Origin of the sequence: Colwellia sp. 1_MG-2023 (assembly GCF_030546755.1) — a bacterium.
Taxonomy (GTDB): domain Bacteria; phylum Pseudomonadota; class Gammaproteobacteria; order Enterobacterales; family Alteromonadaceae; genus Thalassotalea_H.
In genome coordinates, this window is the sequence record NZ_JAUOPE010000001.1 from 461,371 (window position 1) to 514,616 (window position 53,246).

General features: G+C 37.0%; 44 protein-coding genes (1 of these 44 running past the window's edge). 22 read left to right on the forward strand and 22 right to left on the reverse strand.

Going from position 1 to position 53,246, the window contains the following annotated elements; translation table 11 throughout:
• On the reverse strand, nt 1-1,108 hold the 5' portion of the coding sequence (locus Q4493_RS02005; RefSeq protein WP_303449011.1) for a sodium-dependent transporter. 239 nt of this gene lie to the left of the window's left edge; only the first 1,108 of its 1,347 coding nucleotides appear in the window; it begins with the start codon at nt 1,106-1,108; its stop codon lies beyond the left edge, outside the window.
• Between the two features lie 236 nt (nt 1,109-1,344).
• On the opposite strand from Q4493_RS02005, the gene Q4493_RS02010 reads away from it, so the two are divergent.
• The 4 genes from Q4493_RS02010 to Q4493_RS02025 all read left to right on the forward strand — a co-directional run bounded on the left by Q4493_RS02010 (nt 1,345) and on the right by Q4493_RS02025 (nt 4,857).
• Nucleotides 1,345-2,199, forward strand: coding sequence for a hypothetical protein (locus Q4493_RS02010; protein WP_303449012.1), 855 nt, complete (start codon nt 1,345-1,347; stop codon nt 2,197-2,199).
• Nucleotides 2,200-2,413: 214 nt separating this feature from the next.
• Complete coding sequence (nhaD, locus tag Q4493_RS02015; protein ID WP_303449014.1) at nt 2,414-3,835, forward strand: sodium:proton antiporter NhaD; 1,422 nt, start codon at nt 2,414-2,416, stop codon at nt 3,833-3,835.
• Between the two features lie 96 nt (nt 3,836-3,931).
• Entirely contained in the window at nt 3,932-4,231 is a 300-nt protein-coding gene (locus Q4493_RS02020) for a hypothetical protein (RefSeq protein WP_303449015.1), read from the forward strand.
• A 62-nt stretch (nt 4,232-4,293) separates the two neighbouring features.
• Nucleotides 4,294-4,857 (forward strand): CBS domain-containing protein, encoded by a 564-nt coding sequence (locus Q4493_RS02025; protein ID WP_303449016.1) that lies wholly within the window; start codon nt 4,294-4,296, stop codon nt 4,855-4,857.
• A gap of 120 nt (nt 4,858-4,977) precedes the next feature.
• Here Q4493_RS02025 and Q4493_RS02030 read toward each other — a convergent pair whose 3' ends face one another.
• Complete coding sequence (locus Q4493_RS02030) at nt 4,978-6,924, reverse strand: choline BCCT transporter BetT (protein WP_303449017.1); 1,947 nt, start codon at nt 6,922-6,924, stop codon at nt 4,978-4,980.
• A 231-nt stretch (nt 6,925-7,155) separates the two neighbouring features.
• Between Q4493_RS02030 and Q4493_RS02035 the strand changes: the two genes are divergently transcribed.
• From Q4493_RS02035 to Q4493_RS02060, 6 genes are all read left to right on the forward strand, one after another.
• A complete protein-coding gene (locus tag Q4493_RS02035) occupies nt 7,156-9,816 on the forward strand; it encodes a TonB-dependent receptor (protein ID WP_303449019.1) in 2,661 nt (886 codons plus the stop codon).
• Nucleotides 9,817-9,974: 158 nt separating this feature from the next.
• Nucleotides 9,975-11,969 (forward strand): tetratricopeptide repeat-containing sulfotransferase family protein, encoded by a 1,995-nt coding sequence (locus tag Q4493_RS02040; protein ID WP_303449021.1) that lies wholly within the window; start codon nt 9,975-9,977, stop codon nt 11,967-11,969.
• A 48-nt stretch (nt 11,970-12,017) separates the two neighbouring features.
• Nucleotides 12,018-13,205, forward strand: coding sequence for an esterase (locus tag Q4493_RS02045; protein WP_303449023.1), 1,188 nt, complete (start codon nt 12,018-12,020; stop codon nt 13,203-13,205).
• A gap of 596 nt (nt 13,206-13,801) precedes the next feature.
• The gene (locus Q4493_RS02050) at nt 13,802-14,194 is read left to right on the forward strand and encodes a hypothetical protein (RefSeq protein ID WP_303449025.1); all 393 of its coding nucleotides are present in this window, start codon (nt 13,802-13,804) and stop codon (nt 14,192-14,194) included.
• Nucleotides 14,195-14,321: 127 nt separating this feature from the next.
• Nucleotides 14,322-15,326 (forward strand): DUF4238 domain-containing protein, encoded by a 1,005-nt coding sequence (locus Q4493_RS02055; RefSeq protein WP_303449026.1) that lies wholly within the window; start codon nt 14,322-14,324, stop codon nt 15,324-15,326.
• 221 nt (nt 15,327-15,547) lie between these two features.
• Nucleotides 15,548-16,015, forward strand: a complete 468-nt coding sequence (locus Q4493_RS02060; RefSeq protein ID WP_368506774.1) for a 2TM domain-containing protein — start codon at nt 15,548-15,550, stop codon at nt 16,013-16,015.
• Between the two features lie 278 nt (nt 16,016-16,293).
• On the opposite strand, the gene Q4493_RS02065 is transcribed toward Q4493_RS02060, so the two are convergent.
• Nucleotides 16,294-16,776 (reverse strand): YajQ family cyclic di-GMP-binding protein, encoded by a 483-nt coding sequence (locus Q4493_RS02065; RefSeq protein WP_303449027.1) that lies wholly within the window; start codon nt 16,774-16,776, stop codon nt 16,294-16,296.
• Nucleotides 16,777-16,899: 123 nt separating this feature from the next.
• Here Q4493_RS02065 and Q4493_RS02070 point away from each other — a divergent pair, with 123 nt between their 5' ends.
• The gene (locus Q4493_RS02070; protein WP_303449028.1) at nt 16,900-17,256 is read left to right on the forward strand and encodes a VanZ family protein; all 357 of its coding nucleotides are present in this window, start codon (nt 16,900-16,902) and stop codon (nt 17,254-17,256) included.
• Nucleotides 17,253-18,170, forward strand: a complete 918-nt coding sequence (locus Q4493_RS02075; protein WP_303449029.1) for a ketopantoate reductase family protein — start codon at nt 17,253-17,255, stop codon at nt 18,168-18,170. Before Q4493_RS02070 ends, Q4493_RS02075 begins: the two co-directional genes overlap by 4 nt.
• A 36-nt stretch (nt 18,171-18,206) precedes the next feature.
• On the opposite strand, the gene thiI is transcribed toward Q4493_RS02075, so the two are convergent.
• The 3 genes from thiI to pomA form a co-directional block, all read right to left on the reverse strand.
• The gene (gene thiI, locus Q4493_RS02080) at nt 18,207-19,661 is read right to left on the reverse strand and encodes a tRNA uracil 4-sulfurtransferase ThiI (RefSeq protein WP_303449030.1); all 1,455 of its coding nucleotides are present in this window, start codon (nt 19,659-19,661) and stop codon (nt 18,207-18,209) included.
• Between the two features lie 201 nt (nt 19,662-19,862).
• Complete coding sequence (locus Q4493_RS02085; RefSeq protein WP_303449031.1) at nt 19,863-20,813, reverse strand: flagellar motor protein MotB; 951 nt, start codon at nt 20,811-20,813, stop codon at nt 19,863-19,865.
• 11 nt (nt 20,814-20,824) lie between these two features.
• Nucleotides 20,825-21,589 (reverse strand): flagellar motor protein PomA, encoded by a 765-nt coding sequence (pomA, locus tag Q4493_RS02090; protein WP_303449032.1) that lies wholly within the window; start codon nt 21,587-21,589, stop codon nt 20,825-20,827.
• A gap of 286 nt (nt 21,590-21,875) precedes the next feature.
• On the opposite strand from pomA, the gene Q4493_RS02095 reads away from it, so the two are divergent.
• From Q4493_RS02095 to Q4493_RS02110, 4 genes are all read left to right on the forward strand, one after another.
• Nucleotides 21,876-22,121 carry an exodeoxyribonuclease VII small subunit gene (locus Q4493_RS02095; RefSeq protein WP_303449033.1) on the forward strand — a complete coding sequence of 82 codons (246 nt, stop codon included), beginning with the start codon at nt 21,876-21,878 and terminating at the stop codon, nt 22,119-22,121.
• A 2-nt stretch (nt 22,122-22,123) separates the two neighbouring features.
• Nucleotides 22,124-23,014 carry a (2E,6E)-farnesyl diphosphate synthase gene (ispA, locus tag Q4493_RS02100; protein WP_303449034.1) on the forward strand — a complete coding sequence of 297 codons (891 nt, stop codon included), beginning with the start codon at nt 22,124-22,126 and terminating at the stop codon, nt 23,012-23,014.
• Between the two features lie 41 nt (nt 23,015-23,055).
• Entirely contained in the window at nt 23,056-24,915 is a 1,860-nt protein-coding gene (gene dxs / locus Q4493_RS02105) for a 1-deoxy-D-xylulose-5-phosphate synthase (protein ID WP_303449035.1), read from the forward strand.
• Nucleotides 24,916-25,204: 289 nt separating this feature from the next.
• Nucleotides 25,205-26,746 carry an amidase gene (locus Q4493_RS02110; RefSeq protein WP_303449036.1) on the forward strand — a complete coding sequence of 514 codons (1,542 nt, stop codon included), beginning with the start codon at nt 25,205-25,207 and terminating at the stop codon, nt 26,744-26,746.
• Between the two features lie 81 nt (nt 26,747-26,827).
• Here Q4493_RS02110 and ribBA read toward each other — a convergent pair whose 3' ends face one another.
• The 11 genes from ribBA to Q4493_RS02165 form a co-directional block, all read right to left on the reverse strand.
• On the reverse strand, nt 26,828-27,937 hold the full coding sequence (gene ribBA, locus Q4493_RS02115) for a bifunctional 3,4-dihydroxy-2-butanone-4-phosphate synthase/GTP cyclohydrolase II (protein WP_303449037.1): 1,110 nt from the start codon (nt 27,935-27,937) through the stop codon (nt 26,828-26,830).
• A gap of 21 nt (nt 27,938-27,958) precedes the next feature.
• The gene (locus Q4493_RS02120; RefSeq protein WP_303449039.1) at nt 27,959-28,621 is read right to left on the reverse strand and encodes a riboflavin synthase; all 663 of its coding nucleotides are present in this window, start codon (nt 28,619-28,621) and stop codon (nt 27,959-27,961) included.
• 19 nt (nt 28,622-28,640) lie between these two features.
• Nucleotides 28,641-29,768 (reverse strand): bifunctional diaminohydroxyphosphoribosylaminopyrimidine deaminase/5-amino-6-(5-phosphoribosylamino)uracil reductase RibD, encoded by a 1,128-nt coding sequence (gene ribD, locus Q4493_RS02125; protein ID WP_303449040.1) that lies wholly within the window; start codon nt 29,766-29,768, stop codon nt 28,641-28,643.
• Nucleotides 29,769-29,795: 27 nt separating this feature from the next.
• Entirely contained in the window at nt 29,796-30,251 is a 456-nt protein-coding gene (gene nrdR, locus Q4493_RS02130) for a transcriptional regulator NrdR (RefSeq protein WP_303449042.1), read from the reverse strand.
• A 135-nt stretch (nt 30,252-30,386) separates the two neighbouring features.
• Nucleotides 30,387-31,643, reverse strand: a complete 1,257-nt coding sequence (gene glyA / locus Q4493_RS02135; protein ID WP_303449044.1) for a serine hydroxymethyltransferase — start codon at nt 31,641-31,643, stop codon at nt 30,387-30,389.
• A gap of 302 nt (nt 31,644-31,945) precedes the next feature.
• On the reverse strand, nt 31,946-32,644 hold the full coding sequence (locus Q4493_RS02140) for a hypothetical protein (RefSeq protein WP_303449045.1): 699 nt from the start codon (nt 32,642-32,644) through the stop codon (nt 31,946-31,948).
• On the reverse strand, nt 32,644-33,288 hold the full coding sequence (locus Q4493_RS02145) for an RNA polymerase sigma factor (RefSeq protein ID WP_303449047.1): 645 nt from the start codon (nt 33,286-33,288) through the stop codon (nt 32,644-32,646). The genes Q4493_RS02140 and Q4493_RS02145 overlap by 1 nt, the downstream gene beginning before the upstream one ends.
• Before the next feature lie 36 nt (nt 33,289-33,324).
• Nucleotides 33,325-34,488 carry an ABC transporter permease gene (locus Q4493_RS02150; RefSeq protein WP_303449049.1) on the reverse strand — a complete coding sequence of 388 codons (1,164 nt, stop codon included), beginning with the start codon at nt 34,486-34,488 and terminating at the stop codon, nt 33,325-33,327.
• On the reverse strand, nt 34,485-35,231 hold the full coding sequence (locus Q4493_RS02155) for an ATP-binding cassette domain-containing protein (RefSeq protein ID WP_303449051.1): 747 nt from the start codon (nt 35,229-35,231) through the stop codon (nt 34,485-34,487). The genes Q4493_RS02150 and Q4493_RS02155 overlap by 4 nt, the downstream gene beginning before the upstream one ends.
• A 10-nt stretch (nt 35,232-35,241) precedes the next feature.
• Complete coding sequence (locus tag Q4493_RS02160; protein WP_303449052.1) at nt 35,242-36,714, reverse strand: alpha/beta hydrolase; 1,473 nt, start codon at nt 36,712-36,714, stop codon at nt 35,242-35,244.
• Between the two features lie 218 nt (nt 36,715-36,932).
• Nucleotides 36,933-39,893, reverse strand: a complete 2,961-nt coding sequence (locus Q4493_RS02165; RefSeq protein WP_303449054.1) for a TonB-dependent receptor — start codon at nt 39,891-39,893, stop codon at nt 36,933-36,935.
• Between the two features lie 448 nt (nt 39,894-40,341).
• Between Q4493_RS02165 and Q4493_RS02170 the strand changes: the two genes are divergently transcribed.
• Together Q4493_RS02170 and Q4493_RS02175 are read left to right on the forward strand one after the other, a co-directional pair.
• Nucleotides 40,342-40,560, forward strand: a complete 219-nt coding sequence (locus tag Q4493_RS02170; RefSeq protein ID WP_303449056.1) for an EF-hand domain-containing protein — start codon at nt 40,342-40,344, stop codon at nt 40,558-40,560.
• A gap of 136 nt (nt 40,561-40,696) precedes the next feature.
• A complete protein-coding gene (locus tag Q4493_RS02175) occupies nt 40,697-41,332 on the forward strand; it encodes a hemolysin III family protein (RefSeq protein WP_303449057.1) in 636 nt (211 codons plus the stop codon).
• A gap of 14 nt (nt 41,333-41,346) precedes the next feature.
• On the opposite strand, the gene Q4493_RS02180 is transcribed toward Q4493_RS02175, so the two are convergent.
• The 5 genes from Q4493_RS02180 to Q4493_RS02200 form a co-directional block, all read right to left on the reverse strand.
• Entirely contained in the window at nt 41,347-43,632 is a 2,286-nt protein-coding gene (locus Q4493_RS02180) for a carbohydrate binding family 9 domain-containing protein (protein ID WP_303449058.1), read from the reverse strand.
• 212 nt (nt 43,633-43,844) lie between these two features.
• The gene (locus Q4493_RS02185; protein ID WP_303449059.1) at nt 43,845-44,990 is read right to left on the reverse strand and encodes a pyridoxal phosphate-dependent aminotransferase; all 1,146 of its coding nucleotides are present in this window, start codon (nt 44,988-44,990) and stop codon (nt 43,845-43,847) included.
• Nucleotides 44,980-47,100 (reverse strand): 5-histidylcysteine sulfoxide synthase, encoded by a 2,121-nt coding sequence (gene ovoA / locus Q4493_RS02190; RefSeq protein WP_303449061.1) that lies wholly within the window; start codon nt 47,098-47,100, stop codon nt 44,980-44,982. The genes Q4493_RS02185 and ovoA overlap by 11 nt, the downstream gene beginning before the upstream one ends.
• A 15-nt stretch (nt 47,101-47,115) precedes the next feature.
• Nucleotides 47,116-48,321: a hypothetical protein gene (locus tag Q4493_RS02195; protein ID WP_303449063.1), complete on the reverse strand. Its 1,206-nt coding sequence runs from the start codon at nt 48,319-48,321 to the stop codon at nt 47,116-47,118.
• A 14-nt stretch (nt 48,322-48,335) separates the two neighbouring features.
• Nucleotides 48,336-50,234 (reverse strand): diguanylate cyclase, encoded by a 1,899-nt coding sequence (locus Q4493_RS02200; RefSeq protein WP_303449065.1) that lies wholly within the window; start codon nt 50,232-50,234, stop codon nt 48,336-48,338.
• A 262-nt stretch (nt 50,235-50,496) separates the two neighbouring features.
• On the opposite strand from Q4493_RS02200, the gene Q4493_RS02205 reads away from it, so the two are divergent.
• The 4 genes from Q4493_RS02205 to Q4493_RS02220 form a co-directional block, all read left to right on the forward strand.
• Nucleotides 50,497-51,819 (forward strand): GGDEF domain-containing protein, encoded by a 1,323-nt coding sequence (locus Q4493_RS02205; protein WP_303449067.1) that lies wholly within the window; start codon nt 50,497-50,499, stop codon nt 51,817-51,819.
• A 258-nt stretch (nt 51,820-52,077) separates the two neighbouring features.
• Nucleotides 52,078-52,350, forward strand: coding sequence for a type II toxin-antitoxin system Phd/YefM family antitoxin (locus tag Q4493_RS02210; RefSeq protein WP_303449069.1), 273 nt, complete (start codon nt 52,078-52,080; stop codon nt 52,348-52,350).
• The gene (locus Q4493_RS02215; protein ID WP_303449071.1) at nt 52,331-52,600 is read left to right on the forward strand and encodes a Txe/YoeB family addiction module toxin; all 270 of its coding nucleotides are present in this window, start codon (nt 52,331-52,333) and stop codon (nt 52,598-52,600) included. Before Q4493_RS02210 ends, Q4493_RS02215 begins: the two co-directional genes overlap by 20 nt.
• Nucleotides 52,601-52,932: 332 nt before the next feature.
• Nucleotides 52,933-53,246: helix-turn-helix domain-containing protein (locus tag Q4493_RS02220; protein ID WP_303449073.1), on the forward strand; the 314-nt coding region annotated here is incomplete at its 3' end.

The window sequence follows — 53,246 nt, forward strand, 5'->3', positions numbered from 1 at the left end:
TAATGATAGCGACACTCATAATAAAGATTAATATACCGATAAAAGTCGTCGCTTTTTTACGTTCAACATTATGGCGCTCTACGACATAAGAAACCGGTCCTTCGAGCATTGATATTGATGACGTTAATGCTGCAACAGACATCAAAATAAAAAATGCAAAAGCAACAAATAATCCCATGCCGCCCATAGTTTCAAACAAGCTAGGTAACACAGTGAAAACTAATCCAGAACCAGAGATCAAGCTGCCATCTTCAGCAAAAATAGCAACACCTTGCGCTTGCGCAACATACATGGCCGGGATGATCAATAACCCGGCTAAAAAGGCAATTGATACATCTATTAACGTTACTTGTGCACCGAGTGTTACTAAATTTTCTGTTTTAGAAATATAAGAGCCATAAATCACCATAACACTGGTACCTAATGACAATGAAAAGAATGCTTGTCCTAAAGCACTAATTAATAAATCAGGCTCTAACACGCGCGAAATATCAGGATTTAAATAAGCATTTAACCCTTCTGTTGCACCGTCTAACGTAAAAACATAGCCGATCAAAATAATTAATAGGGTAATAAGCAAAGGCATTAAACGCTTTGACCACTTTTCAATACCGTCTTCAACGCCGCGTCGGATGACAAATACCGTTAAAAACATGAAAATAGCGGTAAACATAATATTACGAGGTAAAGATTGAGAAATAACCCAAGTAGCTGTGGCATCACTACCAATCACTTTTGCTACCGGCTCAATGGCATATGAAATCATCCAACCGGCTAAAATCCCGTAAAAACTAAGAATTAAGGCCGCGCAAATGACTCCGCCAAACCCTACTAAAAAGGCAAAACGCTTATGAAATAAGGTACGAGACATTTTTTGCAATGAAGTGACCGCGTTAGCTTGCCCGTAACGACCAATTAATAATTCCGCCATAAAAGCAGGATAAGCTAAACAAAATGCTAGCACTAAATACACGAGTACAAACGCCGCACCGCCGTTACTTGCCGTTTGCGTTGGGAATCCCCAAATATTTCCAAGCCCAACAGCTGAACCCGCTGCTGCCATGATAAAACCAATACGAGAACTAAACTCGCCTCTTGAAGCTGCCATCGAAAATCATCTTTGTTATTATTAATATCGCCTTAATTTACTTAATCTAATGAAAGAAGAATAGTGTTTTCACCTTATTTTCTTGGTTTAATTTTTTCGTTCAATTTGAAAAGCGTAAAGAAGGGATTACCAAGGCGAACAATTTTCATACAAAAAATAGCGGTCACACTACGACACTTAACGATATATTTAATATAAACTATGATAAGTAAATACTTTAACCACACTGAATTTCAATGCTGAATAAAATTACCCTGTTCTTTTTTATTATTCTTCTGAGCCCGCAATTATTACAAGCCAAAGAACTCATCTTGTTTGGTACCAATAGTAAAAGTTACCAATACGAACAATTGCTAAATGCTTTATCATATTTTCCTGAAAAGCATTATCAATTATCCAGTTATCAAGGAGAGCTTCCTAAAGATAGAGCTTTTGACTTTATGAATATCAATAAAGGAATAGACATTGTTATAGGTGGAGCAACATTAGCAAGAGAAAACAAAAGTACTCCAATAAGAATTCCTCTTTTAAAAGGACTAAATGGCTGGCGAATGCCGCTAATTAATAAAAATAATCAGAAGTTATTTACTAGCATTCAAACGTTAGCGGCATTTAAACGGCTTATCCCTGGACAATTTCATCGCTGGAGTGATACCCAAATACTCGAAAGTAACCATATTAAAGTAGCTAAAGGCAGTGACTATGAAGGTTTATTTTATATGTTAGATAAAGGACGTATTGATTATTTTCCCCGTTCAGTATTGGAGATAGACGCTGAACTTCAAGCGCACAAACATTTAAATATTACTAAAGAAAAAAGCCTTCTTATTCATTACCCAACCGCCTATTATTTTTATGTTGGAAAAGAAAACTCAATGTTAGCGCATGACATTTCATTAGGGCTAGAGCAAGCCATTAGCGATGGAAGTTTTAATCAAATATTTTTCAAATATCATGATGAAATCATCAATGATATTCGTCAAACAACACGAAAGGTTTTTTCATTGAAGAACCCTTTTCTGTCCGATAAAACACCTTTATCTCGTAAAAATCTTTGGATTGACCTACACCCAGAAACTTCCCTTAATTAATAATTATCTGTTACGGAAGAGAAGAAAAAATAATAGATAAAATTGACATAACTTAATTAAAGAAAGACTTACTTAACCATAAAAATAGCATGCTTTACTAAGGCATTATTTATATAATAGTTAACATAACGTTAATACTATAAATCTTGGTAGATATAGTGCCAACAATTCACGTTTATCTATACTAATTTATAGCTTTTGAGAATACCCCCTCATGTTTAAATCGCTGTTATTTTGTTTTTTCTATTTAATTTGTTCTTTTTCTTCTTTCGCATCTGAGCCAGGTAGCATTGACTTAACCAACTCTGTTTTTGGTTTCACTGCTTTAAGCTTATTTGTTATTGCCTACTTACTGGTCATAGGTGAAGACTTAATTCACTTAAGAAAGTCTAAACCTGTATTAGTTGCAGCAGGCATCATCTGGCTGATCATAGGTTGGATTTATACCCAAAACGGCATTCCTGATGAAGCTGAGCATGCTTTTAATCATAATCTTTTAGAGTATGCGCAATTACTTTTATTCTTACTTGTTGCCATGACTTATATTAACTCAATGGAAGAACGGGGCATCTTTGAGCGCTTACGAATTTGGATGGTCTCAAAAGGATTAAGTCTCAGATCGTTATTTTGGTTAACCGGTATTTTAGCTTTTGCAATTTCTTCTTTTGCCAATAACCTAACAACAGCCATGCTAATGTGTGCCATTGTCCTTAAGGTTGCCAATAAAGATAAAAAGTTTATCAATATTGCCTGTATAAATATTGTAGTTGCGGCTAACGCTGGCGGAGTATTTAGTCCTTTTGGCGATATAACAACCTTGATGATATGGCAAGCTGGTTTAGTTAAGTTTGAACAATTTGTTGTGTTATTTATTCCGTCATTAGTTAACTTTTTAGTCCCTGCGATTATCATGAGCTTTTTTATCTCGAATGAGAAATCAGAAACGATCCTTGATGACTCATTTCAATTAAAACGCGGCGCAAAAAGAATTGTTGCTTTATTTGTCTTTACCATAGCTACAGCCGTAATGTGCCATAGCTTTGTTAATATGCCACCGGTATTAGGCATGATGATGGGCTTAGGTTATTTGAAATTTTTTGGCTATTACTTACGTTTAAGTTTACCTCGTTCGCTCGATAAAAAGCGCAGTAAAGCGCAAGCAAATAAAGATGAAAAAGCCTTAAAAATGCATGGCAATATTATCCCGTTTGATATTTTTGAAAAAGTCGCTCGGGCAGAATGGGATACGCTTTTATTCTTTTATGGTGTCGTAATGTGTGTTGGTGGCTTAGGCTTTATGGGGTATTTAAGCTTAGTTTCTGAAGCTATGTATAGTCATTGGAGCCCTACTTATGCAAATATTGCTGTAGGCGTACTTTCAGCAATTGTCGATAACATACCGGTTGTCTTCGCAGTTTTAAGCATGCACCCTACCATGGACTTACAACAATGGTTATTAGTAACGATGACCGCTGGTGTTGGAGGAAGTTTGTTATCTATCGGCTCAGCCTCAGGCGTTGCTCTTATGGGACAAACCAAAGGAGTATATTCATTCTTAGGTCATTTAAAATGGTCATGGGTTATTGTTTTAGGATATATCGCCAGTATAGGTGTGCACTTTTTGATTAATGGCTAACCCTGATAAATTTTAAAAATTACGATTGATGCCTTTAAATTTAGTTTAACAGGCCTTATCTTTAAAATATGGCTATCAATCGTAATAACATGACCAATGATGATTAGATACTTAAAAGTATTTTTTATATTGCAGGCTATTATCTCCTTCAGTGGAAGTAATAGTGGTGCAATAGATCAAGCGTTATTAGCCGATGTTGAAAATAGCCATCTTGAGTTATTTGAACCTTCAAATAAAAAGGATCCAAATTCAGATGACTCAGACACCACCTTAAACACTGAGCCTAAAGCTTATCAATTTAGTAAAGCTTTTCGATCAGACAATTATCAATCTCCTTTTATTTATCCTGCATATTTAGCAACTATAAATACCCGTGCACCACCTCGTTTTACTTAGTACTTACCACATTTACTATTTAAAAATTAATTGCGCAACATTGTGCAAGAAACGAGGTTACCATGAAAAAATTACCATTAGTCAATTTAACAGCGGTTGACAATATTCTATCGTTAGACCGTACTGAAAATATAAATCTATCTTCTTCTGCCCTGTCAGTGTTTACCGACTTTAAATATCAAAAAGCTCAAGTCATAGAAGCGGACACTATCGCATCTCAAGCACTACAATTAATGCAAAAATCCCATGTTCGTATGAATGTAGCTATTTCTAATGAAGAAGATTTTTTAGGTATTATCAGTACAAATGAAATATCAGAGCAAAATATTATCGCTAGACTTTCTAAAGGAATTCGCAGAGAAGATATATTGGTAAAAGATTTAATGATCCCAAAATATCAACTTCATGCCTTTGAACTCAATGATCTAGTAAACGCTACCGTAGGAGATATTATCTCGACTTTGGGAGATTATAGATTAAGACATTGTTTAGTTTTAGACAGATATAATCATCATATTCGAGGGGTTATATCCTCGAGTGATATTGCGAGAAAACTGCAAATGAATGCAAATGCCGATAATGAATTTGCGTTTAACACCATATATGAAGAGGCATATATTCAATAACGTATATTTAAGTAAGCTAAAACATATTTAAAGAGCGCAATACTTAGCGATTTTTAAACAATTACTGACCAATTTAATAGGGATTGATGTAGCGCCAGAGAAAACCTGACGCTACCTCATTTAACGTAATAAGTGTAAAAAATGCAGATGTTTATGGTATTGATCAATAATGTTATTGATCACCGCATCTTTCGACCACCCCATAATGTCATAGTCTTGCCCACCTTCAAGTAAATGCACCTCTACACGATAATAACTTTGCTCGTCATCTGGTTCTTGGACAAAATCTGGCTGCGAGTACTTTTGGGCAAGCACCTGATAAACAAAGGTTTGCTCGTCTCCATGTTCAACCGTTAAACGCAAACCATTGTCATGCGAAATACGAACATTAATTTGATTTTCCTGTAACTCCTTCGCGACTAATTCAAAAGCAGGGGCAACCGTTTGATTGATAAATTTATTCACATTCGTTTTATTGGGAAAATCCACCACACTCTTTAAACGTAATTGCCAACTATTGTTGTGCTCATTAGTCGCATGAGGTATCGCCGTTAATTGTTGGCTATCTTGTTTACAAGCTTCAACCCTTAACGCTTTTATTAAACCGACAATGGCAAGAATTAGCACAATAGCAAAGGGTAAAGCACTTGCAATTGTCATAGTTTGTAAGGCATTAAGCCCACCTACTAACAGCAATATCGCAGCAACCACACCTATACCAACAGCCCAATAAACACGCTGCCATAGAGGTGTATCATTTTTTCCATGCGAGCAAAGCATATCAACCACCATGGCACCTGAATCACATGAAGTAACGAAAAATATCACTATCATTAACACGCTAAAAAATGACAAGACTGACGTTAAAGGAAAGTTTTCTAAAAAGACAAACAAAGCGACAGAAGAGTCTTTGCTAACCATTTCGCCAAGTTCAACCACACCTTGGTTATAAACCAAATCTATCGCGCTATTACCAAACACTGTCATCCAAAATAAAGTAAAAACGGTAGGAATGAGTGTCACACCAACAATAAATTCTTTTATGGTGCGGCCGCGAGAAATACGCGCAATAAATAAACCTACAAAAGGCGCCCAAGCTAACCACCAGCCCCAATAAAAAATTGTCCAGCCACCTATCCAATTTGTTTTTTTATAGGCAAATAAGTTAAACGTGTTATGAACAATATCAGCAAGATATTCACCAATATTTTGTAAATATGCTTGTAACAAAAATACCGTAGGGCCGACGATAAAGATAAGCGCTAATAAAATGATCGCTAAAATCATATTAGCTTCAGACAATCTTCGCACGCCTTTGTCTAAACCCGTAGCAACTGAGATAACCGCTAACAAAGTTATTGCACACATGATCACGATTTGATTAGTAATAGAAACGTCAATATCAAATAAATAACTAAAACCAGCATTGACTTGCGATGCCCCAAGACCAAGCGAAGTAGCCACACCAAACACAGTGCCAACTACGGCAAAAATATCCACTAAATGCCCCGGCCATTGATAAATTCTTTCACCAATTAAAGGATATAAAGCTGAACGTAATGTTAAGGGTAAATTATGACGATAACTAAAATATGCCAACACTAAAGCAACAATTGCGTAAATTGCCCAAGCATGAAGTCCCCAATGAAAAAAGGTCATTTTCATCGCTTCTTGCACCGCAGCAACTGTTCCTGTTTCAGCAGTTGGAGGTGACAAATAATGCATGAGTGGCTCAGCCACGCCAAAAAACATTAAGCCTATGCCCATGCCTGCGGCAAACAACATAGAAAGCCAAGTCATTAAAGAATAATCAGGAACGGCATGATCAGGCCCTAATCGAATTTCTCCATAGCGAGAAAAACCTAAAAAGATAACAAAAAAGAAAATAAAGGCTACGGTAAGTACATAAAACCAACTGCCATTATCAACAATACTTGTTTGCATTAAATTGAATAACGCTTGAGCTTGCTTTGGTAATAAAGCGGTATAAATTAATAACGCAATAATAATAGAAGAAGCACTAACAAATACTTTCTTATTTAATTGACTCTTAGTAGCTAGTGACAATGCCTTTCCCTAAATTTAATTTGAATTGATATTATATCTAGATATTACTTGGTGTAAACATCCTGCAATATATTCAACATAGCAAAGCAAAATATTTATAAAAAACTCTTACCTAGTAAGCTTTTGATAAAATACACTTATATTGCTAGACTACAAATGCCAATAAATATAGTTAGAGTTCTAATAGTATCTATTGTACATGAATGATAATAATTATTAGGGATAAATAATATGAAACTCACCAAGCTGCACTGTGCAGTTATCACTGCGATAGCTGCTTCTAGCCCTCTCAATGCAGAAGAAATAAACAAAAAAGAAAGATCAGCTATTGAAGTAATCGAAGTTACCGCAACTAAGCGTGCGGAATCTATTCAAGAAGTCCCCGTCACCGTTACAGCTATAACAGGTGATAGTTTAGAAAAGCTTGGTGTTGCCAATTTTGATGAATATGTCGAATTTTTACCAAGTGTCTCTTTTCAGGGTACTGGCCCCGGACAAAATGAAATAATCATGCGCGGAGCAGCTACTAACCAAACAAACATTTCCGTTTCATCGGTGCAAGCCCTACAACCTTCCGTTGCTTTTTACCTAGATGAACAGCCCGTTTCAATGCAAGGGCGTAATTTAGATGTATACGCGACTGACGTTGAACGTGTTGAAGTATTACCCGGCCCACAAGGCACACTCTTTGGTGCAAGTTCGCAATCAGGTACGGTACGCTTAATAACGAATAAACCAACCCACGATGGTTTTGCTGCCGGTTTTGATACCAGTATTAGCAGCACAAAAGGCGGCGACATGAGTAACTCTGTTGAAGCTTATTTTAATATGTCCCTCTCTAATGATATTGCAGTACGTGTTGCTGCCTATAATGATCATGCTGGCGGTTGGATTGATAACATTCTCAATGTACCTGGTGAAGGTGGTTATATTGGCAGTGCTGTCGTTGTCGATAGAATTTCTGCTGGTTGGGGAAAATTAGCCGATCCAGAAAATACACCAATAGTGTCACCACAAAATGCTCGCTTAGTTGAAGAAAATTATAACACCACGAATTATGCTGGTGCTCGTTTTGGCTTATCTTATCTGATTAATGATGAATGGGAATTGCTAGTACAGCACACGCAACAATCTCTCGACACTGAAGGGGTATTTGCGTATGACCCTAACCTTGAGGGAGAGGAATCAACCAATCGTTTTCAACCAGAAAATAACAATGACGATTTTGGTTTAACCACTTGGACATTAGCAGGCCGTCTTGAACAATTAGATATTGTTTACACTGGTGGCTATTTAGATAGAGATATTAACTCAACGATTGATTACACGGGTTATACCAATGGCGGCTTATTTGCTACCTACTACCTTTGTAATTACTCAGCAGCACCTGAAGTTCAAGAATGTCTTGATCCAACAAAATATTATAAAGAAGATACCAGTGCATCGCGTATCACTCATGAATTACGCGCAAACACCTCTGCAGAAAACCGCTGGCGTGTCACTGCCGGAATTTTTTATGATTCACAAGAGTTATCAACCGTTGGGCAATTTAATATAGCGAATACTGATTTACCTCTCTTTACTGACTTGCAACGTACACTTCCAGGTAATGAGGGTATTAATAGTGATGGTGGACCTTTCCCTTCTGAAGTTAGTTTCATTAATGATGTCACTCACACCATTGATCAAATAGCCGTATTTGGTCAATTTGAATTTGATTTAACAGAGACTGTTACCGCAAGTTTTGGCGCGCGTTGGTATCAAATTGATGATATTTATAAAGGCTCTACTTCAACAGTAGATGTAAGTGGCCGACTACGTGCATTTGGTGACGGAAGCGACGCTGCATTAACTGAATTTTTTGGCGCTGATGAAGCCGCGGCAATTCAAGCCGCTATTGCAAGTGGTCAATTAGAAACAAGCTTATTAGATAGCGATGGTAAGTTAACCGTAGATGATACGATCATCAAAACCTCAATTGATTGGAAAGTCTCAGAAGATGTGATGCTATTTGCATCCTACTCTGAAGGATTTAGACCACCAGTTACTAACCGAGTAGGAGGTGGCTCAGCTACGTCTCAAGAAGGTGCTTTTGAGGGATTTCGTATCCCCGTTTACTCAACGACTGATAGTTTAGATAATATAGAATTAGGGATTAAATCAACGTTATTCGATCAATCGCTACGCTTTAATGCGACAGCTTATTACTCTGAAATATCTGACTTACAAACCTCACGATTTGATCCAACTAACATCAGTTTCTTAGTATTTACTGATAACGTAGGTGATGCAGAAATTAGAGGTGTTGATGGTGACTTTACTTGGGCTGCTACTGACAGCCTAATTATTTCTGGCGCATTTAGTTGGATTGATACTGAGCTAACTTCGGTCAATGACGAACTTGTTGGCATAGCACCGCCAGTGGGCAGTCGATTACCGTTTACCGCTGAATTTTCAGGTAATTTACAAGCAAGTTACTATTATCCTATTAAAGGCAATATGTCTGGTTATATCAATGGCTCTATCAGTTATACCGGCGATAGGTTAACGGGTATGACCATGAATGCCAATGTGGTTGAAGATACAAGTCAATTGATCTATGGCAGAGGATCAGGTTTAAGCATTGAAAATGAAGCGAGTGTTTATTCTGGCGTTAATTACCAAGACCGTAATGGCAATACATTCAAAGGCGGTCGTTATGTAGCAGATAGTTACATTCTGGCAAACCTAAGTTTTGGCGTAACAAACGACGAATGGAAAGCAGAACTTTTTATCGATAACTTAACCGATGAAAATGCTACTTTAAATATTGATACCCAACAATTTACTCCAAAAGTTGTGACCAATAGACCACGTACCATTGGCTTTAGATTTTCTTATGATTTTTACTAAATATTTCTATTACTTAATAAATTAGCTTAATAAATCAAAGTACTAATCCAAAGTAATATCCCAATAAAAGCCGTTTGATACCTATATCAAGCGGCTTTTTATTGTTACAGTATTTTCGCTTATTTTTTCTCGACAAAAACACTTATGGAGCGTCATCGTTGAATAAACCAATTTCCCCCGAATTAGCCACACAAATTAAGGCGATTCAACAATTAATTCAAACGGCAAAATTCGACGAGGCTATTTTACAAGCAACAACATTGCAAGAACAAACATCAAGCACTCAGCCTTTAGAAAAGCAACCACTCATTGAACTTTGGTATTTAATCGCAGTGGCACAACGTTATAAAAAAGCATACAGCGAAGCGCTTATTAGTATTCAAGCGTTACTTAAGTTAAATAAATCGCATGCGAGAGCCTATCAAGAACAAGGTTATGTACAACTTGCTTTAGCAAAACCGTCACAAGCGATTCTCTCCTTTGAGCAAGCAGTCAAGCTAAACCCTAGTTTAGTGGCAAGTTGGCAAGAGCTCATCAATTTATATCGCGACAGTGAACGTGTTGATGACGTACAAATTGCCGCCAACCAATTGGCAAAACTCAAAAAATTACCACCCGCATTGCTTGCAGTAATTGAATTAATGCACGAAGGAAACGTATTAAAAGCGGATCAAATTTGTCGTCATTTTTTACAACAAAATAAACATCATATCGAAGGCATGTGCTTACTCGCCGAAATTGGCATTGAATTGAAAGTCTATGATGATGCCGAGTTTTTGTTAGCTAGCGCGCTTGAACTAGAGCCAAGTCATATTTACGCACGCTCACAATATTTGAATCTACTGATTAAAATTGGCAAATACCAATTAGCTGAACAACAGGTGGCTATTTTACTAAAAGCACAACCTAATAATCTTAGCTTTCAAGTCGCGCAAGCCAATATTTTTACCGGTTTAGGAGAGCTAGAACAAGCCATTGCTTTATATGAACAAGTCATCGCGAAAAACAACACGGTGGCTGAGTTTCATTTACAATTAGGTCATGCACTTAAAGCAAACGGTGACATCTCAAAAGCTATTACGGCTTACCAAACCGCTTATCAACTTAAGCCAAGTTATGGCGATGCGTATTGGAGTTTAGCGAACACTAAAACCTACCGTTTCAGTGATGACGAAATTACCCAAATGCAACACCAGCAATCACAAGAAAACTTGCCATTAACCGATAGTATTCAACTCTATTTTGCGACCGGTAAAGCATTTGAAGATAGAAAAAATTACCAGCAAGCTTTTACTGCCTATCAACATGGTAATCAACTACAAGCGACACATAATCAATTCGATATCAGTAAAATTGAGCAACAAGTTAATGATCAAATACAATATTGTACCGCTGAGTTATTTCAACAACGTGGGCATTTAGGCTTAGACTCACCCGACGCCATTTTTATTGTTGGTCTGCCCCGTGCCGGCTCAACCTTGCTTGAACAAATTCTTGCTTCACATAGCCAAGTAGACGGCACTATGGAGCTACATAATATTTTAGGTTTAGCATCAAGACTTCGTGGCAGAAACAATACGCAAAGCCAATATCCTAAAAATTTAGCTGAGATCAACGGCGATTATTTTAAACGTTTTGGTCAACAGTTTATTAATGAAACGAAAACCTATCGTCAACAAGCACCATTTTTTATCGACAAAATGCCCAATAACTTTCTGCATATTGGCTTAATTAAGCTTATTCTCCCTAATGCAAAAATTATTGACGCCCGCCGATCACCTATGGCCTGTTGTTTTAGTGGATTTAAGCAGCTATTCGCTGAAGGGCAAGATTTTAGCTACAGTCTTGATGACTTAGGTCGATACTACAAGGCTTACTTAAAGCTGATGGCACACTGGGAAAAGGTATTGCCCAATCAAGTGTTAACCGTGCACCACGAAGATGTCGTTGATGACTTAGCAACACAAGTGGGTCGAATCTTAGATTTTTGTCAATTAGACTTTGAACAGTCATGTATAGATTTTCATCAAACAAAACGCGCGATAAAAACACCTAGTTCAGAGCAAGTTCGCCAACCTATTTATAAAAATGCCACTGAGCAGTGGAAACACTTTGAGCAATATTTAACGCCATTAAAAAATGCACTTAAGTAAAGTAAGCAGATAAATAAAAGCAAATCAGTTTAATACAAGGATTTAACCATGATAAAAGCACTAGTAATGAGTCTGAGCATTTTAATGTGTACCCTGTCCTTCTCAACAACAGCGACAGATATTAAAGAACTTAATCCAATTCAATCACTTAAAATATCCTCTAAGCTATTTAAAGGCCCAATTGAATATAACGTTACCCTACCAAAAAGTTATCATGAAGCTAAAGCAAAGGATAAAAAATATTTTGTTATTTTTGATTTACACCCACGCAGTCAGCCTTACCTTAGCGGCTTACATGATTGGTTAAGCCATAATGGTGATTGGCCTTGGCTTGAGTCGATTGTCGTTACACCAGCAAGTTATAATGCTGAATTTGCAGAATTATTTCGACAATTAGAAAAGGAACCACAAGATAATTCGCTGCTTGATTATTTTGAAAACGATCTACTAACCAGTATCGATGAAAACTATAGAACAAATGGCTTTAAAATTTATAGCGGCTTTATGGGGAATGGCGCATTCGGTCTATTTACTTTACTGAATCGACCATCCCTTTTTAATGCTTATATCATCACGAGTCCTTCACTAGCAAATGACTTTGCGATGATCACATCGCAAGCAAAAATGAAGCTAACGGCAACAGATGACAAAATGCGTTTTCTCTATTTAGCCACTGGTACACATCAATACGAACAAGGTAACTTACCAGCCTTTGATTTATTCGAAGAGGCGTTAAAAACTTCAGCACCAGAGACTCTCGATTGGCAGGTTCATCGAAATACCAGCAACTATTACATGTCACAACCTATCATTTCTACGATAAACGCTATCGAAGCGTTATTTAGTGATATTCATATCGACTTAGCACCAGATTCAAAAACTTCTCAGCAAGGTGTACAAGCAATTATTGATTATTACGGTAAGATTTCTCAGAAAAAATATGGTTTTAGCGTATCTGCAGAAGGTTCATTAAAAACTCTGGCTAAGTCTGTGATGGAAAAAGATAGTCAAAAAGGCCTAGCAATCTATCAAAAAACGGCAGAACTTTACCCTGAATCGGCTTATGCTTTATCCTCTTTAGCAAAAGCTTATGCAGACCTTGATGACATTCATAATGCGATAAAATACCAAACCCTTGCGGTAGAGAAATCAAAATCATTGATTCAATGGCATCAAAATAAGCACCAAGAATATTTAAAGCACTATCAAGAAAGCCTGGCAAATAAGCATCAATAGCAGCTTTGAATAAATGTCCAAGAAAGATTCGATTTAATGTGTGAAAAATGGTTTTTCAGAAGAAATCAGGAAATAAAAAAGCTAGCTTCGAACTAGCAACTTGCAAGTAGACTGTATAAGAGAAATAAGTCTTAACTTGAACGGTAAGATTCGATTAAAAAACAGAATCAAATCTTACCGTCGCATAATTGCCAAATTAAGGTCTTAAACGGACGTTGATATAGAAGAATAAACTTTTAAATAAATATCAAATATTGTCTCTTTTGGGAATTATTGAGAAGTCTCAGTAAATACTAATAAACAAAGTTTACTCTATAAAAAATCATAAATTAACTTTATAAAAAATATAGGTTTAGTGTTTTCTATGAGCGTTGGATATTACTGAGCAGTCTCAGCAATATCCAACACAAACTATTTTATTTAACATTCACCTTTCTAATTCATTGAAATTATGGAATATTAACTAATAAACAATCAAAATTATGGAACGGACATTACTGAGCAGTCTCCATAATAAGCTGCTAGGTGCTTAAATAGTTTTGTAGTTATATAAATTAATGCGATCAAATTTAGAATAAAGATATAAAGGGAAGTTAATGTCAAAGACTAAGAGAAAACTATTGGATAGCAATGATTCTACTACGTTATATAAACTCACTAATCCTAAAATTGTAGATAAACCCAATTTACACGTTGTTATTCGACCTTCTGATGGTGATTGGTTAATTGAAGATTCACATATTTTAAGAGGATATGCTGGATCCCAACGAAGCCTAGAATCTAAAGTTAATCGATATGAATCAAGTAATATTTGGCCTAATCAATGTGAGCTAGGTATCGGGGTTTATATAAATGGAAACCTGAATCAAGTATTAGTAGCTAAAAACCTAGGGCGTAGGCCTGTACCAAAGCAATCAAGCTCTTTACCATTAGATGATATTCATGGTGTGGTAGGTTTAACGAGAGATGATATCTATAAACCGGATTAATTCGCACCTAACAAGAACATCAAACGGAAAAATTACAGTTGGCTTTTTCCTCTTCGCGACACATTATAGCCAACAATTTTTGTCCGCTTAAGTGGGCGTTAGTTTACCAATCACCTATGGAGTCTAAATGAGTCAATCGTCTAAATTGAGCACGGATGTAAAAAAACAGCATACTGTACCTCGATTTTTATTAGATCATTTCGGCTTTGGGAAAAAAAATAAGAAACGACGTTTATTCACTTTTGATAAAAAAAATGAAAGAGAATTTCAACAATCTGTATTTGATGCTACAACAAGAAATAGTTTCTACAATATTAGTGATCACCCTGAAAAAGCGAGTTTAGAACCTATATTAGGTATTTATGAAACTAAAGCGGCTCCAATTATTAAAAAAATTATTACCGCTAATAATATCTCATGCCTTACTGAAGACGAGAAAATCATCATTGCAACATTTACAGCCGTCCAAAGGGGTAGGTCATTTGGGGAGCTTCAACGAATTAACCATCTGATGAGTGCAGTATCAGATAAATTTGAGGCTATTGGGGCGACACCTGAACAAATTGAGAAAGAACTGGGTAGTGAGGGGTCATCTGAACGAAAAACATTATTTTTGAAGATGATATTAGATCAAAATGATGTGATAACTCACATAATGAATAAATCATGGATTTTATACGAAACGTGTAATAGTAATCCATTTTATATATCAGACAACCCAATAACATTGTACAACGATATCGATATGGGATTTTATGGCAACTTAGGTGTAGGTTTAAAAGGTATCCAAATTCATTTACCTCTTTCAACTACGTTAACTCTAGCGTTTACTTGTCCTTCAATTGCAGAGCGAGCAATTAAATCTAAAAGGCAAGTAGAGCAAATGTCTATAATGAATCCTCAAATGCTTCATATGCTTAAAAACCCTTCAAAACTTGTAAAATATGGTGAAGCATATGAAACAGGTGTTCCTATGAAGCAAACCGCTGAAAATGTGAGATTCTTAAATAGTTTGCAAGTAACATTTTCAGAGCAATATGTATTTTCCGAAAAAGATGATTTTTCTCTAATTAAAGAAATGATTGCTAATGATGGGTCTTATAAAACTGGCCCGAGAATGCAGGTAAACTAACAAGAAAATTAAGCGGGACTGCTAACAGTTTGCTCGGTTTCTCTTCGCTACACAATTTTAGCAAACTATTAATCAGCCCCTTATTGGGGCGTTATGTACTTTTGTATGTTTGTAACCTGCTGATATTTAATGAGTGTCATGAATATGTCACGTAGGTGTCGTAGTCAAAATAAGGGTATGTGGTTGATAATCAGTATCGAACTACAGCTAAGGATATATAAATGATCGTTCGCAAACTAAGAATACAAAAAGGTTGGTCTCAAGAACAACTTGCTCAATTCAGCGGATTGAGTGTAAGAACAATTCAACGCATTGAAAGAGGAAAAACTGCTGGATTGGAATCATTGAAATCTTTAGCTGCTGTTTTTGAAGTTAATATTCAAGACTTACAACAGGAGACGGTTATGGATACCAAAACAAACCTTTCGGATAAAGAAGTTGAAATAATTGAACATGTAAAAGACATAAAAGATTTTTATTCGCACCTTATTAATTATGGAATAGTTGTTGGGGCATTTTTTATTTTAAACCTAATAACAAACCCTAATTACATTTGGGCTTGGTGGATAGCTATTGGTTGGGGAATTGGCGTAATTTCTCACGGACTTAGTGTTTTTGAAATAACAAATTTTTTCGGTGCTGATTGGGAAAAAAGACAAATAGAAAAAAGGCTGAAGAGAAAACTGTAACGCACATAACAAGAGGTTAAGGTGTCAAATAGATACATGCCCTTTGTTAGGTTAATAGTGAATGTCCGCAAAGTCGAAATAACAGGCTATAAACCGCTTTTTCCCAAAGTCGGCATTTCGCTCTTAGCTGATTGTCAGATGAAATCTAAACCTAATCAGTATAATGGTATGAAAAGATATGAACTGCTAAATATAAGCGGAAAGAAAAAGCCGATAATGAAAAATTATCGGCTTTTTATTTAGTCATTTAACAATTTAATGTTGCTAAGCGTTTTTGATTAATCTCTAAAATTATTAAACTGAAAGGATTGATCAAGATCAGACTCTTTGACTAAGCGCATCACTGCTTGTAAATCATCACGCTTTTTACCTGTCACTCTAAGTTGCTCACCTTGAATTGACGCTTGCACTTTTAGCTTGCTGTCTTTAATAATTTTCACTAATTTCTTGGCGATAGGTTGTTCAATACCTTCTTTAAATGAAATAGTTGCTGAACAGTTTCTACCAGAAAATTCAGGCTCACCAACAGTCATAGCTTTGGCATCAACTTGTCGTTTGGTTAATTGCGACCTGAGCATATCAACTAATTGTTTTACTTGAAAATCCGCTTCAGCTTTCACGACAACATTAGGTTTTTTCCACTCTAAACTAGCTTCAACGCCTCTAAAGTCAAAACGGGTGCTTAACTCTCTGCTAGCATTTTCAGTTGCATTTCGAACTTCTTCTATATTAATTTCTGACACTATATCCATTGAAGGCATATTATTCTCGCTTAACTTAACTAATTCACAAGGTTATATGAGGTTATAATAACAAAAAGTGTATCGTTGAAAAACTAATAATCCGCATGGCACCTTGCCAAATTCTCATGTTATGATCTGATGATGAAAACTCAACAACGCCTTACAATCATATTGTTTGTTATCTTGACGATAATATTACTCACCAGCGCTTTTTTTGAACCTCTATTTATTATTGAGCAAAGCTTACAAATAGATACGCTTGGCCATTTCCTAGGCTTTTATTGTCTTACCTGGTTTTTACATAAAAACTTATCACTACCTTTAGTAAATATCTGTCTTTGTATGATTTTTTATGGCGCTGTAACAGAGTTAAGCCAACTGTATTTAGGATTTCGAAAAGGTGAAGTTAGTGATTTTGTAGCCGATGTTGTCGGCATTACACTTTATATGGCGATAGTTTGGCTTAAACGCCCGTCCCTTGAAAAAGAGCCGCGATGAATATTGTTATTATTGGCCAAGGTGCCATTGGATTATTGTGGTATTTTAAACTTAGCCAACAAGCTCACAATAACGTTAGCTTACGATGCTCTGCCAAGGTCACAAATTTACCTGAGCGCATGACATTTACAGATAGCTCACAACAAAGCCATCAACAAATAATAGCCTTTGCAAGCGATGAACATCTTCAACAAGCTGATCTAATTATTTATTGCTTAAAAGCTTATGCCCTTGAGCAAGCACATCTGCAATATCATCCGTTGTTTAATCAAAATGCCACCATTATTTTCTCCCATAATGGACTCATAGACATTAAGTCATTTGCCTTACCACTTAAAAAAAACCAAGCGAACATTGCGATGTTAATGACGCATGGCAGTTTAAAAACCGATCATTTTAATATTATGCATACCGGCGAAGGCCATAGTGATATTGGTTTAATCGCGGGTGATATTTCAGCAAATAAACGCAGCACATTAGTCAAGATGTTAAATGAAGCGCTACCCTCGGTAACTTGGCAACAACATATCAAAGAAAAACAATGGATTAAGCTCGCCATCAATTGTGTGATTAACCCTTTAACCGCGATACACAATTGCGATAATGGCGTGATTGCAAACGTAAAATTTCAGCAGGAAATTCAGGCGATTTTACAAGAAGTTGTGATGATTGCACGCAAGCATGAAGTAAGCTTATCGCTACATGATTTAACCCAAACGGTTTGTAAGGTTGCACAAAATACTGCGTTAAACTGCTCTTCAATGCGTAGCGATATTCATGCCAAAAGAAAAACTGAAATTGACCATATCAACGGCTTTGTTCATCAACAAGGGGCAATACATAACATACCAACCCCACATAACACGGCACTTTGGCAACAAATAAAAAAGCTAGCATCCAAAAATAGATGCTAGCTTCAGGGCTTTCTCTAGGTGTTGTTAAAACGTTACTTATGGACGATAAACTTTCGCGTTTTTAAAGCCATTATCAATTAAGTAAAGGGCTTGTAGTTTACTCATCACCCCTTGATCGCAATACAATAAATATTCTTTCGATTGATCTAAGTCGCCATATTGCGTGGATAACTTATAAAAAGGTAAATGCTTTACTTCAACACCGTCTAATTCTAACGGATTTTCGTCTTCTTCTTCAGGACTACGAATATCAAGAACGACAGCATTTTTACCGATATTAGCGACTTCATCAACGGCATGTATTTCTTCTTCTGCTGCATCACCAATGTCGCGAATATCAAAAATTCGAGTTGCTTCTACTACTTGATCTAAAATAGAGAAATCGAAGTTTTCTTCTTCAGCTTCAATTTTCGATAAAACCGCTTTTACGGTTGGCTTTTTCGAAATAACACCACAATATTCAGGAATAGTTTTAGAGAAATCTTCAGTGCCTATTTCACGAGCGATATCAATAATATCTTGTTTATCATAAGCCGCCAAAGGACGTAAAATTAACGTTTCGGTTACGCGATCAATAACATTTAAATTTGTTAAGGTTTGACTCGACACTTGACCTAAAGCTTCGCCGGTTACAAGTGCTTGTATACCGCGTTTTTCAGCCACTTTTGCCGCTGCACGCATCATCATACGTTTTAATACTACGCCCATTTGACCGTTTTCAATTTTCTCTAAAATTTCGGCAACAACCGGCTCAAAATCAACAGCGAAAAACTTAATACGGTGTGAGGCACCAAATTTATTCCATAAATAATGACTGACTTCTTTTACGCCAACTTCATGGGCAGAGCCACCTAAGTTGAAAAAACAAAAGTGCGTGCGTGCGCCTTTTTTGATCATTTGAAAACTAGAAACGGCGGAATCAAAACCACCTGACATTAACGATAAAACATCTTCTTGAGTGGCAATAGGAAAACCACCTAAGCCTTTAAATTTATGGGTAACGATAAAAAGCTCTTGATGTTTAACCTCTAAGTTAATCGTCACTTCTGGTTTTTTTAATTTAACCTTAGCGCTCTCAACAGCTTGATTAAGACCACCACCAACATATTGCTCAATTTGTAATGAGCTAAATTCATGATCGCCATTGCGCTTGGCTCTAACACAAAAAGTTTTATGAGCGATTGTGTCGGCATGAACGGATAAAGTTTTCTCAAAAATATCATGTAAATCAGTAAATTCTGTGCGTTGCACTTCAATAAACTGAGCAACACCAGGAATACATTGCAGCGTATCAATTAACTGTTCTCGATTTTTTTCATCAAGATTTTTGGTATTAACTTCAATACTGTCCCAGTTAATTTTTGTGGTCACTTGCTCATCAACTCGGCGTAAAACGTTCTTAATATTAGATTCTAATATTTTGGTAAAACGCTTACGTACAGGGCGACTTTTTATCGCAATTTCTGCCTGTAACTTCACAATAAACTTCATAAATAATACCGATGTTGATAACCAAGAAAATAATTGGCGCGCATTATACCTTATGCCTAAGCGTTATGTACAAGAATTGACGCACAAAAAAAGATCTCGTAAGAGATCTTCTTTAAATAGCCTAACAATTCAATTATTTACTTTGTTCTCAATTCATTTTCAAAACAGCAAAGCTATAATCTCAACGTTCACAATCACGAATTAATTATTATTATTAATCACGGAAAATGGCTCTGTCTCTTTAGGTTTACCTTGATTAATCGCAATTTCAACCCGACGATTACGACGTCTATTTAACGCATTCGTATTAGGCACTAGTGGACGTGAATCTGCATGTCCCGCGACTAACATACGTGAATCATCAAAATCAGGAACTTTCACTAACTCATGGGCAATAGCTACAGCACGTTTACTGGATAAATCCCAGTTTGAGGTAAATAACTCAGAACTAATCCCTTGGTTATCAGTATGACCAGAGACCATTATTTCACCGGGCACTGTTTTTAGTAGTTCACCAATTTCACGAATAATAGGTTTAAATTTTGGTTGTAAAAATGCGGAACCTGATGGAAACGCGCCATTTTCACGGATGCGAATGATCACTTGTTGACCTAATGATTCTAACTCAATAGCGCCATCTTGAATTTGCTGTTCCATTTGTTCAGCAATTTTTTTAACCAATTCGTTAACTTGTTCTTCTGAAGCTTGCTCAAGTTCATCTTTGGCTTTTTGCATCGCTTGCGCTGACATTTCATCTGCCGTACTTTGTGATTGCCCACCACGTTCAGTACCACGTTGTTCTTGGCGACCACCAGCAGAGGTTTCATCACCCGCTTGAAACTCTAACATTTGTTGAGTCATTTCAACAGTTTGCTGCTGAATCACTTCGATAGGAGTTGGCTCAGGCTTACCAGGTCGAAATTCTTGCGCGATAATGCTGGTACCTTTTGGAATATCTTTTACTTCAATTTTGTTTTGCACACCAAAAGCAAACTTCATTGAACCAGCAATTTGCTTGAACTTTAAAACATCCATCTCAGAAAAAGACAATAGCAATACAAAGAAGCACATCAGCAACGACATCAAATCAGCAAAAGTACCCATCCAAGCGGGTAACCCCGGCGGTGGACATTTACATTCTTGATCAGCCATAAATTTCTCAGTTACTCTTCGGTGGTATCAATTTTACGTTTACCTTCAGCTAAATAGTTTTTCAATAAGCCTTCGATAACGCGTGGATTTTGCCCATCTTGAATACCCAAAACAGCATCCAAAATAAGTTCTTGATTAAGTCTTTCTTCATCTAAACGAACTTTTAATTTATTTGCTATTGGAATCGCAATCACGTTTGCCAAGAAAGCACCGTAAAGTGTAGTTAATAGAGCAACCGCCATTGCCGGGCCAATTGCTTTCGGATCATCCATGTTAGATAACATAGCAACCAAACCGATAAGCGTACCTATCATACCCATAGCAGGCGCAACATCCGCTAATGCCATCATCATCCCGATACCTTTTTCATGGCGTTCGGTAGTTAAATTGATATCTTTTTGTAAGGTACCACGCACCACATCGGCATCATGGCCATCCACTAACATATCTACACCTTTTTGCATAAAGGCATTAGAGATTTCAGCTTCTTCAAGCGCTAAAAAACCACCTTTACGTGCAGCGTCAGCCATTTCCACAGACTTTTCAATTAATTCATCAGGTTGTTCAATTTTAAACATGAACGCTTTGCCCATGATTTTGCCAATACCGAAAAATTGACCAAGATTATAGTTAGACAAAACAACAAATAAGGAACCACAGAAAACGATCAGAACGGATTGAGTATCCACAAACATGCTGATATCGCCACCTAAGATCATTGCCATTACAATAAAACCAATGGCGCCTAAAATTCCTAGTAGCGTAGCTAAATCCACATAAGCCTCCCAAATATGTTACTAAATCCATCACCTTAAATTGATAATACCTTAAGGTTTTAAGATACGCGAATACAAATACTAACATCGGCTAAAACATAAACAACGTATTAATTATGAAGTTGGTATTTTTTTGTTATACAGTTATTATCGTCCATATTGTCAATAACTTAACCCTAATTAGATATTATTTTTTTTATCATATAAAAATAAGCAGCATTGACCAATAAGACTAGCTGAGGTAACTTGCGCGTTATCTAATAAAATAGTGATTAATTTTTCCCTAATGGCCCGTAAAAAAATTGAAAATTTAAGCTTTGAAGATTCACTAAATGAGCTTGAACAGATTGTCCAAAACCTTGAAAAAGGCGAATTAAGCTTAGAGGACTCTATGGCATTATTTGAAAGAGGTCTTGGCTTAAGTCAAGTGAGTCAAACAAAGCTTAAAGAGGCTGAACAAAAAGTCCAAATATTAATGGACAATAAAGGTGTCAGCAAACTTGAAGATTTTAACTATGACGAGAATGCATAGTTGTGGCAACGCTAACCCAACTTGAATATTTTCAAGAAAGAACCAATCAATATTTATTAAACAAACTCGACAGCCTAACCGTAAATGATGCCAAATTGCTTGAAGCAATGCGCTATGGTTTATTGATTGGTGGCAAACGAATGCGTCCGTATCTTGCTTATATCACGGGTAAATCGTTATCAGTCAATGAACATGATCTTGACGGCATAGCAGCCGCATTAGAATGCATCCACGCTTATTCATTATTACATGACGATCTTCCGGCAATGGATGACGATAACCTAAGACGAGGCAAACCAACGTGTCATATCGCCTTTGATGAAGCTACGGCCATTTTAGCCGGTGATAGTTTACAAACCTTAGCCTTTGATATTTTAGCTAATCATCCGTTTTCACAAGCGGTTTCAAGCAAACGTATTAACCTTATTCAACAGTTAGTCAAAGCAAGTGGTTATCAAGGCATGTGTGGCGGTCAAGCGCTTGACTTATCAGCAACCAATCAAACCATTTCTTTAGCACAATTAGAAACACTCCACGCTTTAAAAACGGGTGCTTTACTCGAAGCTTCAGTATTAATGGCAGCAGAATGTTCACAAGAGGTAACCGCAGAAGAAAAAGAACACTTGGCTTCTTTTGCTAAATTAATCGGCTTGGCTTATCAAGTGCGTGACGATATTATCGATATTACTTCCAGTGAAGAAGAACTCGGTAAACCTGCTGGTTCCGATATTGAAGCGAACAAAAGTACCTACCCTGCACTGCTTGGTTTACAGGGAGCACAGCAAAAAGCTGACAACTTATATCAACAAGCACTACAAGCTTTACATCATTTACCTTACAATACACAGAATCTATCGGAATTTGCGACTTTTATCATTCGCAGAACTAGCTAAGTTGCTACCAAGTACAAGTACTGTTGCTGAAAATAATAACTATGACTATAAACCTGAACGACTATCCTTTACTCTCGAAAATCAATTATCCGGCTGATTTACGTCAATTAGATCAAGCAAGCTTACCGCAAGCAAGTGAAGAATTGCGTCGTTATTTATTAAATTCTGTTAGTAATAGTAGTGGCCATTTCGCTTCAGGCTTAGGTACCATAGAACTTACCGTTGCTTTGCATTATGTTTATAACACGCCATTTGATCATTTAATTTGGGATGTTGGTCATCAAGCTTATCCACATAAAATTCTTACTGGGCGCCGTGATCAATTATTTAGCATCAGACAAAAAGATGGCTTACACCCTTTTCCGTGGCGCGAAGAAAGCGAATATGATGTATTAAGTGTTGGCCATTCGAGTACGTCTATTTCTGCGGCGCTTGGCTTAGCTGTCGCTGCTGAGAAAGAAGGAAAAAATCGTAAAACGGTTGCTGTTATTGGTGATGGCGCAATGACCGCAGGTATGGCGTTTGAAGCACTTAACCATGCCGGTGATATTCATAAAGATATGCTAGTAGTTCTTAATGACAATGAAATGTCGATCTCTGAAAATGTTGGCGCATTGAACAATCATTTAGCAAAAATGCTCTCAGGAAGCCTATACACTGGAATTCGTGAAGGTAGTAAGCGCATACTTAAAAACATTCCGCCCATTAAAGAACTTGCTAGTAGAGCTGAAGAGCATCTTAAAGGAATGGTCGTACCTAGTACATTTTTTGAAGAGTTAGGCTTTAACTATATTGGTCCAATTGATGGTCACGATGTCAATGGTTTAGTTGATACCATCACCAATATGCGAAACCTTAAGGGTCCTCAGTTATTGCATATAGCCACCAAAAAAGGCAAAGGCTATCACGCTGCCGAGCAAGACCCGATTAAATATCATGCAGTGCCTAAGTTTAACCCCGCTGACACTAGCTTGCCCGCTAGTAAGCCTAGTTTACCAACCTATTCAAAAATATTTGGTGATTGGTTATGTAAAACAGCTGAACAAGATGAAAAACTTGTCGCGATTACACCGGCGATGCGAGAAGGCTCAGGCATGGTAGAATTTAGCCAACGATTCCCTGAAAAATATTATGATGTGGCGATTGCCGAACAGCACGCCGTTACCTTTGCCGCAGGTTTAGCCATCGGTGGACATAATGCGGTTGTCGCAATCTATTCAAGCTTTTTACAACGTGGCTACGACCAGTTAATTCATGACGTTGCCATACAAAATTTGCCCGTTTTATTTGCCATCGACAGAGCCGGAATTGTTGGCGCAGATGGTCCTACCCATCAAGGGGCTTTTGATCTCAGCTTTATGCGCTGCATTCCTAATATGGTGATCATGACACCAGCAAATGAACGTGAATGCCAATTAATGTTAACCAGCGGACATAAACTTAACAGCCCTGCAGCAGTAAGATACCCTCGTGGAAATGGTACAGGTGAAACATTGCCTGACATTAATGAAACCATTGAAATAGGAAAAGGCAGAGTTATCGTTGACGGTGAAAATATTGCGATTCTAAATTTTGGCACAACGTTAGCGGAAGCCAGCAAGGCCGCAGAAGCAATTAATGCATCCGTTGTTGATATGCGCTTTGTTAAACCGCTTGATGAAACATTGATTGATGAATTAGTCAAAAATCATACCTGTTTAGTAACCGTTGAAGATAACGCAATTGCAGGCGGCGCAGGCTCTGCGGTTAATGAATACATTTTAAGTAAAGCCTATGCCATTAAAATATTAAATATTGGTTTACCTGATACTTTTATTAAACATGGTACTCAACAAGAAATTCATCAAGAACTTGGCTTAGACTGCACAGGTATTCTTGAAAAAATAAAGGCATTTACATAGAAAACAATCTGTTGAATCGCATAAGCTAAAAAGTCTAAATACAGATTCATGGATAAACAGATCTCTGATCCATGAATCCAAAAATAGATTTTGATGGCTTATTCGCGTTTTGTCTGTTGTCAGTTTTCTGTTATCAGTAGGCCAATGCTAATCCTATCATTCCTACAAAGTGTAAGAATAAGATTCCATATCAAATAAAGGTTTTCAGTTCTGTATCCGTATTTTCGCTAGACCTAAACCTTATCTTCACGTTATAAAAGCCATAACAGTAATCATTTGGCTCGACAATATGCACAAATTTTTTGGATTAATCTTTCTTTCACTTTTCGTTAGTAATCTTTGTTTAGCACAGGTTAATATCAATGAAAAACATACGATTAACGACCTTCATCAACAAATGAAAGCAGGTACACTTACCAGTGAGGCACTGGTTCAATTTTACCTTGCTCGTATTGATAACATTGATAAAAATAACACAAAATTAAATGCCGTTTCTCAATTAAATCAACACGCTTTAGCGCAAGCAAAATCTTTAGATGAATCATTTAAAAAGAACGGTTTTGTTGGGCCATTGCATGGTATTCCTGTGCTATTAAAAGACAATATTGACACCCTTGACGGTATGGCTAATACCGCAGGCTCTTATGCGTTAGCAAATAACTACCCTAAAAATAATGCATTTTTTGTCGAACAATTGAAAAAAGCAGGGGCAATAATTTTAGGAAAAACGAATTTAAGTGAATGGGCAAACTTTCGCTCAACTTCATCTTCAAGTGGTTGGAGCGGAATACACGGTCAAACCCTCAACCCTTATGATCTAACGACTTCTCCTTGTGGCTCAAGCTCGGGCTCAGGCGTTGCCATTGCCGCAAATTTAGCAACCGTAGCGGTGGGTACAGAAACCGACGGCTCAGTAACCTGTCCTTCAGCAATAAATGGCATAGTTGGCATTAAGCCAACATTAGGTACGGTAAGTCGTAGCGGTATTATCCCGATAGCTCATAGTCAAGACACCGCAGGCCCAATGGCTCGCACGGTAACAGATGCAGTGATACTACTTAGTGCAATGGTGGCTGAAGATAAGCAAGACTCTGATGCAATTACCTCAACCATAGATTACCTTTCACATTTAAAAAGCGATGGCTTAGCAGGCAAACGAATTGGCGTTGTTAGAAATTTAACCGGCTACCATAAAAAATTAGATGCTAAATTTGAACAAGCGATCGCAACCATGAAGGCTCAAGGCGCTATTATTATCGATAAGACAAATTTTGAAGACATGGATAAATGGGGTGAAGCTGAGTTCACCGTTTTATTATATGAATTTAAAAATGACTTAAATAAGTACTTAGCAACTACGGCAAAAGGTTTACCTAAATCATTGGCCGATATTATCGAATTCAATCAGCAAAATAAAAGTGATGAAATGCCATTTTTTGATCAAGAAATCATGATAATGGCCAATGAGAAAGGGCCTTTAGCGGATAAAGATTATCAACAAGCATTATCGTCAGCAAAAGCAATGACCCAAGCCCAAGGCATAGATAGTTTAATTAAACAGCACAACTTAGATTTACTCATAGCCCCAACCACTGGGCCAGCTTGGAAGATAGACCATATCAATGGCGATCATTATTTAGGTGCAGCTTCCAGTGCTGCGGCAATTTCAGGCTATCCGCATATTACGGTTCCAATGGGTTTTGTACACCATTTACCAGTCGGCATTTCATTTATTGGCGGTAAATTGCAAGAAGGCAAGTTGATTGAAGCAGCCTTTTCTTATGAACAAGCAACTCAACATAGAAAACCACCCTCTTTTATTCATGAATAAACGGGCAGTTAAGCTATTGTATGCTTATAAAAAAACACGAGATATCTCGTGTTTTTTTATGAGGAATAAATGACTGAAAAGTTACTCTGAAATATATTCAACCACTTCTAAGCCAAAACCTGATAATGAATGATATTTCACTTGAGAGCTTAACAAACGCATTTTCCCGACACCTAGATTAGAGAGGATTTGCGAGCCAACACCGACATTTCTTGAACCAACGTGTCGCTGCACTTCTTTCACGGTTTCGCCAGCATCTAACTTAGCGTATTTAGTCACGGTCGCAATAAGTTCTTCAGGAGATTCATGTTTACCAAGTAGCACTAACACGCCACCTTCTTGACCAATCTTTTCTAATGCATTGCCAATGGGCCATTTCGCGACACTTTCTCGTTGACTAAACAACAAATCTCGAAAAGTATTTTCTAAATGAACCCGCACCAATACTGGCTTTTCAGGGTTTATTTCACCTTTGGTTAAAGCAAAATGCGCTTGGCCATCAATAGTATCTTTAAAAACGGTTAAGTCGAATTCACCAAAAGCCGTCGGCAATTTACATTGAGATATACGCTCAATAGTGGTTTCGTTAGCGTTTCGGTATTCAATTAAATCAGCAATGGTGCCCATTTTTAAATCATGCTTTTGGGCAATAACTTCTAGGTCTGGACGACGAGCCATAGTGCCGTCTTCATTTAAAATTTCAACAATAACCGCTGCTGCTTCTAGACCCGCTAAGCGCGCTAAATCAACGCCAGCTTCCGTGTGACCGGCTCTATTTAATACCCCGCCATCTTTTGCCATTAAAGGAAAGATATGACCCGGTTGAACAATTGAGTGTTGATTAGCGTCTTTGCCAATCGCCGCAAGTACAGTAGTTGCACGATCAGCAGCCGAAATACCGGTAGTAACGCCTTCAGCAGCTTCTATTGATACGGTAAAGTTGGTAGAAAATTGCGCATCATTTTTATCAACCATTAACGGCAAGTTTAGCTTTTTACAATGTTCAACTGACATGGGCATACAAATTAAGCCACGACCATGAGTTGCCATAAAGTTAATCGCCTCAGGAGTCACTAACTCCGCAGCCATGATAAAATCGCCTTCGTTTTCACGATCTTCATCGTCCATCAAGATAACCATTTTACCTTGTTTTATATCTTCGATGATCTCTTTTGGAGAGTGTAAATTCATGATTTCCTCTTAATGTTCTTGCTAACCTTTAATAAAGCCACTTTGCATTAACAAAGCTTCGGTTACGCCAGAAGGCGCTTGTTGAGTCGTACTTTTTTTCAATAATAATCGTTCGATATAGCGAGCCATTACGTCAACTTCTATATTCACTTTACTGCCAACTTGGTAACTTGGCATTATCGTTTGTTCACTGGTATGCGGTACAATTGTCAGTCTAAACTGATCTTGCGTTAAACTGTTTACTGTTAAGCTTACACCATCGATGGTAATCGACCCTTTTTCAGCGATATATGGTGCAATCTCTTCTGGCATGCTAAGCCAATACTCAATACTGTTACCGTTTACTTTAATTGAATTAATTGTCGCTACCGCATCAACATGTCCTGAAACAATATGCCCACCAAAGCGAGTTGTCGGTAACATGGCTTTTTCTAAATTAACCTGTTGGTTAGCACTATAATGCGCAAAACCTGTACGGGTTAACGTTTCATTAGAAACATCGGCAGTAAAACTATGTTCGTCAAAAGCCACTACAGTTAAACAAATGCCGTTAGTCGCAATAGAATCACCCAGTTTAACATCACTCATGTCTAACGATTGTGTATCAACAGTAATGCGAGCGCCGTCGCCACTAATATTAACTTGTTTAATTTTGCCAACCGCTTCAATAATTCCAGTAAACATGTGATGTCTCTAATAATTGCTAGGTAAATTTTGCTGTTATTTTCAAGTCATCACCTACTAAAGTAATGTCTGAAAAGTTCAGTGATTTTGCTTGTGACAAGGTTTGCACCACAGGCATATTTAATAAGCCTTTGCCATCATGCCCCATAAGCTTGGGTGCTTGATATAACACAAGTTCATCCACCAGGTTTTGTTCAATGAATGCCCCGGCTAATGTCATGCCTGATTCAATTAAAACCTCATTATACTCTTTTTTTGCTAAGGTATTTAGCAAGATGGTTAAATCAACGTACTCGCTATTTAACGCTTTTGGCAAGATAACTTCTTCTACAAAATGAGGCCATTGATGGCTATTTTCAATACTCGTTCTGATTAATAGTATCGGCGACTCGACAGAGAAAAAGGCTAATTCAGGCGTTAAGCGATTTTTAGTATCAATAACAACACGCACTGGTTGTCTAATGGCTTCTTCGCGATAATGTAACTGTGCATCACCTAACTCTGACCATCGTACATTCATACGAGCATTGTCTATTAATATAGAGTCGGCTCCGGTAATAATGGCACAACTTTGTGCTCTAAGTTTTTGTACATCTTGGCGCGCGGCTTTTGAGGTGATCCATTGACTTTCACCATTCGCCATTGCGGTTTTCCCATCAAGGCTTGCTGCCAGTTTACAACGAACATAGGGAAAACCTAGTGTCATTCTGTTAATAAAACCCACATTTAATGTTTTAGCATCTTGTTCAAGTAAACCAGATTGAGTTTCAATGCCTGCTTGTGCAAGCATAGCTAATCCTCGACCAGAAACATTAGGGTTTGGATCAACCATAGCGGCGATAACTTTACTAACGCCAGCATCAATCAAAGCTTGTGCACAAGGCGGTGTGCGACCAAAATGAGAGCAAGGCTCTAACGTTACATAAGCCGTAGCACCTTTGGCATTTTCACCCGCCATCGCTAACGCATGCACTTCAGCATGGCCTTGCCCTGCTTTCTCATGAAAGCCTTCACCGACCATCTGGCCATCTTTTACAATCACACAACCCACTCTGGGATTTGGCGATGTTGTATAAATTCCGCGTTCAGCTAATCGAATCGCTTGCGCCATAAATTGATGATCTAAGGGAGTAAATGCATGCTTCATAAGGTGCTATTTTGTCGCGTCAACCGGTTATTTATCACTACCGAGTCGGGCAATTTCTTCACCAAACTCTTTCACGTCTTCAAAAGAACGATACACAGAGGCAAAACGTACATAGGCCACTTTATCGAGTTCTTTTAGTTGTCCCATAATAATATTGCCTAACAGCTCACTGCTAATTTCTCGCTCGCCTGTTGCCCGCATTTGCGACTTCACTTTATTGATAGAAAGTTCAACTTGCTCAACACTTACAGGACGTTTTTCTAAAGCACGCACTAAACCACTGCGCATTTTGTCCTCATTGAACGGCTCTCTTGAACCATCACGTTTGATGATACGAGGCATCACCAATTCTGCTGATTCAAACGTGGTAAAACGCTCTTGGCAAGCGACACATTCACGACGACGTCGAATTTGATGTCCGTCGGCCACAAGGCGAGAATCAATTACTTTAGTATCGTTAGCCGAGCAAAATGGGCAAAACATGAAACGCTCCAAAAATTTTATTACAGCGCAAAAATAACAATGGCCGCTAAGGCGGCCATTTTAATCTAAATGCATTGATAATAAAAACGTTAATAACAATTAAGCTTATTATCAATCAATACGCCAAACGACGTACTATTTATAAACAGGGAAACGTGAACATAATTCTTTAACGTTTTCTTGTACTTTTACAATAGTTTCTTCGTTATTGATATCGTCTAAAATATCACAAATCCAACCGGTTAATGCTTTGGTTTCTTCAAGGCCAAATCCACGACGCGTAATTGCCGGAGTGCCTAAACGTAAACCAGAAGTAACAAATGGAGAACGAGGATCATTTGGTACTGAGTTTTTATTTACGGTAATATGAGCACGACCTAAAGCAGCATCAGCATCTTTACCAGTAATATCTTTGTCAATTAAATCAAGTAATAATAAGTGGTTTTCTGTGCCATTTGACACAACTTTATAACCACGTTCTTGAAGTACCGCAACCATAGCTTTGGCATTGTCTAACACGTTTTGCTGATAAACTTTAAACTCAGGTGCTAAGGCTTCTTTAAATGCTACCGCTTTAGCTGCGATGATGTGCATTAAAGGACCACCTTGACCACCAGGAAAAACAGCGCTGTTTAATTTTTTATAAACATCTTCGTCATCACAGCCAGAAATAATTAAACCACCACGAGGGCCGGCTAATGTTTTATGCGTTGTTGTAGTAACCACGTGAGCGTGAGGAACTGGGTTCGGGTATAAACCTGCAGCAATTAAACCAGCAACATGAGCCATATCAACGAAGAAGTAAGCGCCAACTTTGTCAGCGATTTTACGCATACGTGCCCAATCAACAACACCAGAAAACGCAGAGAAACCACCAATGATCATTTCTGGTTTGTGTTCTTCAGCTAAAGCTTCAAGTTCTTCGTAATTGATATCACCTGTTTCTGGGTGAAGGCCATATTGAAATGCTTCATAAGATTTGCCAGAGAAGTTAACGTGAGAACCGTGTGTTAAGTGACCACCATGAGCAAGACTCATACCTAATACTTTTCCACCCGGCTTAACTAATGCTTGGAAAACAGCAGCATTTGCTTGTGAACCAGCATGTGGCTGAACGTTCGCATAAGTTGCACCAAATAATTCTTTAGCACGATCGATAGCTAATTGCTCTGCAACATCAACATATTCACAACCGCCGTAATAACGCTTTCCAGGGTAACCTTCAGCATACTTATTGGTTAATTGTGAACCTTGAGCTTCTAACACTCGTGGGCTACAGTAGTTTTCTGAAGCGATTAGCTCAATGTGTTCTTCTTGACGCACCACTTCACTACTCATTGCCTGATATAATTCAGGGTCAAAATCAGCAATATTCATATCACGTGTAAACATATTTTTTCCTCAAGTAATGAGCCAGCAGCTAAACCAACAGGCTATCTTGTTAAGTTCAATTTTAATGCCGCACATTCTGCCCTAAAGAGGCTCATTTGTACATGTAAAAACCCACTTGAATTAGCTCATTTTGTACTGAGCTATTCCAGTGAGTATTGTTTAAAATGCGGTTAAAGATTTTAATGACGAAATCTAATTCGTCTTGAGGATAATATATCGAATAAAAAACCAAAGAACAACAAATAAAACACGGTTAAAAATTGTAATTCCGAATTAAAGTTAACTTTATCAACACTAATCCGTTATAAGTTTGAAATTTTATCGTTAAGTTCTTTAAACTCTTTTTTACGTTTTCGATGAATTAACTCGGTGATTAAAAACATCACAGCAATAAACACATTGATGAATATCAATGCTGCTAACATAGGTTTATTACCTTCAGATCCTACAGAATAAACAAACCAGTTTGCTAATACACCAAAAGGAATACATGACCACTTAGTTAACGACATGTATTTCATAGAAGATTCACAGCCTGCTAAGGCATTTTCAAGGGCTTGATCTGGGCTGTCACTGATTTGACGCCATGTTTTTGCGCGGATTTTCATTTCATAATAAACAAAGATCAGTGACATAAAGGCGCCGCCGCCTAAATATGTATTCCATGGTGTACCAAATTCATCTTCAAACAAACCATAAACAAATGCGATAAATAAGCCTACGGTTGCAACAACATTTAAACCAAAACAAGTTTTTGCCCAAGCGGTGCGGCGTTTCGTTTGCTTTAACAATGCTTGCATATCTGTTTTTTCAACCGGTTGTGATTGCCAGTCTTGCGTTAAACTTTGCCATTGCTCATCTAAAATTTCAGTTTCATCAGAGGTATTGGTATCGACAACAATATTGTCATGAGCTTCATCTGTAACAGTTAAATCAACTTGCTCCGTTAAAGGCGATTGAGTTGCTTTGTCTATATTTAGCGATGATTTAATTTCTTTCATTACGACTCCAATAACTGCGTTAACGCTTTTTTAGCCCGCTGTAACCTTACGCCGACAAGATTAGTGGTAATAGATAAAACCTCGGCTATTTCTTGATAACTCATGCCCTCTAAAGCTAAAGTGATCACTTGTTGCTGGTCAAGCTTCAATTGACGAATAGCCTGAGCTAAACGTTGTTGTCGCTGCTTTTGATCAAGTGATTGAAAAGGGGTAGGTTGTGTTAAGTCTTGTTCAGCTTCCATTGGCACAGCAGCTAATTCTTTATCCGCTTTTACCGTGCGAACTGATTTTGCCACATGCGTTGCTAAAACATTGTGGGCAATGCGAGCAATAAAGGTTTTAACCGCAGAGTCATGCCTAAATTTTGGTAGTGCTCGCCAGACATTTAACGCGATTTCTTGAAAAAGCTCGTCTTGAATGGCCGGTTTGGCTTCAAAACCTGTAATGATATGGCGAAGCAATTTTTCATGCTCCGACATCCAATCAGTAAAAATTTCTTGCGGGTTTTTTACCTGCTGATCTTGAACTTTTCCGCTATCGGCTTGTTGGTTAATAAATTGATTCAATGAATAACTCGCATCATGAGTGAATGTCGTTTTAAAACGATCTTGCTGTTGTCCCATGAATTCTACCGAGTTATTCATATTTAACAATTAATTTACAAACCTTTCTTGATAAATTTAACTTAACGACATGACAACTTTTTCAGACGTCAGTTTTTTCGCTAAGGTTATAACCAGCCCAGCGGTCAAAGCAAGGGTTGCAGCACTCGTTACTATAAGTACCATCCAATCAACCGGTAAACCTTTAAAAATATCTTCCATTAATAATGATTGACCAGAAATTGGCATCCATTCAGTCCAAGCCGGTTTATCGTCCATCATCATCATTGCCATTGGCACAAAACTCGGCAACATAATTAACATAGTGACTGTCGATTGTGCTTCTTTAAATGTTTTGGCTTGAAAAGCAAAGAACAATTGTAATGACGATGCTAAAAAGCAAATAGGGATCAATAACAAGATTAACGTCACAGTTGTCATCATATCAATATTAAACGTTGCGCCAATTTTAGCTAAGTCGACAAAATTCATTGAGAATGAGGTTAACGTTAGCATAAGTGTTATCGAGATTATCGCGATAATGCTTGAACAAAATAGCTTAGCTAGGACAATTTTTACCGTACTAACTGGCTGACATAGCAACATTTCTAAAACATTGCGTTCACGCTCTCCGGCACTTGAATCAATTGAAATGGATAAACCAGACATAAATGCCCCCATCATCAAGTACATCCCTAAAACTAGTGAAATCATCACTGCATTACTGGTGGGTAATGACGTATCTTGTTCTTGAAGGTTAACTGGTTGCAGTAATTTTACATCAATACCCCGAACAAGTAGGCGTTTAAAACCTATAGAACGAGAATAATCGCGTACTACATCTTTAATTCTACGTATAGGAGATGCTAAAGATTTCTCCCCGTATTCAGCGCGTAAAATGATTTCAATAGGGACGCCGTCACTCATGTCTTGGGCAAAAGTATCTGGGATGATAAAATCAATATTACGCTCATTCCAATTACGTTGTTCATCTTCTGGCACATCTTTAAACGAAAATATATTGGCATCTTTAAACGCTTTAATTAATTTAGGCGCGTATTCTTCACCAGTAAATTTTACATAAATAGGTGGGTTATCAACCGCTTCTTTGATCATCACTTTTGACATCACCATGATCATTATCGGTAATAAAATCCCCATGCTTAATGCCACCATTAAAGCACGTTTATCGCGAAAGGCTTCTTTTAACTCTTTAAACAGTAATGCTTTAAACTGGATCATGCTGCCACTCCTTCATCTGAACCAATCAATTTAACAAAGGCTTCTTCTAATTGTGTTTCACCTGCTAAATCACATAATTCTTGCGGAGTGCCCTGCGCCGCTAATTTGCCATTGGCAACAATAATCACCCGATCACACAATGCTGCAACTTCTTGCATCACATGTGAAGAAAATAAAATGCAATGACCTTTGGCTTTAAATTTACTTAAGTAGTTTCTTAATACTCGAGTACTCATAACATCTAAACCACGAGTAGGCTCATCTAAAACAAAGTTTTGCGGTTGATGAACAAGCGCTTGCGCTAACGTAACTTTCATTCGTTGACCTTGAGAAAAACCAGCGGTTTTACGGTGGGCTAATTCATGCATATCTAAATCTGTCAAAACAGATTCAATCGCTTGTTTTTTAGCTTGCCCTGTTAAGCCATGTAAGCTAGCAAAATAATCAATTTGTTCATAAGCAGTTAAGCGTTCATATAAGCCGAATTTATCAGGAAAGATACCTAACTTTGCTCGTGCCGCTAAGGGATTTTCAGTGACGTGAATTCCATCAATAGTGGCAAAACCTTCATCCGCAGAAAGCAAACCATACAAGGTACGTAAACACGTTGTTTTTCCTGCGCCATTTGGGCCGAGTATTCCGGTAATTTCACCATCTTTTGCTTGAAACGATAAACCGTCTAGGGCTTTAACTGTGTGTTTTTTCGAGCTAAAGCTTTTATGTAAATTATTTACTTCAATCATAATTATCTCCCTATATCCCGCCGTTTAAGCCAGTCATAAATGACTCTGCAGGTATTTCATCTAAACAAGATTCATCCAAGTCATTTGGATCTTTTTTATTTAAAAATTCATTAATTACGTTAATTGCGCATCCTGATACAGCAGGTGTATGGCTACTGTGTTTCATAATAATGTGCTTACTATTCGGTAGTGTTTTATTTGAATATTCACCATTACTAGGTGGCGTAACTGGGTCTAATTCACCAGAAATTATCAAGGTTGGAATATCGGCAGTAACGGGATTATAAAAATCTTCACTTGGACGGTATTGTGGCCACAATGGACAAGCCGTTTGCCAAGCGACATGACTCAAATTGCCGTTAAAATTGTTATCAGAATCCGCCTTGATCATTTCTTGTGTCACTTTTGGCATATCTTCATTACAAACAATATTAAATGTTAAGCCCACATACATACCCATACCGCCTTCGCTCATTGCCGTTAAACCAACAAAAGGTGAAAAATTTCCTAATGAAGCTTGATGAATTATCAACGGCACTAAAGAACGTCCTTCAATGCTATATAACTGCATAAAAATAGCGGAAATAAATTTACTTTTATTAACCACTAACGGGGTTTGCGTACCTAAACGTGGATGTGGAATATTGATAGATACGGGTGTCTCATCTAAGGTAGCAATGACTTGTTTAAACTCATTGGCTAAATTGGGATAGGCTTGCTGACAACTTGCTTCTTTCTGACAGTTTTCTAGCAACATTGAAAAAGAACGTTCAGCACTTTTACCAAATAACCCAATTGGCACTTCAATCGGGCCTACACTATCTAACACCACACTGCTTAACGATTCAGGAAATAAACGCATGTAGACTAAACCTGCTCTAGTGCCATATGACCCACCATAAATAGCAATTTTGTCATGATTAAGGGCTGCGCGTACTGCGTCAAAATCTCGAATAGCATTCTCAGAATTATACTGGCTTAAATCACCAGTAAAGGTTGCTAAACAGTCTTTCACATCTTGAGCAGTAAAATCTTCGGGGATAGAGCTATAAACATCTTGCTCGATATTGTCATCACATTGTAAAGGGTGTGATTCTCCCGTACCACGTTGGTCAACTAATATTAATGCGCGAGACTTTCTCACTTCATTAAAAGCTTTATATAGACCACCGGCAAGGCTAACTGCAGCTTGTCCAGGACCACCAGCTAGAAACATTAATGGTTCTTTATTTTGGCTTTTATCAATAGCGGGTAAAACGGCAAAATTGATGGTAATTTTTTCACCATCAGGTTTAGCATAATTCTCAGGAACGAGTAATTTGCCACATTGTATTTGTTGTTTTATCCCTTCGACGTGGCAATCTTTCAGGGTTAAGTTAGATTCATTAGCAACAACCGCACTGTGAACAGACAGTAAACCAAATGCAATAAAGCCTTTGACTGCCATCGTTAATGCGATAATACTTTTCCGATATATTTTCATTTTATCCTTCCTTTTAAAATGTCCCTTACTTAGTCTGCCGATAAATAAATTTATTACAGTTTTTTATTCATAATTGTAAAAAACTTATTATTATTTCATACATGTCGCTTGGAAAGCGGGCATGACAGTCACTATGAGCCTCATTCACTTTTAATAATCAAAAACAAAAAAGCCGCTGTGGGAGAACAGCGGCTGATATTGAGTAAAATTATTGTCGTTTAAAAATCATAACGAAGCGATAATTTCACATAACGAGGCGTTTGAAAATCATCAGCGTAACCAAATCTAGGGTTATTAGTGCCGCTATCAAATTCAGATTGTTCATCAACACCTTCAATACCATCCATATTAAAGACATTGAAAACATTCATTTTAAAGGTTAATAGCCCTGCGTCTTCTAGGTCAACACGATAGGTTAAATTTAAGTCTAAGTTGTAAACCCACTCAGTGGTACCTAAACTTCCTCGAGCAGTTGCGACACCATCATTATAAAATGAAGCAGCGCCGTACCAATCGCGTCCATAACACACACCATCAACTGAAATAGCTGTTACACAGTAACCGTCGTCTTCAGGATGAACACCAAAGGCGCTCTTTGGTTTACCTGATTTTGCCCAAAAGTTATAACCAACGCTAAAATCTTCTGTAACATTATAAATACCATAAGATTTAATGTTATGACGACGATCATTAGGTAAATTACCATAGCCATTATCCATTAACTCAGGGTAATCAAATGAGGTTGTCCAACCAGGATCCGCTTGCCCATTATCAGAACGCACCAGCCCTTCGGTATTACCATAACTATGCGACCAGGTATAAGAAGCGGCAATAAAAAAGTCCGCTGTTACATAACCTGAAACATTAAATTCTGCCGCATAATATTGACGTTTAGAGTCTGGAAAACCAAGCATATCCGCATTTACCGTGACACTCTCTTTGGTTCCGTCACCATCAACATCATAAGACATAGTCACATCGCGACCAGGATTAGTTAACGTTGGAAACCAACCGCCGACCAAGTAGTCGTTTAGGTTAGGATCGTTGGCATAATTCTCTTTTATCCATTGATTCATACCATAGTTAAACGAAATATCTTCAATTGATTGTTTTAGTTCACGAGAAACTAAACGCACACCCGCCGCCCAATCATCATTTATTTGTTGCTCATAACCAATGACAATTTCATCTGAATACATAGATTCAGCTTGGTTATTAAAGAGTTGATCAGCATCTGGTACTGTACCATCAGCCACAATATCGGTACGTAATTCTTCACCCAATTGCGGCGTGCCATCAGCATTAACGCCATTCAAACGATAAATATGATGAATATCATAAGCGGCTGATGCCATGCGAACATTGGTATTCGGTGAAACTGGTTGGAAATAACGACCATATGAACCATAAAGTTTACTTGATCCATCCCCCATTAAATCATAAGTAAAGCCAAGGCGTGGCGCTATTTGATCTTTTAAATCAACATATTTATCACCAGAGCCTGTGGTATTACTAAATTCACTAGCGCGAACACCTAAGTTAAGTACAAGTTGATCATTCACTTCCCAAGTATCAGTAAGGTAGATAGCATTTGATTGATTTTCAGTTTCACTTTCTTTACCCCAGATACGCAAGTCAGCATACTCTTCGCCGGCTAAAATTGGTAAACCAGCTGCGCCATCTTCGGCTGCGCGATAATAGTCGTACCAACCGTCACCATGGGGTTCATAATAATCTGAGATTTCCAATGTTTCATGGTCAAAGCCAAAACGAAAGGTATGATCACCCATGACATAGTCAAAATCGACTCGATATACTTTACGCATATCTTTAGTAGAACTATCACCACTGCCAACCCAATCACCTAAAGGAACCCAGTAACCATCGCGATTATCCCATATTCTTGATAACTCAGGTGTTCCAGAAGGGACACCTGTTTCATTTTCAACATGGCCATACATAGCTGAAACGGTAAAGTCATCGGTTAAGTAGCCGGTATACTGTACGTTCCAAACCAAGCCGCCATCTTTACCTAAAGTTTCGCCCGGCTCATCAGACTTATTAAAGTTACCATCTGAATCTTTACGCCACTCATTAGATTGATAGGTCGCACCATTATCAAATGCCATGGCACTTATTGAGTGATTTTCGTTGATTTCCCAATCTAACTTGGCAAACCACATGTCTCGTTCCCACTCACTTTCGGTATAGTTAGTATCACTATCACTTGAGCCATCACCGCTTTGAGGGTTATATAAGCCATAAAAGAACAAGGTATCTTCAATGATCGCGCCGCTTGCCCATAAGTTGATTTCTTTTTCATCATAATTGGTGGTATCGCTACGGATCATTTTTCCTTCATTATTAATCCAAGGATAAGGTTCACGTAACGACTGAGGTTCAATTTCAATTTTTCCACCAAAGCTCCATTCGTTATCACCAGACTTTGATACTAAATTCACCACACCACCGATAAAGCGACCGTACTCTGGCGAGACACCACCTGTGATAACTTCTGTTTGTTGAATGGCTTGCCATGGCAGTTCAATGTCTCCCATGCCTTTTCGGACATCAGTAATATTTAAACCATTGAGCATGTAACCATTTTCAGCCACTGAAGAGCCACCAATAGCAACACCACCAAATGATGCATCGCCACCAACGGTGCCTGGCGCTAACATAGCAATGGCAGAAGAGTTTAGTTCAACGGGCAATAAATTTAGTCTTTCCGTTGAAATAACTTGTGATGCTTGTGTTGAGCTTGTATCGATTTGGCTAATTCTTGCCCCTGATACCTCGATTCTTTCAATATTTGATGTATCTGCCATAGTTGCATCAAACACTAAGCCTGCAACATTAATATTGACATGTTCTTCACTTACCGTACCAAAACCTTCTTTAGTTACCGTAATTGTGTAATTTCCGATTGGTAAACCTTTTAGCGAGAAATCACCTTTTTCAGTCGTGGTAGTCGTTCTAACGATCCCTTTACCTTCATGCCTGATGGTAATAACAACATTATTTAAATCTGTTCCTGCTACTGACTCAATATGCCCATGAATTGACGCCTTACCATCAGTTGCTAGAACGCTTGGTGAGCTAAATGCAATTGCGGCACCGACAGCAAGTGCAGCAATTGTTTTACGTGGCTGAAAACCACTTTTATTTTTTTGAAACATTGTGAAACCCTTTTATGCAAGTTTTATATTTTTTGCTGTTATTTACAGCTTATTCTTATTAGCACCAATAGATTGTATACAATATATTGGATCCTTAGTGTATTGAACAAAAAGTCGACATTCAATGACTAATTTCAAATATTTACTTACATTTATTTAACAATCTTGAAAATCAAATAGTTACAATGAAAAAAATTTACTTTCCGGTTTAAATTTCACTTTAATTGAGATATAGAAATTAAATTTGATGTTTCCCCGTATAAATCAAATATTGATTTTTTAAATTGTTTTAGCAAAACAGTTAAAACTTGTTCGAATAACAATCTAAAAAGCGATAAACCATGCAAAATCACGCGATAAACATTAAAAAAAAGAATTAATCATTCACAACACCTTCATTTAGCGATAAAGTCTTAGTTAAGATGTATTTTTAATTTAAGGATTCTTGATGGAACTTAATCAGTGGGTAGATGAGCTTTTTGAAGTATTTGATGTAGATAAAGACGGCGTCATTAACCGCAGTGAATTTGTTGAATTGATTGATTGTTTACTTCAAGACAAAGGCATTCGTATGTGCGAATCAATCTTCAAACGATTTGATACTAACCATGATAATTCGATCTCTAAAGAAGAATTAAAAGAAATGGTTATTGAACTCGCGCTATAGCCAAATTTAATTTTTATTCGTGATAACTTCTTGGAAAAGAGCCTTAATGGCTCTTTTTTAATCTGGTCTAACCTCTTTTTATCTGAGTCATACTCTGCTATTATTTCAGCTTACACATGTTAGCTGAAATAATAAGATGCCTTTATCCCCCCAATATAGTCTTGCTGAAGAAATAGCGAATGCGGTAAGTCATGGCATTGGAGCTTTGTTAAGTGTTGCCGGACTCACCTTACTTTTAACCTATGCAGTACAACAACAAGACCTAATGCGTATTATCAGTTTTACAATTTACAGCGCAAGTTTAGTGATATTATTTTTAGCATCCACGCTTTATCACGCAATAGTTTCTCCAAAAGCAAAACACCTCTTTAAACTATTCGATCATTGCGCGATATATTTATTAATTGCTGGTACTTATACCCCACTGATGTTGATCACTCTTAATGATCGACTAGGTTTTATTATGTTAACCATAATATGGCTATTAGCTTTTGCGGGGATTTTTTACAAAATTTTCTGTAAAAATCAAAATAAAGCGCTATCTGTCGCCAGTTATCTTGGACTTGGCTTTGTTTCGATATTTTGTCTTCAACAAATAGCCAATGCTATTGATACTAATGGTTTAACTCTACTTTGTTTAGGAGGTGGGTTTTATGCCTTTGGGGTGATTTTTTACGTGAATCATAAAATTCCTTTTAACCATGCAATTTGGCACCTGTTTGTTTTAGCAGGTGCCGCCTGTCATTATTTTATGATGTGGCTATATGTGTAATTAACAATACAAAGTTACAACTGCCATGCATAACTAAATTTTGTAAAAATAGTACGCTGATCTCGCGCTAAACTATCTAAGTTATCATCTTGATAGCCACCATCTGAATAACCAATAAAGAATAAAGTTTGCGGGTTAATTTTATAAGAATAGATAAGTTGACTAGAGAAATACCTACTATTTCTATCGGGTCTATCTTCAATATCATCGTATATATACAAATCTGGATCTCGTTCAATATCAGTATATTGCACTACAAACTTTAAGATACTGCGCATATCGAATTGATACCCTATTCGTAAGTCTGTTTGATGAGCGGTATAAATACGATCATCATTCACCTCTAGTTGGCTGTAACTATAATTTAAATCAATTTTTATATGCTCATTAACATCCCATTCTATATATGGGTCAACATCAAAAACGTCACCTAACCGGGTATTAGCAAAATCAATTTGTTTACCAAAACGATAAAAAGCCCCTAACTCAATGTTTCTACGAGGTCTAAATCGGGCAAATTGCATAAATTGAGTTTCATCAAACATCTCACCGTCATACAGTCGTTTGCGATGGACTATGCCAAAGTTAGAATAAAACTGCTTCTTGCCTTGTAAATTACCATGTATCTCGTACTCTTCTTCGAGCATATTGCCGTCTTGGTCATAGGTTTTATCCCAGTCGCCAAAATACCCCCAACGAGTAAAAGTATCGTCTTCGTCGCCGTAATAATATCGGTTACCGCCAAGCACAACACGCTCGATGTTAGAACGAGTTTCAAAACCTAAATCTGCACGGAAATCTTCACCAATATTGCTATAATCCGCTCTTAAATTATAATCGCGGGTACTATGTGAGTAGTTAATACTTAACGCTTGATCACTCTGTTTTTTGTTAACTTCAAACTCTTCAACCACTGACTCAGGGTTATCGGTTTCTGAACGTGCTACTTGATAACTAATTTTATCCTTTTGACTTATCCAATAAGTGCCATCCACCGATACTAAAGTATTGTTATAATGACTCGCTTGGCGATGCGTCATCAAAACGCCAATATTATTTCTCTCACCAACATCTACTTTATATCGAGCAATAGCAACTTCTGATTTTTCATCTAATGTCGCAATATCAGATCCTTGATTTCCCGGCATTAAAAATGAAGTATTGTTGTCATTTGCTAACATCACGCCATAACTATGATCATTCGTTTTACCCGTTACTTTGGCGCCAACATCAGGTTCAGCAATGTTACGAGTATGAACAAAATTGAAATTAGTGGTATCAAAATATGAAGCACCATCTAAAAAGAAAGGTCGTTTTTCTGGAAAAAATAAGGAGTAAGTATTGTTAACATCTAACTGTCCTGCATCTGCTTCAACTTGTGAAAAATCAGGGTTGATAGTGGCATTTAAAACAATATCTTGAGTGATCCCCCAACGAATATCTAAACCAGGTTCTGCATCAACACTTCCCGATTGCCAATCACCTGGAACCTCTGGCTTTTCATCTTGCTTTGATAGTGTAAGTGTAGGAGTTAATTGAAAATTATTACCTGCTTTAATATTTTGCAATCCAACAAGTTGTTGAAATTGACACAAGTTACATTTGATATTTCTATCACGTTTATAAGTTGCCATTTGGATGCGTACATCACGCGGATAATTTCGCCAACCGGCAACATTCCATACTTGCTCTTTTTCTGTTTCTGCAAAACGTAAAGAGCTGAACGGAATACTCATCTCCACAACATAACCAAAGTCGGTTATTTGTCCGGCGCTATCCCAGATTGCATCCCAAGAATCGTCTTCATTCCAACCGTCGGTATCATCCATTTTCATATCCGCTTGAGCGCCTAACGGATTAACGAAGAACTCATACGCACCACGTTCGTCGTTAAAGGTATCAATGATAATACCAACATTGTCATCAGCCCAAAGCGCATCACGATCCCGTAATGAAGCTCGAATAAGTTCTGGATTCGGATCATATGCTTTGAAAGCTACATTTAGAGATTTACCATCTTGATAAAAATACACCTCAGTCTTAACCGGAGCAGGTATACCTTCTCCAGGGTTATTTTCGTAAGACAGCATCATTTTTGTCGCATTTTTCCATGACGGCTCATCTAAAACACCATCAAGGGTAATGGACTGGCTTATTTCAGCAAGTACTTGACTATTACATTGTATTTGTTGCGAAAAAGCATAATTAATGTTCGCTATCATAGTAAGCACAAACACAAACATAGACTTGAATAAATGCCATGAAGGCTTTAATTTTTTAAACTGAATGCGTAAAGGCATGGTTAAGTTCACTTTTTTATTATTATTAATGACAAGGTAACTAAAGGTATTGTCGCTTGAAACGATGAAATAGTTTATTGGTAAATGTAACAAAATATTTAAATGATGTTTAATTTGAATAAAATTATAACTTATTGATTCGTAGTATATACACCTTAGTACGAAAGAACAGGTAGTTAATATATGACTCTTAAAGGTGTATGGAGCTTTTTTTATGAACTTACATATTCGTCAAGCTTAGTTAATAAAAATTTAAAATTATTTTTTCCTAATCCTAACCTAAAATACTGACCTGCTTGACCAAATAAGCATGCCGGTAACACTAAAAGTCCTGTCTGTTCCGCTAAACCTCTCGCCCACAGCTCTATCGGTTGCTCTGTATTTACTTCAACCAAACTCAACAAACCAGCTTGCGGTGGATGCCATTGAAATATGTCAGAATGTGTCTGAATAAATGCATTAAAGTGTTCAATATTGGTTTTTATTATTTGATTATTTAAGGCGATAATTTTCTCGCTTTGCTGTAATGCGATTTCCGCTAATCGTTCATCAATTGCCGAACAACAAATAGAACTTAAACTCTTAATCGCCAATAATTGCTTTAAAATAGCTTTATTTTGACTTACCACCCAGCCAATGCGAATACCGGCTAAACCAAAACTTTTTGACATTACAGACACGACGATTGCTTTATCATAATCTAAAAACCGATGCGATAAAGCCAAGTTATTATAGTTACTGGCCTGTGAAACATCGTCAGCAAGTAAATAACAATCATATGCTTTTGCTAATAATAAAATTTGCTCAGCTAAATCGCTATCGATAATACTTCCCGTTGGATTATGCGGCGAATTAATCACGATTAATTTAGTTTTTTTACTGATTCGTGCTTTGACATCCTCAATATTAAACTGCCAATTTTTCAATGCTGACAACTCAATTGGTTTAACAATACAACCTGACTTTTCAGCCATGTTAGACAACGAAGGATAATTTGGCGTTACCACAATAATTTCATCATCAGGTTGTAATAAACATTGATAAATAGCAGACAATGCCTCTTGCGCGCCGCAAAAAGTCAGTACGTTATCTTCGTTCAAAGGGCATTGATGATGATTTAATTGATGATGAAAATTAACAATAGCGGTACGTAATGGAGCGCTGCCTTTTAAAGGCGCATAAGTAAGCTCAAGCGCATTAAGTTTATCAAAACCATTTGCTGACATTTGCACTAACTGCTCTAACGTTAAGCTATGTGCAGTTGAGTCACTTAAACTCCCTTCAATTGGACAGCTTAATGATTGAGTAAATTGTATATGAGCTGGTAACTCACGTTGAATGAGGAGTTTACTCGCCATTTTTTAACTGCCACACAGATATCATAATACTATTTTGTTGATTTTGATGAGCATTAATTGCAACGGTTTGTTGAAGTGTTGTTGTGGTTTCTAAGGTAAAATTAGGCAGTAATAATTGTGATATGCCATCAAATACGGTGACATTTTCACCATTCACTTTAATGCCACCCAACCATTTATCTTTTGGAGTAATATCTTCATTAAAAATATTACTCGTCGCTACAATCAATAAACCCACTTTATTTAGCCGTTGATGAATATTTGCTAACACCGCCTTAGGATCATAACTTTGCTCTAACACATGCTGTAATAATATGACGTCGTAACCTTGAAAGATGGGTTTTAAATTAACAGCATCGCCTTGAGAAAAATGGACATTACTTCGATAATCTTTCACATATTGCGCCAACGAAACTTCGTTAAAGTTGACAATATCTCCTTCGAAAATCGTTTGAAAACGCACATTTTCACTATTTTGCAGTTTCACCCCATATTGTATAAATCGAGCTGAGAAATCAACAGCGTCAATTTGCTCAAACAACGTTGATAATTCAAATGCCGTTCGACCAACTGAACAACCTAAGTTGAGTAATTTATTCGTGGTGAGCTTCTCAAAAAACTCACCACAAACAACTTGAACAAGCTTCGCCAGCTCAACAGAAAAATTAGCGCCTGGTGTTTGTCCATTTGGATAATGGCTTGCCAATTGCTGACAAATAACATCATCCGTTTCGATAAGATTAACCGGAGTCATAGGAACTTCAGCTTGGTCATTTTCAACATATCGAAATCCAGCATGTTGGAAAAAATGACGACGAAACGCATATCGTGATGACTTGATGGTTTCGTTGCCGGTAGAAATCCAAGAGCCTCCTTTGATTAAATTATGCTGACCATCAAAAGTGGGCGTTGAAAAATCATCGTACAACGGATGCACTTTAAAACCATTAAAACCATCAATCGCTGACTCAGTCCACTGCCAAACATTACCAATCACATCATAAAATTCTTGATGTTCAAACCTATCAATGGGACAAGATGAGGCATAATGCGCTAAATTAATATTACTAGGAGAGCCAACTATTGAGGGTGCAACCTGCTCTCTTAAACAATACCACTGGGCTTCTGTCGGCAAACGAATATAACCTTGTGTTTGCTTGCTTTTCCACTGACAAAAAGCACTCGCTTCAAGGTGATTGACTTCGACTGGCCAATTCAATGGTAAGGGGATTTCTGCAAGCAAATTTCGTTGCCAATAGTCATTGCCACGTTTTAGCCAAAACCTCGGCATTTTCGCTTGAGTGAAACTAAGCCACTGTTGACCTTCTTCAGTCCAATATTCTGCGTTTTGATATCCACCCGCTTCAACAAATTGCAAATACTCTTGATTAGACACCAAGTATTTACTGGCTTTAAATGATGATATCTCAATCGTTAACTGACCATACTCATTATCCCAACCATAAGTATAATCATCGTTTGCTTTACCTAATGTTACCGTTTGACCTGACACCATCAGTAAATCATTTTCAGGCGCTTCATGTGAATCTGAGCAAGCTTGCCAATAGCTGCTGTTCGATAAGTATTGTATTGGCAACATCCGCATGATCACTGAAGACGTTTCCAAATGAATACGTTCATGTTCACACCCCATCAATATCACCCAAGCCAAAGAGTCTTGGCTGATTGGTAACACCAACGGCATGTCATCAATTAATTGATTTACTAATGCGAAAACTTGCTGACGATACGTTTTTACCTCAGATAAACTAGGCCATTGGTAGTGGTTGCTATCCAAATCATCCCAGCTCATCTCATCAACACCAACTGCGCATACGGCTTCTAACTTTTCATTCAGACGTGACGAGATATATTTACCAAGCATTAACTTGTTGATAAAAAATGTGGCGGTATGGCCATAATAAAAGATTAATGGATGGCGTAAGCGTTCAGGCCTTAAATAATAAGCAGCTTCATCATTTATTAAGGCAAATAACGACTCATAACTTTGCCAAGTATTAGCAAAATAGTTTTTTAATTCTACCCTCTTTTGTTCAGCGTCTTCACCAATTAATAACGGTGTTGTCAGTTGCTTTAATGTGCTTTTCATAAAATTTTTGTCGTACTATTTAATGATTAAAGGCTGTAGTTGATAAACAGATAGAATCATCGCTTTTAATTTATCCCCGAGTTTTTCATTTTGCTTTAATTGCCTTAGATGAGTCATGCTGAAATGCGCATTGTCATGTTGAACCTTGTGTGAACCAGTGTGTTTTTTCTTCATTTTCTCTTCAATGCGGTTAATACTTTCTGCAAACCATGGTTCTTTTTCAAAAAGCTCTATAGCACCTACATTATCTTTAATACTATAGAGAGATTGAGGTAAAGGTGAAACCTCAGGTGTTTCTATTAGTTTATGTTGACATTGATCCGCAACAAAAACCTCTAACGCATCAATCATATTTAATAAGCCATAAATCACATTTAAGTAAGGGTTATAATACAGACTTGAAGCACCTAATCTATGTTCTATTCTGGCGGTTTTTTGCCAGAAACTTTCACTGATTAATACCTTATTATGTTGATCATATAATAATGGTTGCTCTCCCATTGCTTGATTATGCTTACCTAATTCTTTATATAACGCGATACTTCCTTGATGACCACCGGAAATATCGGTTGGTGAGCATAATTCAGCCGATAAACCATATTTAGTTTTTAATGCAAAACGCTCAAAAGCTTCTTCTTCGGGTAAATACAATAAACTACAAGCTAAACTTGTTGTTAAAAAACACTGTTGTAAATATTCGCCAAAATAGCGCTCAGTGATAATATTTTCGCCATGCGCATTATTAACACTAACATTCAATTGAATGGCATTAGGAATATGTACATCACGCATTTCACCACTAAAAACGTTATCACAACCTAAGGCTAACTTTCCTTTATCGCCAGCCCAAACAACAGGTTTAATTAAGGTTTTTTCTATGCCTTGTACAGCAAATATTTTAGGTAAATGATTCAGAGCTAACGCTAAATTTTCGGCTTCCTTTAAAGGCATTTGACCGTTGAATAATGAAACATATTCCCACTGTTTTTGCCAATATTCTGGTATCACTTCACCATCAATATTTAACCTTTTAAGGTGTTGATTAATTTGTGAAAAATTAATTGGTTTTTTAATATAGCTGTCACGCTGCTGATAGCAACCTTCTAACTCAAAATGAATTAACGGCGTAAAACCTAGGTAAGTAATATAATTTTGTAATAGCCGAATAACCTCTTTTGAAAGTGAGGTGATATTGGACGATAACAGCAAAGATAAGTTCATTGAATAAAAGTTGTTTATGAAAAAACAACGACACTGTTTTTTCCCATACCTTTAGCTTGGTATAGCGCTTGATCTGCCAAAGCATAAAGGGATTTAGCATCACTTGCCTCTTGAGAATAACATGAAATACCAATACTTAAAGTGACCGAATAATCTTGGTTTTCTTCAAATTCAAACTTATAGGCATGGATTTCATCTTTCATTCGCAGCGCTATTTTTTCGGCTATATCAACATCAGTTCTAGGTAACACACAGAGAAATTCTTCACCACCAATACGACCAATAACGTCTTCAGTTCTCAACGCTTGTTTAGCAAGTTGTGCAACAACCTCAATCACTTGATCTCCCACTGGGTGGCCGTAGGTATCATTAATCACTTTAAAATCATCAACATCAATAACTAAAACCGATAATTCTCCCTTTTCAACTGAAGTTCCAGCAATTAACTCATCTAAGTATTGAAAAATATATCGACGATTATAAAGACCGGATAACGGATCTTTAATCGATAATTCAGCCATTTTACGATTATTTCTAAACTGAAATGTCACAACTACAAAGACAATCATTAATAACGTCAGCAAAAAGATTATAAAGTAACTTTGTTGAATAGATTTTTGCTCTTTGTTCTCAATGGCTAATAATTCAGCTTTGGTTCGTTGATTCGATAATGCTTTTTCAATACCTTGACGTTCTATCTCCATTGCAGAGCGAATGGTAATAGCTCGTGTAGAAGAGTTTCTAATTAATAATGCCGTATATTCTTGGTTATATTGCGATAATAACTGAAACGCTTGTTGATAATTTCCTTGCGCACTCGCTAAGTCTGAAGCAATTTTCAACGTTTCTAATTGCCAAGCAGTGCCTAGTAATTCGGGTAAAGAAAGGAATAGTTCATTCGTTTTAGTTAACGCTTCTTCAGCTTCGTTGAAACGTTTTAATTGGATCAAACAGCTCGTTTTTCGCTTGTATAATTCAGCATCATAATCGTCTAAGCCTGCCAAATTAAGCGCTTGTTCTATCATATCTAACGCTTCAGGACATTTACCTTGTTCAGCTAACGTCATCCCTAAACCATAAGCACCAAAATAAGTAATATTTTCATTCGGCGTAAAAGCAACATTTTTTTGATAACGTTTAAAGTATGTTACTGCTAGATCGTATTTTTTCCAATATCGATAGGTGCTAGCAATGCCATAGATAGCTTCAGAAACATGCGCTTTATAATTTAAACTTTCATAAATATCTAACGCTTTTTGGTAATACTCAATCGATTTTTCATGTTCTAGCATATAGCCATAAATGGCCCCGTAGGTTTCATTAATTACCGCCACTAAAAACCGATCATTTAACGCGTATGCTTCAACGTAAGCTTCTTGCATATCTTTTAGCGATATTTCAAATAATTCTGCCAAGCTATAAGTATAAGCTAACTCTTGTTTCGCTTTAATGTAGAGGTGATTAAGGTTTTCCTTTTTAGCAAAATCCATGCTTCGTTGATAAAATTCGCGAGACTTTTGATAGCCACCTTTACGTTGTAAAGACAAGCCTTCAAAATAGTTATAGCGTGATTGTTGTTCAAATGAGGTTGTATTGGTAATTAAAGGGGCTATTTTCGCTATTGTTTTTTCAAAGTCTTGATAAAAATAGAGTAAATTTTCACATTGAGCTTTGCGCAATAACCACCATATTTTAGTTTCAACAGCCATGGTTGAATAATCAGGGGCAAATTTTGAAAGGGTTTGTAATGATAACCATGGGTCGATAAATATTTGATTATCTATATTTGCAAGCGTCGATAGGCTAATCGGGTTGAGTTCTTTTTTCTGTTGTTCATTCGCACTTACATCTGTCATAAAAGCAAATATTATTACAAAACTGACAAATTTAAATATAGAAATAAATTTCAACAATTTAACATCCTTGAAGTGCGCTCTCTCTATTAAATCATTAATCGTAAATTGAGTAAATAACAATCAAATAAAGACTTATATTTCATTGTCGTTTTAACATAATCTTATCGATAAATAGTTGAACTCAAATAAAATAACAAAAGCAAAAAAATCCCTAAATTTTACCCAAAGTGAAATTCAGTAAAATAATAATGTACTACTATAATAGAGTATTATAAATCAAATTCCGCACTAGGGAATGTGCCAATATTAAGGTAATTCAATGCCTAATGAAAAATATGACAACATTTTCTTAATCGGTTTATTTACTTTAACCGTACTACTTTTATTACTCCACCAAATATCTTTCAATAAGTCGCTGGTGATCGATGTCAATAGCCCATACTTTAGTCAAGTGACCTCTGACAATACGGTTCAAGGCGGGAAATCAAAAGCCAAATTAGTTACCAATAAAGACCACTTTCTACTTGAATGCGATATTATCGCTTCAAGTTATGCATGGCCTTTTTGTGAAATAAGCTTTGAGTTTCATAGCGCTACAGGTGATGGTTCTTCAACCAATATGGATTTATCTTTATATGAAAATGTAAGCATCACTGCGCAATATTTAGATAAAACCCCCACAAGAATTCGTTTTCATTTACGCACATTCAATCCACTTTATTCTAAGTTAAACGATAAAAACACCTGGAAATACAATGGCATTGAATTCTCTCCAAATAACGATGGTTCTCCCGTAAAAATCCCTTTAAAAGCAATGCAAGTTCCATCATGGTGGTTAGTAGAGCAAAATATCCCCATAATGAACTCCTCACCTGAATTTGATCGAGTAATGACTTTAGAAATTGCAACAGGTAATGGTATAAAACCAGGTAAACACAAAATAAAAGTTTCGAAAATAGAATTTACAGGGAAAATGTTTTCCGACGTCCAACTCTATTCATTTATTATTATTATGTGGTTACTTGCTGCATTAACAGGTTTATTTATCAATTTGAGACGCTCCAAAATATCCTTACAAAAGTCGATCAAACGAACAGAAGAATTAAAACAACTGAATCGTTTATTAAATGTAGAAACCAAAGAGTTTAGAAATAAATCAGAAAGAGACCCATTAACCGGCGCATTAAATAGGTCGGGTATCGAAGCGATATTTACTGACGAAATAAAAGTATTATCACTTATTTTTATCGATATCGATCACTTCAAACCGATCAATGATAATTATGGTCATGCCATTGGCGATAAAATACTCATTGAATTTGTGCAAATTATCAGTGAAAACAGTCGTACAACTGATTTTCTCGCACGTTGGGGCGGTGAAGAGTTTTTATTAATTTGTCCTAATACCAAACTAGATGAAGCCTTCGAATTATCTGAAAGTTTACGCGTGATACTAAGTCAGCACCAATGGGTAGAAGATATAACCTTAACAGCAAGTTTTGGTATTGCACAAAAAGAAGATGAAACGATCAACGAATTTATTGAGCGAGCAGATCAAGCCTTATATACAGCAAAAGCAAAAGGAAGAAATACCGTAGTTAAATCAATGGGTAAAAGCATAGACTCTTCGATTATATTTTAGAAAATCAGCATACTTTTAAATAAGTATTAACTTGAACAAAAGGAACTAAAAGAAATTAACAGAGTTAGCCTTATTGATGATTTTAGTACTATGACCATATTGCACCTATAGATCACGCCTCATTCAGAGGCAATAAAATAATTGGTTAAAATTAGCAAGGCACGAGCAAAAACCAACTGTTATTTGTCCTTTTGAGTGACTTGTTATATTTTTTAAACTAAAATGTACGACAATACCGTACATAAATAGGAATTAATTATGGACAGCATAAGTGTAAATCAGTTTAGAGACAACTTAAAAACATACGTTGAACAAACAGTTAGCGAACATGAACCTATTAAAGTAACTAGGCGTGCTGGTGATGACTTTATTATAATGAGTGCCGATGACTGGGAAAGAGAACAAGAAACATTACACGTATTACAAAGTAATAGCTTGATGCAACAAATAGCTGAATCAATGAATACGCATCAAAGCAATAAAGGCCACAAACCAACACAAGAGCAATTAGATGAGATCATTAATCTTTGAAGGTAAAACGTGGCAAATTTACGAGCAGTTAAGAGAAAAAGATAAAAAATTACATAAAGCGCTATGTAAAATATTGAAAGAAATGCTTCGCTCAGACCCCAGTAGTGGACTAGGAAAACCAGAACCACTAAAACATAATTTGTCTGGTTTATGGTCAAAGCGAATTTCTCAAAAAAACAGACTCATTTACAAATTCGATGAAGAGTATATTTATATATTCGCTATTGGTGGACATTACACTGACCATTAGAAAAATATAACGCCGCGTTAAGCGGCTAGTAATTGTTAGCTACAATGTTTGAGGAATGAAAAGAAGCCAACTATTTTGTCCATTTAAAGGATTTGTTAGGAAAAAAAGTTCAAAACAGAACTGTAAAAAACTAATAACACACCGAAAACTTGAAACTTAACCCCACCAACGGATGACTGGACTAGCTCTTTTTTTAAGTTACTTATTTGTTGAGTCTGAATTGAATTAGTTCAGACAAGATCTGACATTTCGATTTGAAAAATTGAGAGTTACCCGTTTTGATAAAGGTGTCGAATCTTTTAATCAAAACAACCTAAAAGGTGGTAACTCTCATGTTGCATACTAACAACCCAATCATAAAACACAAAACTGGTTTACTTAATCTTGCCGAAGAATTAGGTAACGTATCAAGAGCCTGTAAAGTCATGGGTGTTTCAAGAGATACATTTTATCGATACCAAGAGCTAGTCGAAGACGGTGGCTTGGATGCGTTAATTGATAAAAGTCGTAGATCGCCAAACATCAAAAATCGTGTAGACGAAGTAACGGAACAAGCAGTTGTTCAATACGCTATTGATTACCCAGCTCATGGTCAGCACCGAACAAGCAACGAGTTGCGTAAACAAGGTGTATTTGTTTCAGGCAG

What these genes read in the sequence shown, in the direction of transcription:
- Q4493_RS02010 (WP_303449012.1), top strand. Translation starts at nt 1,345, where the DNA reads ATGCTGAATAAAATTACCCTGTTCTTTTTTATTATTCTTCTGAGCCCG.
- nhaD (WP_303449014.1), top strand. Translation starts at nt 2,414, where the DNA reads ATGTTTAAATCGCTGTTATTTTGTTTTTTCTATTTAATTTGTTCTTTT.
- Q4493_RS02020 (WP_303449015.1), top strand. Translation starts at nt 3,932, where the DNA reads ATGATGATTAGATACTTAAAAGTATTTTTTATATTGCAGGCTATTATC.
- Q4493_RS02025 (WP_303449016.1), top strand. Translation starts at nt 4,294, where the DNA reads ATGAAAAAATTACCATTAGTCAATTTAACAGCGGTTGACAATATTCTA.
- Q4493_RS02035 (WP_303449019.1), top strand. Translation starts at nt 7,156, where the DNA reads ATGAAACTCACCAAGCTGCACTGTGCAGTTATCACTGCGATAGCTGCT.
- Q4493_RS02045 (WP_303449023.1), top strand. Translation starts at nt 12,018, where the DNA reads ATGATAAAAGCACTAGTAATGAGTCTGAGCATTTTAATGTGTACCCTG.
- Q4493_RS02050 (WP_303449025.1), top strand. Translation starts at nt 13,802, where the DNA reads ATGTCAAAGACTAAGAGAAAACTATTGGATAGCAATGATTCTACTACG.
- Q4493_RS02055 (WP_303449026.1), top strand. Translation starts at nt 14,322, where the DNA reads ATGAGTCAATCGTCTAAATTGAGCACGGATGTAAAAAAACAGCATACT.
- Q4493_RS02060 (WP_368506774.1), top strand. Translation starts at nt 15,548, where the DNA reads ATGATCGTTCGCAAACTAAGAATACAAAAAGGTTGGTCTCAAGAACAA.
- Q4493_RS02065 (WP_303449027.1), bottom strand. Translation starts at nt 16,776, where the DNA reads ATGCCTTCAATGGATATAGTGTCAGAAATTAATATAGAAGAAGTTCGA.
- Q4493_RS02070 (WP_303449028.1), top strand. Translation starts at nt 16,900, where the DNA reads ATGAAAACTCAACAACGCCTTACAATCATATTGTTTGTTATCTTGACG.
- Q4493_RS02075 (WP_303449029.1), top strand. Translation starts at nt 17,253, where the DNA reads ATGAATATTGTTATTATTGGCCAAGGTGCCATTGGATTATTGTGGTAT.
- thiI (WP_303449030.1), bottom strand. Translation starts at nt 19,661, where the DNA reads ATGAAGTTTATTGTGAAGTTACAGGCAGAAATTGCGATAAAAAGTCGC.
- Q4493_RS02085 (WP_303449031.1), bottom strand. Translation starts at nt 20,813, where the DNA reads ATGGCTGATCAAGAATGTAAATGTCCACCGCCGGGGTTACCCGCTTGG.
- Q4493_RS02095 (WP_303449033.1), top strand. Translation starts at nt 21,876, where the DNA reads ATGGCCCGTAAAAAAATTGAAAATTTAAGCTTTGAAGATTCACTAAAT.
- dxs (WP_303449035.1), top strand. Translation starts at nt 23,056, where the DNA reads ATGACTATAAACCTGAACGACTATCCTTTACTCTCGAAAATCAATTAT.
- Q4493_RS02110 (WP_303449036.1), top strand. Translation starts at nt 25,205, where the DNA reads ATGCACAAATTTTTTGGATTAATCTTTCTTTCACTTTTCGTTAGTAAT.
- ribBA (WP_303449037.1), bottom strand. Translation starts at nt 27,937, where the DNA reads ATGAATTTACACTCTCCAAAAGAGATCATCGAAGATATAAAACAAGGT.
- Q4493_RS02120 (WP_303449039.1), bottom strand. Translation starts at nt 28,621, where the DNA reads ATGTTTACTGGAATTATTGAAGCGGTTGGCAAAATTAAACAAGTTAAT.
- ribD (WP_303449040.1), bottom strand. Translation starts at nt 29,768, where the DNA reads ATGAAGCATGCATTTACTCCCTTAGATCATCAATTTATGGCGCAAGCG.
- nrdR (WP_303449042.1), bottom strand. Translation starts at nt 30,251, where the DNA reads ATGTTTTGCCCATTTTGCTCGGCTAACGATACTAAAGTAATTGATTCT.
- glyA (WP_303449044.1), bottom strand. Translation starts at nt 31,643, where the DNA reads ATGTTTACACGTGATATGAATATTGCTGATTTTGACCCTGAATTATAT.
- Q4493_RS02140 (WP_303449045.1), bottom strand. Translation starts at nt 32,644, where the DNA reads ATGAAAGAAATTAAATCATCGCTAAATATAGACAAAGCAACTCAATCG.
- Q4493_RS02145 (WP_303449047.1), bottom strand. Translation starts at nt 33,288, where the DNA reads ATGAATAACTCGGTAGAATTCATGGGACAACAGCAAGATCGTTTTAAA.
- Q4493_RS02150 (WP_303449049.1), bottom strand. Translation starts at nt 34,488, where the DNA reads ATGATCCAGTTTAAAGCATTACTGTTTAAAGAGTTAAAAGAAGCCTTT.
- Q4493_RS02155 (WP_303449051.1), bottom strand. Translation starts at nt 35,231, where the DNA reads ATGATTGAAGTAAATAATTTACATAAAAGCTTTAGCTCGAAAAAACAC.
- Q4493_RS02160 (WP_303449052.1), bottom strand. Translation starts at nt 36,714, where the DNA reads ATGAAAATATATCGGAAAAGTATTATCGCATTAACGATGGCAGTCAAA.
- Q4493_RS02165 (WP_303449054.1), bottom strand. Translation starts at nt 39,893, where the DNA reads ATGTTTCAAAAAAATAAAAGTGGTTTTCAGCCACGTAAAACAATTGCT.
- Q4493_RS02170 (WP_303449056.1), top strand. Translation starts at nt 40,342, where the DNA reads ATGGAACTTAATCAGTGGGTAGATGAGCTTTTTGAAGTATTTGATGTA.
- Q4493_RS02175 (WP_303449057.1), top strand. Translation starts at nt 40,697, where the DNA reads ATGCCTTTATCCCCCCAATATAGTCTTGCTGAAGAAATAGCGAATGCG.
- Q4493_RS02180 (WP_303449058.1), bottom strand. Translation starts at nt 43,632, where the DNA reads ATGCCTTTACGCATTCAGTTTAAAAAATTAAAGCCTTCATGGCATTTA.
- Q4493_RS02185 (WP_303449059.1), bottom strand. Translation starts at nt 44,990, where the DNA reads ATGGCGAGTAAACTCCTCATTCAACGTGAGTTACCAGCTCATATACAA.
- ovoA (WP_303449061.1), bottom strand. Translation starts at nt 47,100, where the DNA reads ATGAAAAGCACATTAAAGCAACTGACAACACCGTTATTAATTGGTGAA.
- Q4493_RS02195 (WP_303449063.1), bottom strand. Translation starts at nt 48,321, where the DNA reads ATGAACTTATCTTTGCTGTTATCGTCCAATATCACCTCACTTTCAAAA.
- Q4493_RS02205 (WP_303449067.1), top strand. Translation starts at nt 50,497, where the DNA reads ATGCCTAATGAAAAATATGACAACATTTTCTTAATCGGTTTATTTACT.
- Q4493_RS02210 (WP_303449069.1), top strand. Translation starts at nt 52,078, where the DNA reads ATGGACAGCATAAGTGTAAATCAGTTTAGAGACAACTTAAAAACATAC.
- Q4493_RS02215 (WP_303449071.1), top strand. Translation starts at nt 52,331, where the DNA reads ATGAGATCATTAATCTTTGAAGGTAAAACGTGGCAAATTTACGAGCAG.